Source organism: Microbacterium sp. GW821-FHT01D02, from assembly GCF_059422585.1.
The window spans coordinates 1-56,157 of sequence record NZ_JBWKXB010000004.1; the positions used below are offsets into that span (position 1 = coordinate 1).

At 69.2% G+C, this 56,157-nt stretch carries 55 protein-coding genes and 1 other RNA gene (1 of these 56 only partly in view); 20 read left to right on the forward strand and 36 right to left on the reverse strand.

Annotated features, from left to right (window positions below; genetic code table 11):
• Positions 1-242: 242 nt before the first annotated feature.
• Positions 243-612: a transfer-messenger RNA gene (gene ssrA, locus AC07VM_RS17050) on the reverse strand.
• A 141-nt stretch (positions 613-753) separates the two neighbouring features.
• Between ssrA and AC07VM_RS17055 the strand changes: the two genes are divergently transcribed.
• Positions 754-1,419, forward strand: coding sequence for an SIMPL domain-containing protein (locus AC07VM_RS17055; RefSeq protein ID WP_494912411.1), 666 nt, complete (start codon positions 754-756; stop codon positions 1,417-1,419).
• Between the two features lie 5 nt (positions 1,420-1,424).
• Here the strand turns inward: AC07VM_RS17055 and hflX are convergent, their stop codons facing one another.
• Positions 1,425-2,936 (reverse strand): GTPase HflX, encoded by a 1,512-nt coding sequence (gene hflX, locus AC07VM_RS17060; protein WP_267418249.1) that lies wholly within the window; start codon positions 2,934-2,936, stop codon positions 1,425-1,427.
• 67 nt (positions 2,937-3,003) lie between these two features.
• Between hflX and AC07VM_RS17065 the strand changes: the two genes are divergently transcribed.
• Positions 3,004-3,645, forward strand: coding sequence for a class I SAM-dependent methyltransferase (locus AC07VM_RS17065; RefSeq protein WP_267418248.1), 642 nt, complete (start codon positions 3,004-3,006; stop codon positions 3,643-3,645).
• A gap of 20 nt (positions 3,646-3,665) precedes the next feature.
• Here AC07VM_RS17065 and dapF read toward each other — a convergent pair whose 3' ends face one another.
• The 17 genes from dapF to AC07VM_RS17150 all read right to left on the reverse strand — a co-directional run bounded on the left by dapF (position 3,666) and on the right by AC07VM_RS17150 (position 19,800).
• The gene (gene dapF / locus AC07VM_RS17070; RefSeq protein WP_494912412.1) at positions 3,666-4,538 is read right to left on the reverse strand and encodes a diaminopimelate epimerase; all 873 of its coding nucleotides are present in this window, start codon (positions 4,536-4,538) and stop codon (positions 3,666-3,668) included.
• A gap of 9 nt (positions 4,539-4,547) precedes the next feature.
• Positions 4,548-5,096: a dihydrofolate reductase family protein gene (locus tag AC07VM_RS17075; protein ID WP_267418246.1), complete on the reverse strand. Its 549-nt coding sequence runs from the start codon at positions 5,094-5,096 to the stop codon at positions 4,548-4,550.
• Positions 5,097-5,128: 32 nt separating this feature from the next.
• Complete coding sequence (gene miaA / locus AC07VM_RS17080; protein ID WP_494912413.1) at positions 5,129-6,040, reverse strand: tRNA (adenosine(37)-N6)-dimethylallyltransferase MiaA; 912 nt, start codon at positions 6,038-6,040, stop codon at positions 5,129-5,131.
• The gene (gene miaB / locus AC07VM_RS17085; protein ID WP_494912415.1) at positions 6,037-7,584 is read right to left on the reverse strand and encodes a tRNA (N6-isopentenyl adenosine(37)-C2)-methylthiotransferase MiaB; all 1,548 of its coding nucleotides are present in this window, start codon (positions 7,582-7,584) and stop codon (positions 6,037-6,039) included. Before miaB ends, miaA begins: the two co-directional genes overlap by 4 nt.
• 49 nt (positions 7,585-7,633) lie before the next feature.
• On the reverse strand, positions 7,634-8,500 hold the full coding sequence (locus tag AC07VM_RS17090; protein WP_494912416.1) for a regulatory protein RecX: 867 nt from the start codon (positions 8,498-8,500) through the stop codon (positions 7,634-7,636).
• Positions 8,500-9,549, reverse strand: coding sequence for a recombinase RecA (gene recA / locus AC07VM_RS17095; protein ID WP_183152792.1), 1,050 nt, complete (start codon positions 9,547-9,549; stop codon positions 8,500-8,502). The genes AC07VM_RS17090 and recA overlap by 1 nt, the downstream gene beginning before the upstream one ends.
• A gap of 272 nt (positions 9,550-9,821) precedes the next feature.
• A complete protein-coding gene (locus AC07VM_RS17100; RefSeq protein WP_267418241.1) occupies positions 9,822-10,046 on the reverse strand; it encodes a DUF3046 domain-containing protein in 225 nt (74 codons plus the stop codon).
• A gap of 18 nt (positions 10,047-10,064) precedes the next feature.
• Positions 10,065-10,373, reverse strand: coding sequence for a helix-turn-helix domain-containing protein (locus AC07VM_RS17105; RefSeq protein WP_017830901.1), 309 nt, complete (start codon positions 10,371-10,373; stop codon positions 10,065-10,067).
• A gap of 141 nt (positions 10,374-10,514) precedes the next feature.
• Positions 10,515-11,003, reverse strand: a complete 489-nt coding sequence (locus tag AC07VM_RS17110; RefSeq protein WP_494912418.1) for a CinA family protein — start codon at positions 11,001-11,003, stop codon at positions 10,515-10,517.
• Positions 11,000-11,575 (reverse strand): CDP-diacylglycerol--glycerol-3-phosphate 3-phosphatidyltransferase, encoded by a 576-nt coding sequence (gene pgsA, locus AC07VM_RS17115; RefSeq protein WP_494912420.1) that lies wholly within the window; start codon positions 11,573-11,575, stop codon positions 11,000-11,002. Before pgsA ends, AC07VM_RS17110 begins: the two co-directional genes overlap by 4 nt.
• On the reverse strand, positions 11,575-14,283 hold the full coding sequence (locus AC07VM_RS17120; protein ID WP_494912422.1) for an FtsK/SpoIIIE family DNA translocase: 2,709 nt from the start codon (positions 14,281-14,283) through the stop codon (positions 11,575-11,577). The genes pgsA and AC07VM_RS17120 overlap by 1 nt, the downstream gene beginning before the upstream one ends.
• Positions 14,284-14,355: 72 nt before the next feature.
• A complete protein-coding gene (locus AC07VM_RS17125) occupies positions 14,356-14,850 on the reverse strand; it encodes a GNAT family N-acetyltransferase (protein WP_494912423.1) in 495 nt (164 codons plus the stop codon).
• A gap of 75 nt (positions 14,851-14,925) precedes the next feature.
• The gene (locus AC07VM_RS17130; protein ID WP_494912424.1) at positions 14,926-16,602 is read right to left on the reverse strand and encodes a ribonuclease J; all 1,677 of its coding nucleotides are present in this window, start codon (positions 16,600-16,602) and stop codon (positions 14,926-14,928) included.
• Positions 16,603-16,655: 53 nt separating this feature from the next.
• Positions 16,656-17,633 (reverse strand): 4-hydroxy-tetrahydrodipicolinate synthase, encoded by a 978-nt coding sequence (gene dapA / locus AC07VM_RS17135; protein WP_267418235.1) that lies wholly within the window; start codon positions 17,631-17,633, stop codon positions 16,656-16,658.
• Between the two features lie 123 nt (positions 17,634-17,756).
• Positions 17,757-18,518: an SDR family NAD(P)-dependent oxidoreductase gene (locus tag AC07VM_RS17140; RefSeq protein ID WP_494912426.1), complete on the reverse strand. Its 762-nt coding sequence runs from the start codon at positions 18,516-18,518 to the stop codon at positions 17,757-17,759.
• Positions 18,518-18,994 carry a dihydrofolate reductase gene (locus AC07VM_RS17145; RefSeq protein WP_494912427.1) on the reverse strand — a complete coding sequence of 159 codons (477 nt, stop codon included), beginning with the start codon at positions 18,992-18,994 and terminating at the stop codon, positions 18,518-18,520. Before AC07VM_RS17145 ends, AC07VM_RS17140 begins: the two co-directional genes overlap by 1 nt.
• Positions 18,991-19,800 (reverse strand): thymidylate synthase, encoded by an 810-nt coding sequence (locus AC07VM_RS17150; protein ID WP_267418232.1) that lies wholly within the window; start codon positions 19,798-19,800, stop codon positions 18,991-18,993. The genes AC07VM_RS17145 and AC07VM_RS17150 overlap by 4 nt, the downstream gene beginning before the upstream one ends.
• A gap of 116 nt (positions 19,801-19,916) precedes the next feature.
• On the opposite strand from AC07VM_RS17150, the gene AC07VM_RS17155 reads away from it, so the two are divergent.
• From AC07VM_RS17155 to AC07VM_RS17165, 3 genes are all read left to right on the forward strand, one after another.
• Positions 19,917-20,327, forward strand: a complete 411-nt coding sequence (locus AC07VM_RS17155; RefSeq protein ID WP_494912428.1) for a thioredoxin family protein — start codon at positions 19,917-19,919, stop codon at positions 20,325-20,327.
• Positions 20,328-20,350: 23 nt separating this feature from the next.
• A complete protein-coding gene (locus AC07VM_RS17160; RefSeq protein WP_494912430.1) occupies positions 20,351-20,929 on the forward strand; it encodes a DUF4395 domain-containing protein in 579 nt (192 codons plus the stop codon).
• Between the two features lie 83 nt (positions 20,930-21,012).
• On the forward strand, positions 21,013-21,438 hold the full coding sequence (locus tag AC07VM_RS17165; protein WP_267418229.1) for an OsmC family peroxiredoxin: 426 nt from the start codon (positions 21,013-21,015) through the stop codon (positions 21,436-21,438).
• A 12-nt stretch (positions 21,439-21,450) separates the two neighbouring features.
• Here the strand turns inward: AC07VM_RS17165 and AC07VM_RS17170 are convergent, their stop codons facing one another.
• Together AC07VM_RS17170 and dapB are read right to left on the reverse strand one after the other, a co-directional pair.
• Positions 21,451-21,888 carry a hypothetical protein gene (locus AC07VM_RS17170; RefSeq protein WP_267418228.1) on the reverse strand — a complete coding sequence of 146 codons (438 nt, stop codon included), beginning with the start codon at positions 21,886-21,888 and terminating at the stop codon, positions 21,451-21,453.
• On the reverse strand, positions 21,888-22,628 hold the full coding sequence (gene dapB, locus AC07VM_RS17175; protein WP_267418227.1) for a 4-hydroxy-tetrahydrodipicolinate reductase: 741 nt from the start codon (positions 22,626-22,628) through the stop codon (positions 21,888-21,890). The genes AC07VM_RS17170 and dapB overlap by 1 nt, the downstream gene beginning before the upstream one ends.
• A gap of 245 nt (positions 22,629-22,873) precedes the next feature.
• On the opposite strand from dapB, the gene AC07VM_RS17180 reads away from it, so the two are divergent.
• Positions 22,874-23,821 carry a patatin-like phospholipase family protein gene (locus AC07VM_RS17180; protein WP_494912432.1) on the forward strand — a complete coding sequence of 316 codons (948 nt, stop codon included), beginning with the start codon at positions 22,874-22,876 and terminating at the stop codon, positions 23,819-23,821.
• Position 23,822: 1 nt separating this feature from the next.
• Here the strand turns inward: AC07VM_RS17180 and AC07VM_RS17185 are convergent, their stop codons facing one another.
• The 3 genes from AC07VM_RS17185 to AC07VM_RS17195 form a co-directional block, all read right to left on the reverse strand.
• Entirely contained in the window at positions 23,823-24,425 is a 603-nt protein-coding gene (locus tag AC07VM_RS17185) for a histidine phosphatase family protein (RefSeq protein ID WP_494912434.1), read from the reverse strand.
• A gap of 69 nt (positions 24,426-24,494) precedes the next feature.
• The gene (locus tag AC07VM_RS17190) at positions 24,495-25,523 is read right to left on the reverse strand and encodes an aldo/keto reductase (RefSeq protein ID WP_267418223.1); all 1,029 of its coding nucleotides are present in this window, start codon (positions 25,521-25,523) and stop codon (positions 24,495-24,497) included.
• 218 nt (positions 25,524-25,741) lie between these two features.
• On the reverse strand, positions 25,742-28,018 hold the full coding sequence (locus tag AC07VM_RS17195) for a polyribonucleotide nucleotidyltransferase (RefSeq protein ID WP_494912436.1): 2,277 nt from the start codon (positions 28,016-28,018) through the stop codon (positions 25,742-25,744).
• Positions 28,019-28,389: 371 nt separating this feature from the next.
• On the opposite strand from AC07VM_RS17195, the gene AC07VM_RS17200 reads away from it, so the two are divergent.
• Positions 28,390-29,700: a UDP-glucose dehydrogenase family protein gene (locus AC07VM_RS17200; RefSeq protein WP_494912437.1), complete on the forward strand. Its 1,311-nt coding sequence runs from the start codon at positions 28,390-28,392 to the stop codon at positions 29,698-29,700.
• A gap of 91 nt (positions 29,701-29,791) precedes the next feature.
• Here the strand turns inward: AC07VM_RS17200 and AC07VM_RS17205 are convergent, their stop codons facing one another.
• Entirely contained in the window at positions 29,792-31,693 is a 1,902-nt protein-coding gene (locus tag AC07VM_RS17205) for a GDSL-type esterase/lipase family protein (RefSeq protein WP_494912438.1), read from the reverse strand.
• A gap of 178 nt (positions 31,694-31,871) precedes the next feature.
• On the opposite strand from AC07VM_RS17205, the gene AC07VM_RS17210 reads away from it, so the two are divergent.
• Positions 31,872-32,456 carry a DedA family protein gene (locus tag AC07VM_RS17210; RefSeq protein ID WP_494912439.1) on the forward strand — a complete coding sequence of 195 codons (585 nt, stop codon included), beginning with the start codon at positions 31,872-31,874 and terminating at the stop codon, positions 32,454-32,456.
• Positions 32,457-32,487: 31 nt separating this feature from the next.
• Entirely contained in the window at positions 32,488-32,664 is a 177-nt protein-coding gene (locus AC07VM_RS17215; protein ID WP_267418218.1) for a DUF5302 domain-containing protein, read from the forward strand.
• A 51-nt stretch (positions 32,665-32,715) separates the two neighbouring features.
• Here AC07VM_RS17215 and AC07VM_RS17220 read toward each other — a convergent pair whose 3' ends face one another.
• A complete protein-coding gene (locus tag AC07VM_RS17220) occupies positions 32,716-34,155 on the reverse strand; it encodes a cation:dicarboxylate symporter family transporter (RefSeq protein ID WP_494912441.1) in 1,440 nt (479 codons plus the stop codon).
• A 146-nt stretch (positions 34,156-34,301) separates the two neighbouring features.
• On the opposite strand from AC07VM_RS17220, the gene AC07VM_RS17225 reads away from it, so the two are divergent.
• Positions 34,302-35,585: a sensor histidine kinase gene (locus AC07VM_RS17225; RefSeq protein ID WP_494912446.1), complete on the forward strand. Its 1,284-nt coding sequence runs from the start codon at positions 34,302-34,304 to the stop codon at positions 35,583-35,585.
• Positions 35,582-36,277, forward strand: a complete 696-nt coding sequence (locus AC07VM_RS17230) for a response regulator (RefSeq protein ID WP_494912447.1) — start codon at positions 35,582-35,584, stop codon at positions 36,275-36,277. Before AC07VM_RS17225 ends, AC07VM_RS17230 begins: the two co-directional genes overlap by 4 nt.
• Before the next feature lie 2 nt (positions 36,278-36,279).
• Here AC07VM_RS17230 and AC07VM_RS17235 read toward each other — a convergent pair whose 3' ends face one another.
• From AC07VM_RS17235 to AC07VM_RS17245, 3 genes are read right to left on the reverse strand one after another with little or no spacing between them, the layout of a single operon-like run.
• Complete coding sequence (locus tag AC07VM_RS17235; protein WP_494912448.1) at positions 36,280-37,632, reverse strand: FAD-binding oxidoreductase; 1,353 nt, start codon at positions 37,630-37,632, stop codon at positions 36,280-36,282.
• A 51-nt stretch (positions 37,633-37,683) separates the two neighbouring features.
• The gene (locus AC07VM_RS17240; RefSeq protein ID WP_267418213.1) at positions 37,684-38,328 is read right to left on the reverse strand and encodes an FMN reductase; all 645 of its coding nucleotides are present in this window, start codon (positions 38,326-38,328) and stop codon (positions 37,684-37,686) included.
• Position 38,329: 1 nt separating this feature from the next.
• Complete coding sequence (locus AC07VM_RS17245; RefSeq protein WP_046748303.1) at positions 38,330-39,556, reverse strand: LLM class flavin-dependent oxidoreductase; 1,227 nt, start codon at positions 39,554-39,556, stop codon at positions 38,330-38,332.
• 111 nt (positions 39,557-39,667) lie between these two features.
• Between AC07VM_RS17245 and AC07VM_RS17250 the strand changes: the two genes are divergently transcribed.
• Both AC07VM_RS17250 and AC07VM_RS17255 read left to right on the forward strand, forming a co-directional pair.
• Positions 39,668-40,798, forward strand: a complete 1,131-nt coding sequence (locus AC07VM_RS17250) for an acyltransferase family protein (protein ID WP_267418212.1) — start codon at positions 39,668-39,670, stop codon at positions 40,796-40,798.
• A gap of 24 nt (positions 40,799-40,822) precedes the next feature.
• Positions 40,823-41,698, forward strand: a complete 876-nt coding sequence (locus tag AC07VM_RS17255) for a serine hydrolase domain-containing protein (protein WP_494912449.1) — start codon at positions 40,823-40,825, stop codon at positions 41,696-41,698.
• A 4-nt stretch (positions 41,699-41,702) separates the two neighbouring features.
• Here AC07VM_RS17255 and efeB read toward each other — a convergent pair whose 3' ends face one another.
• The 3 genes from efeB to efeU are packed head-to-tail and all read right to left on the reverse strand — an operon-like array spanning position 41,703 to position 45,219.
• Positions 41,703-43,007 carry an iron uptake transporter deferrochelatase/peroxidase subunit gene (gene efeB / locus AC07VM_RS17260; RefSeq protein ID WP_494912450.1) on the reverse strand — a complete coding sequence of 435 codons (1,305 nt, stop codon included), beginning with the start codon at positions 43,005-43,007 and terminating at the stop codon, positions 41,703-41,705.
• 38 nt (positions 43,008-43,045) lie between these two features.
• Complete coding sequence (gene efeO / locus AC07VM_RS17265; protein WP_494912452.1) at positions 43,046-44,278, reverse strand: iron uptake system protein EfeO; 1,233 nt, start codon at positions 44,276-44,278, stop codon at positions 43,046-43,048.
• Entirely contained in the window at positions 44,275-45,219 is a 945-nt protein-coding gene (gene efeU, locus AC07VM_RS17270) for an iron uptake transporter permease EfeU (protein WP_267418208.1), read from the reverse strand. The genes efeO and efeU overlap by 4 nt, the downstream gene beginning before the upstream one ends.
• Before the next feature lie 150 nt (positions 45,220-45,369).
• Between efeU and AC07VM_RS17275 the strand changes: the two genes are divergently transcribed.
• Positions 45,370-46,374, forward strand: coding sequence for an isopenicillin N synthase family dioxygenase (locus tag AC07VM_RS17275; protein WP_267418207.1), 1,005 nt, complete (start codon positions 45,370-45,372; stop codon positions 46,372-46,374).
• 7 nt (positions 46,375-46,381) lie between these two features.
• Here the strand turns inward: AC07VM_RS17275 and AC07VM_RS17280 are convergent, their stop codons facing one another.
• The 4 genes from AC07VM_RS17280 to AC07VM_RS17295 form a co-directional block, all read right to left on the reverse strand.
• On the reverse strand, positions 46,382-46,699 hold the full coding sequence (locus tag AC07VM_RS17280) for a transcriptional regulator (protein ID WP_494912612.1): 318 nt from the start codon (positions 46,697-46,699) through the stop codon (positions 46,382-46,384).
• Entirely contained in the window at positions 46,692-47,570 is an 879-nt protein-coding gene (locus AC07VM_RS17285) for a hypothetical protein (RefSeq protein WP_494912454.1), read from the reverse strand. Before AC07VM_RS17285 ends, AC07VM_RS17280 begins: the two co-directional genes overlap by 8 nt.
• A gap of 160 nt (positions 47,571-47,730) precedes the next feature.
• Positions 47,731-48,396, reverse strand: coding sequence for a GntR family transcriptional regulator (locus AC07VM_RS17290; RefSeq protein ID WP_267418204.1), 666 nt, complete (start codon positions 48,394-48,396; stop codon positions 47,731-47,733).
• A gap of 19 nt (positions 48,397-48,415) precedes the next feature.
• Positions 48,416-49,879 carry a chlorohydrolase family protein gene (locus AC07VM_RS17295; protein ID WP_494912456.1) on the reverse strand — a complete coding sequence of 488 codons (1,464 nt, stop codon included), beginning with the start codon at positions 49,877-49,879 and terminating at the stop codon, positions 48,416-48,418.
• A gap of 181 nt (positions 49,880-50,060) precedes the next feature.
• Between AC07VM_RS17295 and AC07VM_RS17300 the strand changes: the two genes are divergently transcribed.
• The 6 genes from AC07VM_RS17300 to AC07VM_RS17325 all read left to right on the forward strand — a co-directional run.
• Complete coding sequence (locus tag AC07VM_RS17300; RefSeq protein ID WP_494912457.1) at positions 50,061-51,074, forward strand: ABC transporter permease; 1,014 nt, start codon at positions 50,061-50,063, stop codon at positions 51,072-51,074.
• Between the two features lie 60 nt (positions 51,075-51,134).
• Positions 51,135-52,859, forward strand: coding sequence for an ABC transporter substrate-binding protein (locus tag AC07VM_RS17305; protein WP_494912459.1), 1,725 nt, complete (start codon positions 51,135-51,137; stop codon positions 52,857-52,859).
• Between the two features lie 69 nt (positions 52,860-52,928).
• On the forward strand, positions 52,929-53,927 hold the full coding sequence (locus AC07VM_RS17310) for an ABC transporter permease (protein WP_267418199.1): 999 nt from the start codon (positions 52,929-52,931) through the stop codon (positions 53,925-53,927).
• Positions 53,927-54,949, forward strand: a complete 1,023-nt coding sequence (locus tag AC07VM_RS17315) for an ABC transporter ATP-binding protein (protein ID WP_494912461.1) — start codon at positions 53,927-53,929, stop codon at positions 54,947-54,949. Before AC07VM_RS17310 ends, AC07VM_RS17315 begins: the two co-directional genes overlap by 1 nt.
• Positions 54,946-55,977 carry an ABC transporter ATP-binding protein gene (locus AC07VM_RS17320; RefSeq protein WP_494912462.1) on the forward strand — a complete coding sequence of 344 codons (1,032 nt, stop codon included), beginning with the start codon at positions 54,946-54,948 and terminating at the stop codon, positions 55,975-55,977. The genes AC07VM_RS17315 and AC07VM_RS17320 overlap by 4 nt, the downstream gene beginning before the upstream one ends.
• Positions 55,964-56,157 carry the beginning of an amidohydrolase gene (locus AC07VM_RS17325; RefSeq protein ID WP_494912464.1) on the forward strand. Its footprint extends 1,015 nt past the window's final position, so 194 of the gene's 1,209 nt are visible here — the first part of the coding sequence; it begins with the start codon at positions 55,964-55,966; its stop codon lies off the right edge, out of view. The genes AC07VM_RS17320 and AC07VM_RS17325 overlap by 14 nt, the downstream gene beginning before the upstream one ends.

Consider the following 56,157-nt stretch of genomic DNA (forward strand, 5'->3'; position numbering starts at 1 on the left):
CCCCCCCCCCCCCCCCCCCCCCCCCCCCCCCCCCCCCCCCCCCCCCCCCCCCCCCCCCCCCCCCCCCCCCCCCCCGCTTCCGGCAGACCTCTCCGATCCGAAGCACGTGTTCGGCGGAGACCTCTTCCTGTAGTGACAACGGCTTACCTCCGAGTCATCTTTTGATGACTCGGATGATACATCTCTGTCGGATCGATCTGAAGACCGATCCGGAGAGTCGTGAGACACTGCTTCCACACGACATGTGGAGCTGGGGGGAATCGAACCCCCGTCCAACGCTGAGTCTCCACGCCTTCTCCGGGCGCAGTCTGTGAAGACGTTCTCCTCGGCTCCGACCTTTGTCACAGACACCTAAGTCGACGAGCCCAGCCTGGGAAGAGTCCCACGTGACGTCCAGACGCCATCACGCAGCAAGATTCCTAAATGACGCCAGGATCCGTATCGGAATCACATACGGCCTGACGGACTATCGGGCTCGCTTATGCAGCGAGGGCGAAGTCGTTGCGCTTGGTTTCGGCAACTATTTTTTTGCAGAGAGCGTTTACGAGATAACTCTGCATCCTCGGCCCGCTTCTCGTGGATTCACAGGCGCTGTCGAAACCGATCAGCCCCGTGGTCCTTCTCTCGAAGGAGCCGCTGTCACACTGTGGAATTACCAACCCGGGTGACGAACACCCGAGCATCACAGACTACAACGTCGACGGCGCATCCGCCATTCCTCGGGCAGTCGGAGCCCTGGCGTAGAGTCGCCCCATGAGCGAAGTCACCGTCACCGTCCGCGGCGAGCACGAGGCGCGCCTGGCGCCGGAGCGCGCCACCATCCGCGTCAGCGTGCGCGCCGAGGGCCCGGAGCGCACGGCCGTCGTCGAGCAGGAGATGCGCCTCGCCGAGCCCGTGCGCACCAGCATCACCGAGCGGGCCGAAGCCGAGACCGTCGTCGAGTGGACGAGCAAACGACTCTCGGTGCGTGCTGAGCGCCCCTGGAACGGCGAGGGCAAGCAGCTCGCACCCGTCTACTACGCGAGCATCGACTTCACGGCGACGTTCGCCGAAGCATCCGAGCTGTCGATCTGGGTCTCCGACATCTCGCCCTGGGACGGCGTCGAGGTGGGCTGGGTGGACTGGCACCTCACGCCCGTCACCCGGACCCGCGTCGAGCGCGAGGTCGCGGCCGAGGCCGTCAGCGTCGCCGTCACCCGCGCCAAGGCGTATGCGGGAGCACTCGGTCTGGACGAGGTCACGCCCCTGGAGATCGCCGATGTCGGCCTGATCTCCAGCGGACAGCCGGCCCCCGGTGCGCCCATGATCAAGGCCCGCGGCGGGGTTGCCTTCGCCGCGGACATGGCGCCCGCGATGGAGTACGAGCCCGAGGAGATCGTCATCTCCGCCACGGTCGAGGCGCGCTTCCTCGCCCGCTGACGGGGTCAGGCCTCGGCTGCGAACGGAGCGAGCTCAGCGGCCAGACGCTCGGACACCCGGGCATGGACCGCGGTGCCGTCTTCCCGGTGATCCACCGAGAGGAGCATCCCCGTCTCGTGGATCGCGGCGACGAGGTCACCGCGGTCGTACGGGACGACGGCATGGACCTCGATCGCGGGCTGCGGCAGCGCAGCCTCGATCACGGCACGCAGCTCCGCGATGCCCTCGCCCGAACGCGACGACACGAAGTGCGCGTGCGGCTGGAGCCCTCGGAGCACCAGACGCTCGTCATCGTCGATCAGGTCGGCCTTGTTGAAGACGACGATCTCCGGCAGGTCGCGGACGCCGACGTCACCGAGGACGTCGCGCACCGTCTGGAGCTGTCCCGCAGGGTCGGGGTGCGAGCCGTCGACGACGTGGAGCACGACGTCGGCCTCGCCGACCTCCTCCAGCGTCGAGCGGAACGCCTCGACGAGCTGGTGCGGGAGGTTGCGCACGAACCCCACCGTGTCGGTCAGGGTGTAGACGCGACCGTCCTCGGTCTCCGAGCGGCGCACGGTGGCGTCGAGGGTCGCGAACAGCGCGTTCTCGACGAGGACGCCGGCGCTGGTGAGCGCGTTGAGCAGACTGGACTTGCCGGCGTTGGTGTAGCCGGCGATCGCGACGGAGGGGATCGTGTTGCGCTTGCGCTCGGCGCGCTTCGCCTCACGGGCCGGACCGAAGTCCCGGATCTGCCGGCGGAGCAGAGCCATCTTCGTGCGGATCCGTCGACGGTCCAGCTCGATCTTCGTCTCACCCGGACCACGGGAACCCATCCCGGCACCGCCGGCGCCGACCTGGCCACCGGCCTGACGGCTCATCGAGTCACCCCAACCGCGCAGGCGCGGGAGCAGGTACTCGAGCTGGGCGAGTTCGACCTGGGCCTTGCCCTCGCGGCTCTTCGCGTGCTGGCTGAAGATGTCGAGGATCACGGTGGTGCGGTCGATCACCTTGACCTTGACCACGTCTTCGAGCGCACGACGCTGGCTCGGTGCCAGCTCGGTGTCGGCGATGACCGTGTCGGCACCCACCGCGGCGACGATGTCCTTGAGCTCTTGGGCCTTGCCGCGGCCCAGATACGTGGCGGCGTCGGGGTGCGGGCGGCGCTGGAGCACACCGTCGAGCACGACGGCACCCGCGGTCTCCGCCAGAGCAGCGAGCTCACGAAGGGAGTTCTCCGCGTCCTCCTGCGCCCCCTGGGGGTAGACGCCCACCAGGACGACGTTCTCGAGACGCAGCTGCCGGTACTCGACCTCCGTGACGTCTTCGAGCTCCGTCGAGAGACCGCCGACGCGTCGGAGTGCGTGTCGGTCCTCGAGGTCCCATTGCGAGCCGTCGGCGCTCGTGTGCGACGCCGTCGATTCGTCCTGCAGCGCCTGGGCTGCGCCGAACACGTGGACGTCCGAGCGCTTCTCTGCGTTCGCGAGCACGCGATCGACCGTGTGGTCGTCGGTGGAGGGTGTGGTGGTCTCCGTCATCCGTTCCTTGTCTCTGGTTTCCTAGCGAGCCTTAACCTTAGCCCGCGCTGTCCGGTACGCTCACCGTATGGGGTCCGATCACTACTTCACTGCGGCCCCGGCAAGCCCCGAGAATCTGCGTAAGATCCGCGTATCGCTCGCAGGTCGAGAGCTGGAAGTCACCACCGCCGGTGGAGTCTTCAGCCCGGATCGTCTGGATGCCGGCACCGCAGTGCTCCTCGCCAACATGCCCCCGGTTCCCCCGGGCGGCGACCTTCTCGACCTCGGCAGCGGGTGGGGGCCGGTCAGTCTCTCGATGGCCCTCGCCTCTCCCCACGCGACGGTGTGGGCCGTCGACGTGAATGAGCGTGCCCTCGATCTCGTCCGTCGCAACGCGGCGGCTCTCGGGCTCACCAATGTCAACGCATCTCTGCCCGATGATGTTCCCGAGCACGTCTCGTTCCGGACGATCCGCTCGAATCCGCCCATCCGCGTGGGCAAGAACGAGCTCCACGGCCTGCTCGAGCGCTGGATCCCCCGCCTCGACGAACGCAGCGATGCCTGGCTCGTCGTGCAGCGGAACCTGGGCGCCGACTCGCTGCAGCGCTGGATCGGAGCGACGTTCCACCCCGGTTACAGCGTCTTCCGCACTGCCACGGGCAAGGGCTACCGCATCCTCAAGGTGCGCAAGCACGGCAACCCGCCGACGGAGCCGATCTCCATCGGCTGAGGCCGCGCCCCGCAGGTCGCTCAGACCAGGTCGACCTCGCCGGTGAAGACCAGCTGTGCCGGACCCGAGAGCGCGACGTGCTCGCCGTCCTCGGCGGGGAACATGCGCACTCCGAGGGTTCCTCCGGGAACCTCCACCTGCCAGTGGTTCGGGGCCTGCGCACCCGCCCAATGACGCACGGCCAGAGCGGTCGCGGCGACACCGGTTCCGCAGCTGAGCGTCTCGCCCACACCGCGCTCATGAACGCGCATGCTCACATGGCCGACGCCGTCTCGGACGAGCGGCTCGCCCGGGACCACGAACTCGATGTTCGCCCCCGCCGGGAGCTGCGGCTCGAGGTCAGGGGTGCGATGCAGTTCGAGTGTCGCGAGCTCGGCCTCGGACGCGAGCGCGACCACGACATGCGGGTTGCCGACATCGATCCCGAGCCCGGGCCGGGTCACGGTCAGTCCGTCCGCGCGCACGAGCGGGTCGTCACCGGAGAGCTTCCAGAGTCCCAGATCGACCTGGTACCCGGTGGCGCCCTTCGTGACGTCGCGCACCCCGGCCCGCGTGCCGATCGGCAGCGTCGAGCCCGGCTCGATGGTCGCGAGCCCCGAGCGCACGAGGTAGTGCGCGAAGACGCGGATACCGTTGCCGCACATCTCCGCGATCGACCCGTCCGCGTTGCGATAGTCCATGAACCACTCGGCGTTCGGCTCCTCCGCGAGTGCTGCAGCGCCCTCCGGGATCGCCGACGACCTCACGACGCGCAGGATCCCGTCGGCCCCGATGCCGAAGTGGCGATCGCACAGCACCGCGACCTGCTCGACGGTCAGGTCGAGCGCGCCATCGGGATCGGCGATGATGATGAAGTCGTTGCCCGTGCCGTGACCCTTGGTGAATGCGACCATGAGCCCAGTCTAGGGATTCGCGAGGTCGGCTCCGTCCCGCACGACGCGGTATCGCCCGCAGAGGAAACTTCGGTTGCGTGCCACCTCGAGGAGCTCGAGGTCGAGCCGGCGCGGAAGGAGCGGGGCGCCGGACCCGAGCGTGACCGGCGCGTACTGCACCCACACCTCATCGAGCAGCCCGGCATCGGCGAACTGACCGGCCAGGTCTCCCCCGCCCACGATCCACAGGTCCTTCTCCCCCGCTGCCGCCACCATCTCGGCGTGCACGGCGCGGACGTCGTCCTGCGTCAGACGGATCTCCGCACCCTCCGGCAGGTCGAGCTCCCGATGGGTGAAGACCCAGGTGGGCTGGGTGTATCCCCAGCGGCCCTCCTCGTGGCGCATGACCCATTCGTACGTCGAGGAGCCCATCGCCAGCGCGCCGATGCTCTTCTCGAACTCCCCGTACGCCATCGGGCCGTCCTGATCGATGTCCTGGGTGAGCAGCCAGTCGAGCGAGTGCTGCTCCGTGGCGATGAACCCGTCGAGGCTGGAGGCGGTGTAGAAGTGGGTGGCCATGACGAGAGCATGTCACCGACCACTGACATCGCTTACGCGCCGAGGAGTCTCCGCGCCTCCGCGGGTGCGTCCCACCACTCCAGCTCGGGATAGCGCTTGAACCAGGACACCTGTCGACGGGCGTAGCGGCGGGTGAGGGCCTGCGTCTGGGCGATGGCTTCAGCTTCGGAGAGGACGCCGTCGAGCTGTCCGAGTGCCTGGGCGTACCCGATGGCTCGCGACGCGGTGATGCCGCGCTCCAAGCCGTTGCGGCGGAGGTCCGCGACCTCGTCGACGAGACCCGCCTCCCACATCTGCTCGACGCGGAGGTCGAGGCGTTCCACCAGCGCCGCACGATCGACGCGCAGACCGATCAGCCGAGTGCGCGGATACCAGAGCTTCGGTGTCTCCGGCAGGGCGGCCCCGTGCGTGCTGCCGCCCTGCTCGAGAACCTCCAGTGCGCGGATGACGCGTCGGCTGTTACGCGGGTCGACCCGCGCCGCAGCCTCGGGATCCTGGACGCGCAACCGGTCGAGCAGCACCGCCGGTCCGACGGATTCGAGTTCACGCTCGAGTCGCTCGCGGACCTCGGGGTCACGCGGAGGGAAGTGGAACTCGTACACGACGCTGGAGACGTACAGTCCGGAGCCGCCGACGAGGATCGCGTCCGCACCGCGACCGTGGATCTCCGCGATCGCCGCCCGCGCGACCGGCTGGTACCAGGCGACGGCGGCTTCCTCGTCGACCTCGCGCACGTCGAAGAGGTGATGCGGGATTCCACGGCGCTCGGAAACCGGGAGCTTCGCCGTGCCGATGTCCATGCCGCGATAGAGCTGCATGGCGTCGGCGTTGACGACCTCCGCGGGGTTGCCGCTCGCTCGCAACGCCTCAGCGAGGTCGAGGGCCAGATCGCTCTTGCCGGTGCCCGTGGCCCCGACGACCGCCCAGAGACGCGGTTCGGTCACACGCCCGCACGCAGCGTCGGCAGACCGAGAGAAACGGCACGGGCTCCGCCGTCGCTGCTCGGAGCCGGCACGGCGCAGGACTCGGACTGCGAACGATCCCAGGCGTCTCCGCCCCGCGTGCGTCGGATCTTCAGAGGCGCGCCTGTCGGGTCGTCCGCCAGCAGGTGGAAGGGGGCGCCGTGCGTGACGGTGACCGTGACGACATCGCCGGGGCGAGGAAGGTCGGAGCCGGGTGTCACCTCGAAGTGCACCAGACGGTTGTCCTCGGCGCGTCCGGTGAGCCGGTGCGTCTCGGTGTCCTTCTTCCCCTCTCCGGTGGATACCAGCACCTCGATCTCGCGACCGACCTGCTTCTGGTTCTCCTCCAGCGAGATGCGCTCCTGGAGGGCGATCAGGCGGTTGTACCGTGCCTGGACGACCTCCTTGGGAACCTGATCCTCCATCGTCGCCGCGGGCGTTCCCTCGCGGATCGAGTACTGGAAGGTGAAGGCGCCGGAGAAACGCGCCTGCTCCACGACCCGCATCGTGTCCTCGAAGTCCTCCTCCGTCTCACCGGGGAAGCCGACGATGATGTCGGTCGTGATCGCGGCGTTCGGGATACGCGCGCGCACGCGGTCGAGGATCCCGAGGAACCGCTCGCTGCGGTAGGAGCGTCGCATCGCCTTGAGGATGCGGTCGCTTCCGGACTGCAGCGGCATGTGCAGCTGAGGCATCACGTTCGGGGTCTCGGCCATGGCGTCGATGACGTCGTCCGTGAAAGCAGCGGGGTGCGGGCTCGTGAACCGGATGCGCTCCAGCCCGTCGATCTCACCGGCCGCGCGAAGCAGCTTGCCGAACGCCTGACGGTCACCGAACTCGACGCCGTAGGAGTTCACGTTCTGTCCGAGGAGCGTGACCTCGATCGCGCCGTCCTCTACGAGGAGCCGGATCTCGTTGAGGATGTCGCCGGGACGACGGTCCTTCTCCTTGCCACGCAGGCTCGGCACGATGCAGAAGGTGCAGGTGTTGTTGCAGCCGACCGAGATCGACACCCAGCCACTGTGCGCGGAGTCGCGCTTGGTCGGCAGCGTGGACGGGAAGACCTCGAGCGACTCGAGGATCTCGAGCTCTGCGTCGCCGTTGTGACGTGCCCGCTCCAGCAGACCCGGCAAGGAACCCATGTTGTGGGTGCCGAAAACGACGTCGACCCACGGTGCCTTGTCGAGCACCGCCTGCTTGTCCATCTGCGCGAGGCAGCCACCGACGGCGATCTGCATGCCGTCCTTCCGTCGCTTCACGGACGCGAGGTGACCGAGCGTCCCGTAGAGCTTTCCGGCGGCGTTGTCGCGGACCGCGCACGTGTTGATGATCACGACGTCGGCTTCGGCACCCTCGGCAGCGCGCACATAGCCGGCGCTCTCCAGGGATCCGGAGAGCCGCTCCGAATCGTGCACGTTCATCTGGCACCCGAAGGTGCGCACTTCATACGATCGCTGTCGACCGTCGTCGTCGACGGCCGCCGACGACGCGCTGATGATCGTCGGTTCACTGCGCGGAATAGTCATGATCAACCCATTGTACGAGCCGTTGCCGAGCCGCAGCGGCGTCGGGCGATCAGTCCGAATCGACGAAGCGGACGCCGGAAGTGGACCCGCCGAAAGTCGTCTCCCGCAGCGCGGCCTTCGCCGCCTTCATCGCGACGGCGCCGTTGTAGCCCCGACGTGCGAGCTGACCCACCAGACGTCGGAGAGCGGTGTCGTGGTCGAGTCGGCTCAGCGACCGGGCCTTGGTGCGGGCGAACTCCAGCGCGCGCTCGTCGTCGTCGTCGGGAAGCTCGTCGAGAGCGCCGTCGATGACGTCGCGAGGGATGCCGCGCTGAGCGAGAGCACGAGCCAGGGCGACTCTCCCCTGCCCCTTGCGCTCCACGCCGGAGGTCACCAGGACGCCGGCCAGGGCGACGTCGTCGAGATAGCCTCGGCGGCAGAAGTCGTCGATCACGTCGTCGACCGTGCCTCTGTCGAGCTCGTATCCCCGCAGCACCTGCCGGGCTTCGGAGATGGAGAGCGACCGCGCGCGCAGCTTGCGGACGAGAGACTCCTCGGCGGAGGCACGGGCCTCGTCGAGAGACGCGGCGTCTGCGGTGCCCTCATCTTCGGGGACGTCGAGCGCGCGGAGACGAGGCGCCGGCTTCGCCGAGTCGGACGAACTCGCCCCGGTGCGACCTGTCGCCCCTCGAGCGGGATGACGGTCGCTCGGGCTTCCCGCATCGCCCGGTTCGATTGCCGCGGATCCCGCCGGCGGGGCGTCCCAGGTCGAACGCCACGGACCGGCATCGCCGGTCCGCCGCGGCACGACTTCCGTGGCGTCGTCGGCCTCGACTTCCGTGCTCTCGGGCGTCGGAGTCGTCTTCTTCGAGGCACCGCCGAAGAGGGGGATGATGGGGGCGATCCGGTCGGGATCGCCCCCACGGGTGTCGTTCATCAGGCCGGACGACGCTCAGCGAGCTCGTCTGCCGCCGCAGGCGCGGCGACCTGTGCACCGATACCGAGCTTCTGCTTGATCTGCGTCTCGATCGCCAGGGCGATGTCGGGGTTGTTGAGCAGGAACGTCCGGGCGTTCTCCTTGCCCTGACCCAGCTGGTCGCCGTCGTAGGTGTACCACGAGCCCGACTTCTTCACGATCGCATGCTCGACGCCGAAGTCGATCAGGCTGCCCTCTCGGGAGATCCCGACACCATAGAGGATGTCGAACTCGGCCTGCTTGAAGGGCGGGGCCATCTTGTTCTTGACGACCTTGACCCTGGTGCGGTTACCGACAGCGTCGGTGCCGTCCTTGAGCGTCTCGATGCGGCGGATGTCCATGCGGACCGAGGCGTAGAACTTGAGCGCCTTACCGCCGGCGGTGGTCTCCGGCGAGCCGAAGAAGACGCCGATCTTCTCGCGGAGCTGGTTGATGAAGATCATGGTGGTGTTCGTCTGGTTCAGACCACCGGTGAGCTTTCGCAGCGCCTGCGACATGAGGCGAGCCTGCAGACCCACGTGCGAGTCACCCATCTCACCCTCGATCTCGGCGCGCGGCACGAGCGCCGCGACGGAGTCGATGACGATGAGGTCGATCGCGCCGGAGCGCACGAGCATGTCGGCGATCTCGAGCGCCTGCTCACCCGTGTCGGGCTGCGAGACGAGGAGCGCATCGATGTCGACGCCGAGCTTGGCGGCGTAGTCGGGGTCGAGCGCATGCTCGGCATCGATGAACGCGGCGATGCCTCCGGCACGCTGGGCGTTCGCGATCGCATGCAGGGTGAGCGTCGTCTTACCCGAGGACTCCGGTCCGTAGATCTCGACGATGCGGCCACGCGGGAGTCCGCCGACGCCGAGGGCGACGTCGAGGGCGATGGAGCCGGTGGGGATGACGGCCACGGGGGCGCGCTCATCGCTGCCCAGCCGCATGACCGAGCCCTTTCCGAACTGGCGGTCGATCTGGGCGAGGGCGGTCTCGAGGGACTTCTCGCGGTCGGCGGGTGATGGCATGATGTGCTCCTTCTGCGCGCGTGGTGCCGCCTGTAGGCTGTCGCGGCTCTCCCGGTTGGGAGAAACTCTCCGACAAGGCGTAATGGCTCTTCGGCTTGTTTTCCACCGTAGGAGGGGCCACCGACATCGTCTCGGCGAACTCACGTACCGTGCAGAACAGAATCCCTGAACCACTTGTGCAGAAGACTACGCCCGTTTCGAACAGATCTTCGACGACACGCCGAGATTCGATCGGCGGTTGCCGTACGCACCGGACATCACCCCGGGGACGGTCAACGGCCGCGGGGCTCCTGTCGGCCGACGCCGTAGCGCCGGCTCTCGGGCACGTCCATCTCGGCGCACAGCGCCAGCCAGATCTCGCGGGGCGGCGTGCCGTCGGCCAGAGCCTCCACCGCCGTACGACCGCGGAGCGCGGTCAGGCTCAGATCATGGACCAGCGACGTCGCCCGCGTCTGGAACTCGTCATCGACGGCGCGAAGGAACTCGCTACGACGCATCGCTTCGGTGACCGCGGATCAGTGCAGCGAGAGCTGGGGCTCGATCGACGCCACGAGGTCGTCGGGGACGACATCGGGGAAGACCTGGATGCCCTCGAGCACGGAGATGCGATCTCCGACCTCGCGCATGATCGTCGAGATGGGAACGTCGAGTGCGTCGGCGACGGAGGCGAGGATCTCGCTCGACGCTTCCTTCTGCCCGCGCTCGACCTCGCTGAGGTAGCCGAGTGCGACGGACGCCTTGCTCGCGACCTGCCGGAGCGTACGCCCCTTCTGCAGGCGGAAGTCCCTCAGCACATCGCCGATTTCCTGTCGTACAAGAATCATCGGAACCTCCTCCCCGTGTTTTCGATCGAGGTGTCCCCCGATGAGACAGCCAGTCTAGTACCGCTGGCCTGCACAGAATCTACCCCTGCACTCTGTGGTTTGAATGTGAGCACGTAGGTAGTAACCGGTGCGGGGCCGTCGCTATTCCGCGATCGACTCGAGGAGCGCTTCCAGCGCCACGACGACGGTCTGCTCGCGGATCGCCGCGCGGTCGCCCTGCAGGTGGAACTCGATCGTCCGCGCCGCCATGGGCGTCACGACGCCGATGTGCACCGTGCCGACCGGCTGCCCGTCGGGCGAGTCCGGCCCGGCGATGCCCGTGGTCGACACGCCGACATCGGCCGCCCGTCCGTCGACGCTCACCACGCGACGCACTCCGTCCGCCATCTCCAGCGCAACCTGCGGGTGCACAGGACCATGCGCGGCGAGGAGGTCGGCATCGACGCCGAGGACCGTGTTCTTGACCGGTGTCGCGTAGGCGGTGACTCCACCGAGGAGCACGGCGGAAGCCCCGGGGACGGAGACGATCTCCGCGCACAGCGCCCCGCCCGTGAGAGACTCCGCGACCCCGAGCGTCCAGCCACGCCGGGCCAGAGCCGACAGCACCGCGGCGGAGGCCCGCTCGCTCACGACTTCTGCCGCGAACCGCGCACCTGGGCGACGATGTAGTCGATCCCGCTCGCCACCGTCAGCACCAGCACGATGAGCATCAGGACGAACGTGATCAGGGTCCACGCGTCGAGGCCGATGAGGTAGTGCAGCGGCAGCAGCGCCCACCCGAGGGCCACGCCCTGGAACGCCGTCTTGATCTTGCCCATCCAGGCCGCCGCGACGACGTGCTCGCTGGCCACCATGAGCCGGTGGATCGTGATCCCCCACTCCCGCACCAGGATGATCGCGACGATCCACCAGTTCACCTCGCCGAGGATGGCGAGTCCGACGAAGCCCGCTCCGGTGAGCAGCTTGTCGGCGATCGGGTCCCAGAGCTTGCCGAAGTCGCTGACGATGTCGTACTTGCGCGCGAGGTAGCCGTCGACCCAGTCGGTGGAGATCCCGACGATGAAGATGATCGCCGCTGCCCAGCGGAGACCGGGCTCGGGAAGACCGTACGTCCCGCCGAGCAGCAGCAGGACGAAGAAGACGACCGCGAGCGGGATGCGCGCGACGGTGATCGCGTTGGGCAACTGCCGAGGGATCGCCATCAGTCGCGCCCCGTCAGGCCCCAGGCGTCTTCATCGCCCTCGGCCTCCACCTCGGGCAGGCCCTCGTACTGGGCTGCGATCGGGTCGTGCGTCGGAAGCGGAGGCATCGGAGGTGCTGCCGGCGCCGGAGCGGCCGATGCGGGCGCATCCTCGCCACGCAGCTTCGCCATCACCTGCGGGAGCTGCTCCGCCGTCGCGAGCACGTCACGAGCCTTGGATCCCTCGGACGGCCCGACGATCTCGCGGGATTCCAGCAGATCCATGAGGCGGCCGGCCTTCGCGAAGCCGACGCGGAGCTTGCGCTGCAGCATGGAGGTCGACCCGAACTGGGACGAGACGATGAGTTCGGCGGCCGCGAGCAGAAGCTCGAGGTCGTCGCCGATGTCCTCGTCGACCTCCTTCTTCTTGGTCGGCTCCATCGCCTCCTGCACGTCGGGACGGTAGTCCGGACGAGCCTGACGCGTGACGTGCTTGACGACCGCGTCGATCTCCTTCTCGTCGACCCACGCGCCCTGCAGACGGAACGGCTTCGACGACCCCATCGGCGAGAAGAGGGCGTCACCCTGCCCGATGAGCTTGTCGGCGCCCGGGCTGTCGAGGATGACCCGGCTGTCGGTGACGCTGGTCACGGCGAAGGCGAGGCGCGACGGCACGTTGGCCTTGATCAGACCGGTGACGACGTCGACACTCGGGCGCTGCGTCGCGAGCACCAGGTGGATCCCGGACGCTCGCGCGAGCTGGGTGATGCGGACGATCGAGTCCTCGACGTCACGAGGAGCGACCATCATGAGGTCGGCGAGCTCGTCGACCACGACCAGGAGGTACGGGTACGGCTTGAGCACGCGCTCACTGCCGACGGGCAGCTCGACCTCGCCGGCACGGACGGCACGGTTGAAATCGTCGATGTGGCGGAACCCGAACGACGCGAGGTCGTCGTACCGCATGTCCATCTCCTTCACGACCCACTGCAGCGCCTCGGCGGCCTTCTTCGGGTTCGTGATGATGGGCGTGATCAGGTGCGGAACGCCGGCGTAGCTGGTGAGCTCCACGCGCTTGGGGTCGATCAGGACCATGCGCACGTCGGCGGGACGGGCTCGCATCAGCAGGCTCGTGATCATGGAGTTCACGAAGCTCGACTTACCGGAACCGGTCGAACCGGCCACGAGGAGGTGAGGCATCTTGGCGAGGTTCGCGATGACGATGTTGCCGCCGACGTCCTTGCCGACGCCGATCGTCATCGGATGCGTGCTCTTCTGCGCCGCGGGCGACCGGAGGACATCGCCGAGAGCGACCATCTCCTTGTCGGCGTTCGGGATCTCGATGCCGATCGCGCTCTTGCCCGGGATCGGCGAGAGGATGCGGACGTCGTTCGACGCGACGGCATAGGCGAAGTTGTTGCTCAGCTGCAGGATCTTCTCGACCTTGACGCCGTGGCCGACCTCGACCTCGTACTGCGTGACCGTCGGACCGCGCGAGAAACCGGTGACCTTGGCATCGACCTTGAACTGCGAGAGGACGCTGGTGATCTGCTCGATGACCTTGTCCGTGGCCTCGGACCGCATGACCGGCGGCGGTCCCTCGACCAGCAGGCCCGGCGAGGGCAGGATGTACGGAGCCACGGGTGCCTGCGGACCCCGGTCGCCCGGGCCCTCCGTGCCGAAGCCGTCGAGGCCCGGAAGCTCGGGCGCTTCTCCGGTGTCGGAGGAGTCGTCCAGGAGAGCCGTCGTCTGCTGCTCCGCGAGCGAGTCGGCGACCGAACGGACCTCGGACAGCACCTCGGTGGCGGCGTCGTACGGGTTCTCGACCACGACCGCCTGGTCATAGGCGGGCGTGGGGTCGGAAGTCGTGAGGAGTGCCGTGATGTCGTCGGACCCGAGGGTGCCCTCGTCGGGGTCCTCTTCACGGCCGGTCTTGTTACGACGCCACCAGGGCAGCACGTCGGGGTCGTCGACCTTGTCGGCGTCGTCGATCGCTGCGGCGTCCTTGACCGGCTTCTCCGGGCGCTCGGCGTCGAACATCCAGGCGTACAGATCACCGAGACGGGAACCGATGCGGTTCGGCGGCGTCTTGGTGAGGATCAGGATGCTGAGCACAGCGAGGAGCGACAGCACGATGTACGCGGGGATGTCGGTGAGATACGTCAGGGGCTGGCCGACGAGCCAGCCGAGCAGACCGCCTGACTCGCTGAGTGCGGGCATTCCTTGGTTCGGATGCGGGCGCGGGCCGGCGACATGGAACATCCCCGCGAGCGCGAGGACGAACATGCCGAAGCCGATCCCGATGCGCCCGTTGTCATGGACGGACGATGGGTGCCGGAACAGCCAGCCGGCAAGCAGGAGGAGCAGCACGGGCATGATGAAGGCCACGCGTCCGACGAAGAGACCCACGGAGTACGCACTGATGTTCGTGGCGACCTCGTTGCCGATGAAGAACCACTCGTTGACGGCGCCGAGCACGGCCAGGATCACCAGCAGGAAGGGGAAGCCGTCGCGACGGTCGTCCTTCTCGAGGGTCTCCGGCCCGAACGCGCGGAAGAGTCCGCCGACGCCGTGCGCCAGTCCGACCCAGGCCCGGACGATCACCGGGGGCTTGTCCGCTTCGTCGATGTACTTCTTGGGAGCGGGCTGGGCCTTGGGAGCCGTCTGCCGCTTGGGGCGCGACGGTGCGCTGGTCGACGCGCGCTCAGTCTTCGTGGAACTCCTGGCCATGCTCTCACGTTACGACCAACACCCGACATCTCCGCGTAATGACGCGGCTTTCCCCGGATCCGGGACCGGGCGCTACGTCGTGCCGCGCACCATCGTGTGGCGGGTCGGCCCCTCACCCACGACGGCGAATCCCTCTGCGCGATACAGGTTGCGGGCGAAGTTGTCCCGTTCGACGCTGAGGCTGATGCGGGCATGCCCCTGGGCGCCGGCGAGCTGCACGACACCGCGCAGGAGCGAGCGGCCGACGCCACGCGCCCGCCAGAGGGGATGGACGCCGATGATCAGCTCCGGAACGGCTACTCCGACGAAGCCGAATCCCGGCTCGTTCTGCGGAAGCACCCGGTACCAGGCGGCTCCGACCGGGATGTCGCCGTCACTCGTGGCCACGAGTCCGTCGTCGGCCATCCGCTTCCAGCCCGCGAGGTAGCGTCGATGATCCGCGGACGTGAGCACCTCATGTCGCGGGCGCACTCCCCCGGCGCGCCAGTTGGCGGCCTCGACGAGCATGTCGCCGAGGAACATCGCATCCGTCTGCGCCGCCCTGCGGAGCGAGAAGCCCCTGTCCATGGCGTGAGCCTAGGACAGGGGTGTTACGCACGGATTGCGGGCAGCCGTGAGTCACGGCCGCCCGTCCGACGGTGATCAGGCCTCGATGACCAGCGGCACGATCATCGGACGACGACGGAGACGCTGGTTCACCCAGCGACCGATCGTACGCCGGACGACCTGAGACAGCGCATGCGTGTCGCGCACTCCGTTGCCGGATGCCTCCTTGAGGGCTGCCACGATCTTCGGCGTCACGTCGTCGAACACGGAGTCGTCCTCCGCCACACCCCGCGCGTGGATCTCCGGGCCGGAGATGATGCGGCCGGTCGCCGCGTCGACGACGACGATCACCGAGATGAAGCCCTCTTCGCCGAGGATCCGGCGATCCTTGAGGTCGGCGTCCGTGATCTCGCCGACGGTCGAGCCGTCGACGTAGACGAAGCCGAGGTCGAGCTGACCCGTGACCTTCGCGACGCCGTCCTTCAGATCGATCACGGTGCCGTTGGAGGCGATGATCGTGTTCTCTTCGGGGATGCCGGTGTCCTGCGCGAGCTTGGCGTTCGCGATGAGGTGGCGGTACTCGCCGTGCACCGGGAGGACGTTCTTCGGCTTCAGGATGTTGTAGCAGTAGAGCAGCTCACCGGCCGCGGCGTGACCGGAGACGTGGACGCGGGCGTTCGCCTTGTGCACGACGTGCGCGCCGAGCTTGGTTAGGCCGTCGATGACGCGGTAGACGGCATTCTCATTGCCCGGGATGAGGCTGGAGGCGAGGATGACGGTGTCGCCCTCGCTCACCTCGATCGCGTGGTCCATGTTCGCCATGCGGCTGAGCACGGCCATCGGCTCGCCCTGCGACCCCGTGGACATGTAGACGATCTGCTCGTCGGGCAGGTCGCGCGCCTTCTTGAAGTCGATCAGGACGCCGTCCGGCACCTTCAGGTAGCCCAGCTGCTCGGCGATCGTCATGTTGCGCACCATGCTGCGACCGAGGAAGGCGACACGACGACCGTGCGCCGCCGCAGCGTCGATGACCTGCTGCACGCGGTGCACGTGGCTCGAGAAGCTGGCGACGATGACCCGACGCGGGGCCTTGCCGATCACCTGGTCGAGCACGGGTCCGATGGAGCGCTCGGTCGGGGTGAAGCCCGGCACGTCGGCATTGGTCGAATCGACGAGGAAGAGGTCGACGCCCTCTTCACCCAGGCGCGAGAACGCCCGGAGGTCGGTGATGCGGCCGTCCAGCGGCAGCTGGTCCATCTTGAAGTCACCGGTGGCCAGCACCATGCCGGCGGGAGTGCGGATGGCCACCGCCAGCGCATCCGGGATCGAGTGGTTCACGGCCACGAACTCGAGGTCGAAGGGCCCGACCTTCTCCTGCTGGCCCTCCTTCACCGTCAGGGTGAAGGCCTTGATGCGGTGCTCCTTGAGCTTCGCCTCGACGAGCGCGAGGGTGAGCCCGGAGCCGATCAGCGGGATGTCGCTCTTCAGGCGCAGCAGGTACGGGACGGCACCGATGTGGTCTTCGTGGCCGTGCGTGAGCACCACGCCGACGATGTCGTCGAGACGATCGCGGATGGGCTCGAAGTCGGGAAGGATCAGATCGACGCCGGGCTGGTGCTCCTCCGGGAAGAGCACACCGCAGTCGACGATCAGGATCTTGCCGTCGTACTCGAACATGGTCATGTTCCGACCGATCTCGCCGAGACCGCCGATCGGGATGACCCGGAGCGTTCCTTCGTCGAGGGTGGACGGTTCTGACAGGGGGATGGACATGCTGTCTCCTCAGTCGGACACTCTGCGCGTCCGTTCGTTCGTGGCGACGCGGCTCAGCGCGTCGTGCCGTGCACCTTCGGCAGGGCACCACCCGCGGCCGCGTTGCGGTCCGGGCGGAAGTTCGAGAAGTCGGCACCGGGAACGTCCTTGACGAGGTCGAGCTCGTCTTCGATGAGCGCGGCCTCCCATTCCTCGGGGCCGACCAGGGGAAGTCGGACGCGCGGGCTCGAGATGCGACCGAGCCCGTGCAGGATGTACTTCGCCGCGACCGTGCCCGGCACGTGCGTCATGACCGCGCGGACGAGGGGTTCGAGGCGCTTGTGCTCGGCCGTGGCCGTAGCGAGATCTCCCGCGTTCACCGCATCGATGATCGTGCGGTACGGCGCTGCGGCGACGTTCGCCGTGACGCCGATGAGGCCGGTGGCGCCGATCGCGAGGTGCGGCAGCACGTTGGCGTCGTCGCCGGAGAAGTACATCAGGTCGGTCTGGTTGAGCACACGGCTCACCTCGGAGAAGTCGCCCTTGGCGTCCTTCACCGCGAGGATGTTCGGGTGCTTGGCGAGGCGCAGGATCGTCTCGTACTTGATCGGCACGCCGGTGCGACCGGGGATGTCGTACAGGATCACCGGCAGATCGGTCGCGTCGGCCACCAGACGGAAGTGCGTCAGGATGCCGGCCTGGGTCGGCTTGTTGTAGTACGGCGTGACGATCATGATGCCGTCGGCGCCGGCCTTCTCGCTGGCCTTGTAGAGCTCGATCGCGTGCGCGGTCTCGTTCGAGCCACCGCCCGTGATGATCTTCGCCCGGCCTGCCGAGACGGACTTGCCGACCTCGACGAGCTTGAGCTTCTCGGGGTCCGTCAGGGTCGAGGTCTCGCCGGTCGTTCCCGTCACGACGATGCCGTCCGCGCCTGCGGTGATCACGTCATCGATGTGCTTCTCGACAGCGGGCCAGTCGACTTCGCCGTCGGCCGTCATCGGAGTGACGAGCGCGACGAGAACCTGTCCGAAGGGGTTGCCCGAGTGCGTCATGCTCCCAGCGTATCGGTTCGGATGCCGCTCATGCGGACGCGGTGACGCGGATGATGTCGCCACGGGCGACGTCGATCCTGCCGCGCAGGATCACACCGACCGACGCATCCTCGCCGGCACGCGTCAGACCCGGCCACGGCGGGCGACGCCCGACGTGAGGGAGCTGGGCAGGACGCGGGTCAGCGCGACGATGGCCTTGTACCGCAGCGAGGGGATGGACACGGCCTTGCCGCGGGCCGCGTCGCGCAGCCCGGTGCGGACGACGTCGCGCGCGTCGAGCCACATGATGCTCGGCACGCCCTCCTCGCCGACGGCGAGGCCCATCCGCTCGTGGAACGAGGTGTGGGTGAACCCGGGGCACAGCGCGGTGACGCTGACACCGTCGCGCCCGTATTCGGCGTTCGCCCAGCGGCTGAAACCGATCAGCCACGACTTGCAGGCGGAATACGTGGAGCGGGAGATGAAGCCCGCGACCGACGCCACGTTGATGATCCGTCCCCCGCGGCCGCGCATGGACTGCAGCGCCGCGTGCATGAGGCGCATCGACGCCTCCACATGCACGCGCAGATGGCGCACCTCATCCTCGATGTCGTTGTCGGCGAACTGCAGCGGCAGCCCGAACCCGGCGTTGTTCACGAGGAGATCGATGGGGTCCGCCGTGTCGCGCAGCCGGTCGGCGACCTTCTCGACCCCGGCCTCGTCGGCCAGATCGGCGGAGATGATCTCGACGGCGACGCCGTATTCGCTGCGCAGCTCGGCACCGAGCGTCTGCAATGCCTCCTCCGACCGCGCCACCAGGACCAGATCGGCGCGACGACGGGCGAGCTGGCGCGCGAACTCGGCGCCCAGTCCGGCGCTGGCCCCGGTGATCAGTGCGGTGGGCATCAGCGCTCGTATCCGAGGAAGCGGTAGCGGATGCCGGTGCGCGAGGTCTGCCACTCCCCCTCGTCGACCAGCCGCCAGCCGGTCTTGGCGGGTGCGTAGGTATCGCCGTCGACGTCGAGAACGAGCTCGGTGACCTCGAGGCGATCGGCATCGCCGATGACCTGACGGAAGATCTCCGCACCGCCGATGATCCAGACCCGGTCCTGACCGCGGACGGCCTCGGCGACCGTCGCGGCGCGACGGGCCCCCTCCGCTGACCAGTCCTGCTGTCGGGTGACGACGATGTTGTCTCGGCCGGCGAGCGGTCGGAACCGCTCGGGCAACGAGTCCCAGGTCTTGCGACCCATGACCACCGGCGCACCGAGCGTGACGTCCTTGAAATGCGCGAGGTCCTCGGGAACGTGCCAGGGCATGCCGCCCTCGGCGCCGATGACGCCGTCGTGCGCCTCCGCCCAGATCAGTCCGACCCAGGTCATACCGCCACCGCCGCACGGATCGGGGCGTGGTGCTGGTAGTCCTCCACCACGAAGTCCTCGTAGCGGTAGTCGAAGATCGATTCCGGCTTCCGCCCGAAGCGGAGCGTCGGGTACGGATAGGGCTCGCGGGAGAGCTGCTCGCGGACCTGCTCGACGTGGTTGTCGTAGACGTGGCAGTCGCCACCGGTCCACACGAAGTCGCCGGGCTCGAGGCCGACCTGCTGCGCGATCATCATCGTGAGCAGCGCATAGGAGGCGATGTTGAACGGCACGCCGAGGAACATGTCCGCGCTGCGCTGGTACAGCTGGCAGGAGAGCTTGCCGTCGGCCACGTAGAACTGGAACAGGGCGTGGCACGGAGCGAGCGCCATGTCGGGGATGTCGGCCGGGTTCCACGCCGAGACGATCAGACGGCGCGAGTCGGGCGAGCGGCGGATCTGCTCGATCACCTCGGACAGCTGGTCGATGCTGCCACCGTCGGGCTTCGGCCAGGACCGCCACTGGACGCCGTACACCGGACCAAGGTCGCCGGACTCGTCCGCCCACTCGTCCCAGATCGTGACACCGTTCTCTCGGAGCCACCCGACGTTGGAGTCGCCCTGCAGGAACCAGAGCAGCTCGTAGGCGATCGACTTGAAGTGCACGCGCTTCGTGGTGATGAGCGGGAAGCCCTTCGAGAGGTCGAAGCGGATCTGCCGGCCGAAGACGCTCGTGGTCCCGGTTCCGGTGCGATCCGACTTGTGCGTGCCCGTCTCCAGCACGTCGCGGAGCAGGTCTTCGTAAGGAGTCGGGACGGCTGCGCTCATGAAAGCCACGATACCTTCCCGCCCTCGGACTCGGGCGGAGCACGCGGCCCGACCGTCGTTCGTCACGCTCGGAAACATCGGCCTCGGTGGGGTACGACGCGAAGTACTCTCGACGCATGTCGCCCGCACTCGCCCTCGGGGTCGCCGCAGCGCTTCTCGCGCTCGCCACGGTCATCGGCATCGTGCTGCGCCGCCGCGACGGCCGACGACGCGAGGGGGGCGCGCTCCGCTTCGACCCGGCGGATGCGGCTGCGGAGTTCGGCTCCCGTGCGACCCTGGTGCAGTTCAGCACCGAGATGTGCGCGCGCTGCCCCCAGGTACGCCGGCTGCTGACGGACTACGCCTCCGACCAGGACGGGCTCCGCCACGTCGAGGTGGATCTGACCCACCGCCCCGATCTCTCCGCACGCTACAAGGTGCTCCAGACCCCGACCACGTTCGTCGTCGACGGCTCCGGTGCCGTTCGCGCACGATTCCACGGTGTTCCGCACCGGCACGCCCTCACCGAAGCCGTCGCCGCCCTCTGAGGCGCGAAGACAGGAGCACCGAGATGAGCACTCCCGCAGGCATCGACCCCCGCGGTCCCCGCTTCGCCGCCACGATCACCGCAGTGCTCCTGCTCGCGGCGACCTTCCTGGCGCTGATCGGGATCTCCACCGCGCAGGCGGGCGCCGCCACGTTCGGCTGGTTCGCGTATCAGCCGCTCGCCGATTCCACCTTCAGCCCCACCGGATGGGCCATCTCCTCCGCGCCCATCGCTCAGCGCGCCCTCGACCCGGGCTTCCTGCTCACCATCGTCGTCGCGCTGCTCTTCCTCTGGGGCGTGCTCTCACCGCGGACGGCGCCGTGGAGCGTGGTCTTCCGGACGCTGGTCCGCCCGCGTCTCGCCCCGCCGAGCGAGCTGGAGGATCCGCGTCCGCCGCGGTTCTCGCAGGGGGTCGGCCTCTTCGTCGTGGGCATCGGCCTCGTGCTCCATCTCCTCGGCGTCCCGTGGGCGCTGCCGATCGCCACCGCCGCGGCGTTCATCGCGGCCTTCCTCAACGCCGCCTTCGCGTTCTGCCTCGGCTGCCAGCTGTACCTGCTGCTGCAGCGCGCCGGCGTGGTCGGGCGGGAAGCCGCCACCTCCTGACCGCTGTTCCCCCGCGTACGGCCGCTCGCTAGGCTGGCCACGAGCCGACGCTGCACCCCTGCAGTGCGAGAACCGGAGGAATCATGCCCGTCACCAGCGAAGCCGCCAGCACCTGGACCGGATCGCTCATGGAGGGGTCGGGCACGGTCGCGTTCTCGTCGTCGAACCTCGGCACCTTCCCGATCAACTGGAAGGCGCGCAGCGAGGGCAGCGACACGACGACCACGCCGGAGGAGCTCATCGCCGCCGCGCACGCCTCCTGCTTCAGCATGGCCCTCTCGCATGCCCTCGCCGAGAACGGCACCCCTCCGGAGCGCGTCAACACCAGCGCCTCGGTCACCTTCAAGCCCGGCGTCGGCATCACCGGAAGTCACCTCAACGTGAACGCGGTCGTCCCGAACCTGTCGCCGGAGGCCTTCCAGGAGATCGCCGTCGGCGCGAAGGACGGCTGCCCCGTCTCGCAGGCCCTCGCCGGCATCGAGATCACGCTCGAGGCGACACTCGCCTGACCGACCGCGTCGTCAGGACGGACGCGCGAGACGGATGGCCTCGCGGATGCTGGCTCGTGCGTCCTTCCGGCGGCCCGCGGCGTCCTGGACGACGCCCAGCCGATAGCGGGCGCGCCAGTCGTCACCGGACGCGTCCGCTTCCGCCGTGTACCGAGCGATCAGCGGATCGGCGTCGGCTCGCGCGATACGTCCGCTCGGCGTGAGCTCCGTCTCGACCGGCGGCATCCCGCCCTCGGCGTCGAGCAGGCGTCCGAGCCGATCGGCTCCGAAGCCGAACATCATCTCGCGAACCAGCGCCCAGGCACCGATGGGTGCGAGCACGAGGAGCGTGATGCCCATGCCGACCGACACCGGTGTGCCGACGGAGATGAACATCACCGCGAGCCAGATCGCGACCGCGAGGTAGACCAGCAGCGCCGCCGCCATCAGGCCGACGCCGATCCGCGACATCACGAGCGGATGCCGATGTCGATCATGTGCTCGAGGCCGACGATCACACCGCGGGCCTGCAGCGCGAACGGCACGGCGAGGCGGATGCCCGGGGCGTACGCCAGCGCGGAATCGGTGGTGTCGTGCGTGAAGGTGAGCGACTCGCCGGGCCCGGACAGGATGACCTCCTGCTTCGCGACGACACCGGGCCGACGGAGCGAGTGGATCGGCACGCTGCCGACCTGCTGTCCCCGAGCACGCTGATCCGCGTGCGGAGCACTGACCGGCCCCTGCTCGGCGCGCGCGGCCGCGATCAGCTCCGCGGTGCGCACCGCAGTTCCGCTGGGGGAATCGATCTTCGTCTCGCGGTGCGCCTCGATGATCTCAGCGGAGCCGAAGAACGGCGCGGCAGCCGCGGCCAGAGCGGATCCGAGGACCGACCCGAGCGAGAAGTTGGGGATGAAGACCGCGCCGGTGCCGGCCGCCTCGACGAGCGGTCGCACCAGGGCGATGCGCTCGGCCGACCACCCGGAGGTCGCGACCAGCACGTTGATGCCGCGTTCGACGGCGGCCCGGACGACCTCGATGCTCACCTGCGGCGTCGAGGCGTCGACCACGAGATCGGCGCCCTCGAGCTCGGAGAGATCACTCGACGAGCCCAGCACCCGGCTCACCTCGAACCCCTCGAGCTCATCGATCACCGCTCCGATGATCGTGCCGAGCTTCCCGGTTCCGCCGACGAGGGCTACCTGCGTGGTCATGCGTCCAGTCTATTTCGCGGGCAGCAGGGTCCGGCCCGGGGCGCGCGGGGCCGCACAGGAGTCCGGATCGCGACCGGCGCTCTCCCCCGCCGTGCGTGGTAGCGTTCCCGTGATCGTGTTCCGGCAGGAGGAGGTGAGCCCCATGTACGCAGTATCCGCATCGGGTGCTCCCTCACAGCGCGCGATCCCGCGACCGGCGTAGTCGCGGCCGGGAGCCCCGCCCCGCATTCGCGAAAGGCACTCCCATGGACATCCTGACCTCTCGCCCCTCTCTCCCCCGAACCCCCGCGCCACGACCTCCGTCTGCTCCCGAGCCGGTCCTCGAAGGACGAGCTCTAGTCCTCGGTGGCGGCGGATCGGCCGGCAACGCCTGGCTGATCGGCGCCCTCGCCGGCCTCGCGGAAGGAGGGCTCGACGTCACGGCGGCTGACCTCGTCGTCGGCACCTCCGCCGGCGCGACCACCGCCGCACAGGTCACAGCCGTGCCCGCGAGGCACCTGCTGGACCAGATCCTCTCCGCACCCCTTCCCTCGACGTCGTCGCGGCCCGGCGGAGGCATGCGGCGTCCGCCCGTCACCGACCACCTGGAGCGCACGCAGCGGATCATCGACGGCTCGACCGGCATCGAAGACATGCGGCGGCGGATGGGGGCCGCGGCGATCGACCTGTCCGCGGCCTCGCCGGGCGCCGGCACGCGGTGGCGGGAGACGGTCGCCACCCGGCTGCCGCGACCGGACTGGCCGGATCAGCGGGTGCTGATCACCGCCGTGGACGCAGACAGCGGCGAGCCCGTCCTCTTCGACCGACGCAGCGGTGTGGACCTCGTGGATGCCGTCGCCGCCAGCTGCTCCAGCGGATCCGCCTACGACATCGGCACCCACCGCTACATCGACGGCGGCTATCGTTCCAACGCCGAGAACGCCGATCTCGCATCCGGATACGCGAAGGTCCTCGTGCTGGCGCCCTTCGGCGGAGCATCGCGGACGCCCTCATCCTGGGGCACGCACCTCGCGGATCAGATCGCCGCGCTGAGGGCGACGGGGAGCACCGTGGAGACGATCTTCCCCGACAGCGCGTCACGCACCGCCTTCGGCGAGAACGTCATGGACCCGGCGACCCGCGTGCCCGCCGCGCAGGCCGGCTTCGCACAGGGTCGAGCAGTCGCCGCGTCGCTCGCCAGCTTCTGGAGCTGAGTCAGACCAGGAGCGCGTCGGGGATGCCGGTCCGCAGCTCGACCGGGAGGTGGCCGGTGTCGTTGTGCGTGAGCAGCGTCCACGGTCGCCCCTGCTTCTGGGCGATCACGGTCAGTCCGCAGTGGGACTGGTTCAGCGTCATCCACCGCCACTCGGGTGCCGAGAGGACCTCGCGGACGAACCAGGAGATCACGAAGTTGTGGGTGATGAGCACCTCGTGCACGTCGCCGGTCTTGCGGACGAGGAACTCGTTCACCGCGTCCGACATCTGCGCTCGACCGGCCTCGATCTCGGCCTCGGTCACCGAGCCGAAGAACGGCTCGAACACCGCGGGCGTCTCCTCGGTCATGCCCGTGGGCACGCAGTCGAAGAGAAGCGCGGTCGGCGCGGGGTCGACCGAAGGAAGCCTCGCCGCGATCGCTCGGGCCGTCTCATTCGCACGTAGCAGCGGCGAATGCCAGACCGCGTCGAGGGGAAGGCCCGAGAGTCGATCGGCGATCAGTTCCGCCTGACGCTGCCCTCGCGGAGAGAGGGGTCCGTCGGCGAGACCATGCTCCGCATCCTGATGTTCACCGTGTCTGACCAGATATATGTAGTGCGTCACAACTCGCTCGCTTCATCGCCAGCATCCGCCGGGCCTCTCTCCCACCCTATGTCACGGGTGGGACGAAGCTCAGTTGCCGGCCCGGGTGAGGTCAGCGACCTGGCTCCGGGACAGCGAGACGCCCGCGCCCTGCATGAGCTCGTCGACGTGATCCGCGGCGAAGGCGTTCACGATCGGCGCGGCGATCGTGCGCTGCGCGAGGAGCCACGCGATCGACACGGCGGCCACGGGGACCGTGAGCTCTTCGGCGACCTGGTCGAGCGCCCGCAGGATCTTGATCCCGCGGCGGTTCAGATGCCCGCGCAGCTGCTCGCCGCGCACGCCGCGCGAGGTGAGGGCCTTGTTGCGGTGCCGCCCGGACAGGAACCCGTGCTCGAGAGCGTGCGACGGCGTCACCGCGAGGTTCTGCGCGCCCGCCACGAGGCGCAGGTCGCCCTCGAACGGCTGACGACGGATGAGGTTGTACGGCGCGTCGATGACCTGGATGCGGGGGTAGCCCGCGGACGCGAGGATGCGCGCTTCGACCAGACGCTCCGGGGCGAGACCGAATGCGCCGAGTGCACCGATCTTGCCGGCGTCGGTCAGCCACTCGACGGTCGCGAGGGTGTCTTCGAGGTTCGTCGTCCCGTCGAGCGTGGCATCGAGGTACAGCACGTCGATGCGCTCGACGCCGAGCCGGGTGAGCGAGCCCTCGACCGCGCGCACGAGGTTGACGGAGCCGAGGCCCGGGTTGTCGGCGTGGGCGCCGATGCGCACGCTGAGGACCGCGCGATCCCGCTGCCCGCGGGAACGCAGCCACTGCCCGATGATGTGCTCGCTGCGACCCCCGGAGAAGCCGTCGGCCGTGTGGATCGCGTTGCCGCCGAACTCGACGTAGCGATCGAGGATCCCGTGGCTGGTCTCGAGGTCGACGTTCCAGCCGAACTCCGCGGCCCCGAGCATCAGCGGGAAGGTCTCGAACCCGGTCTCGCCGAGAGGGACGCGGATGGTCTCCCCTATTCCCGGTCCGATGATGGGGATCGGGGCGGACGGGTGCTCGGCGGCCGTCTCCTGGGCGCGATCCGCGGACGCTCCTGCGCCTACGCTGAACAACCGCATACTCTCTCACCCCCGCGTCGATCGGTGCGTTCCGACCTTCGTACCTGCTGATTCTGCACCCCCCGGTGCGTACTTCGAGGGTAAGCGACTTCGCGGAACGTCCTGACCAATCCGGGGAACGGCGCGGAAACGTCCGATAACGATTCGGTCACGCCGGAGACGACGAAGCCCGGGCACGTCCTGTGCGGACGGCCCGGGCTCCGGTTCGAGCTCTGCGCTTACTCGGCGGCGGCGTCCTCTGCAGGAGCTGCCTCCGCGGCGGGCGCGTCGTCGAGGACGGGCTCGAGCGAGAGCTTGCCACGGTCGTCGATCTTCGTGATCTTCACGAGGATCTTCTGGCCGACGGAGAGGACGTCATCGACGTTCTCGACCCGCTTGCCACCGGCGAGCTTGCGCACCTCGGTGACGTGCAGGAGGCCGTCCTTGCCCGGGAGCAGCGAGACGAACGCACCGAAGGTGGCGATCTTCACGACGGTGCCGAGGAACTGCTCCCCGACCTCCGGGTTGGTCGGGTTGGCGATCGCGTTCACCTGGGCACGGGCAGCCTCGGCCGAGGGGCCGTCGGTCGCGCCGATGTAGACGGTGCCGTCCTCCTCGATGGAGATCTGCGCGCCGGTCTCGTCCTGGATCGCGTTGATCGTCTTGCCCTTCGGGCCGATCAGCTCGCCGATCTTGTCGACCGGGATCTGGACGCTGATGACGCGCGGCGCGGTGGGCGCCATCTCGTCGGGAGCGTCGATCGCGGCGTTCAGCACGTTGAGGATCGTCAGACGAGCCTCGCGTGCCTGGGTCAGCGCGCCCGCGAGCACCGACGACGGGATGCCGTCGAGCTTCGTGTCGAGCTGGATGGCCGTGACGAAATCGCTGGTACCGGCGACCTTGAAGTCCATGTCGCCGAGAGCGTCCTCCGCACCCAGGATGTCGGTCAGAGCCGCGTAGCGGGTCTCACCGTCGACCTCGTCGGAGACGAGACCCATCGCGATGCCGGCGACGGGGGCGCGCAGCGGCACACCCGCGTTCAGCAGCGACAGGGTCGACGCGCAGACGGAGCCCATCGACGTCGAGCCGTTGGAGCTCAGCGCCTCGGACACCTGACGGATGGCGTAGGGGAACTCCTCGCGGCTCGGCAGCACCGGTACGAGCGCGCGCTCGGCCAGGAAGCCGTGCCCGATCTCGCGACGCTTCGGCGAACCCACGCGGCCGGTCTCACCGGTCGAGTAGGGCGGGAAGTTGTAGTGGTGCATGTAGCGCTTGCTCGTCGTGGGCGACAGCGAGTCGATCTGCTGCTCCATCTTGAGCATGTTCAGCGTGGTGACACCCATGATCTGGGTCTCGCCGCGCTGGAAGATCGCGGAGCCGTGCACGCGCGGGATGACCTGCACCTCGGCGTCGAGCGGACGGATGTCCGCCAGGCCACGGCCGTCGATGCGAGCGCCCTCGGTGAGGATGCGACCGCGGACGATCTTCTTCGTGACGGACTTGTACGCGGCGGAGAACTCCAGCGGAGCCGCGGCCGGCAGCGAGCCCGCCTCGGTGGCCTCGATGAGCTCGGCCTTGACGCGGTCCTTGATCGCGTCGTCAGCGGTCTGACGCTCGACCTTGTCGGCGATCTGGTAGACATCGCTGAGCTCGGCGAACGCGCGCTCGGAGACGAAGCTGTAGACCTCGTCGCTGTACGCGGGGAAGACCGGGTAGACGCCCGGCTCCTTCGACGCGGTCGCGGCGAGCTCGGCCTGAGCCTTGACGAGCTGGGCGATGAACGGCTTCGAGGCCTCGAGACCCTGGGCCACGATCTCCTCGTTCGGCTTGGTGGCGCCGGCCTTGATCAGGTTCCAGCTGCCCTCGGTGGCCTCAGCCTCGACCATCATGATGGCGACGTCTTCCGTGCCATCGGCCTTGGTGACGACGCGACCGGCGACGATCAGGTCGAACACGGCCTCCGAGACCTGCTCGGCGGTCGGGAACGCGACCCACTGGTCCGCGTGCTCGCCGTGACCGGGGATGAACGCGAGGCGCACACCGGCGACGGGGCCCGAGAACGGCAGACCCGAGATCTGGGTCGACGCCGAAGCGGCGTTGATCGCGAGAGCGTCGTAGAACTCGCCCGGTGCGATCGAGAGGACCGTGATGACGATCTGGACCTCGTTGCGCAGGCCGTCGACGAACGACGGACGCAGCGGACGGTCGATCAGACGGCAGACGAGGATCGCCTCGGTGGAGGGACGACCCTCACGACGGAAGAACGAGCCGGGGATCTTGCCGGCGGCGTAGGAGCGCTCCTCGACGTCGACCGTCAGCGGGAAGAAGTCGAAGCCCTCGCGCGGGTGCTTGCCTGCGCTGGTGGCCGAGAGGAGCATGGTCTCGCCGTCGAGGTAGGCGGCGACTGCGCCCTGAGCCTGCTGCGCGAGGCGGCCGGTCTCGAAGCGGATGGTGCGGGTGCCGAAGCGGCCGTTGTCGAGAACGGCCTCGGTGGCGGTGATTTCAGGACCTTCCAAGAGGTCTCTCCTTCTTTGTTTAGACTCGCGAGTCCATGTGACGCGCGAGCGTGTTCAAAGGAGCGGAGCGGAAGGGTTCGGGCGCGCGGGCATTCCCGCGAATGTCGCCTGCGCTGGCCACCAGTAGAAAGCCACCCGACATCCGCCGAGGAACCCACCACAGGGGACCAGCTTCTCCGCCGCTCGCTCCGTGAGTCGATATGAAATTGTGCGGTTGACACACGTCAACCTCGTCCACCCTACCAGCGCAGGCCGCGAAAACCGCGTCCGGGCACGGGACCGCACGAGCGTCGCGGAGCGGACATGCACTCGCCATCGGCCGTTCACCTCGCAGACGTCGCGAGGAGAGGGACCCGGGCTGTGCTGAGTCCATGCGCATGTCAGTGATCGGCTGCGGGTACCTCGGTGCCGTGCACGCCGCCGCCATGGCCTCGATCGGACACGACGTCATCGGCATCGACGTCGACGAGCACCGGGTCGCCACGCTGGCAACCGGTGCGGCACCGTTCTTCGAGCCACGACTCTCCGAGCTCCTCACCGAAGGGCTCCGCTCCGGTCGGCTGCGGTTCAGCGGACGGATGGCGGATGCCGAGGGTGCGGAGGTGCACTTCCTCGCCGTCGGGACACCGCAGATCCCCGGAGGTCACGCCGCGGACCTGCAGTACGTCGACGCCGCGCTCGAGGCGCTGCTCCCCCACCTCCGCCCGGGGGACGTGGTCGCCGGGAAGTCGACCGTGCCGGTCGGCACCGCGGCACGGCTGTCGGCGCTGATCGCGGACAGCGGCGCGACCCTGGTGTGGAACCCCGAGTTCCTCCGCGAGGGCTGGGCCGTGCACGACACCCTGACCCCGGACCGTCTGGTGGTCGGTGCGGAGCCGGATGCGGAGGGGCGGCGCGCCGTCGACGTGCTCCGTGAGGCGTACGCACCCGCGATCGCCTCGGGCACACCGTTCCTGGTGACCGACCTCGCCACCGCAGAACTGGTCAAGGGCGCGGCGAACGCGTTCCTCGCCACCAAGATCTCCTTCATCAATGCCATGGCCGAGATCGCCGAGGCCTCCGGTGCCGACGTGGCGCTGCTCGCCGACGCACTCGGCCACGACTCCCGGATCGGCCGACGCTACCTCGGCGCAGGGATCGGCTTCGGCGGCGGCTGCCTCCCGAAGGACATCCGCGCGTTCGCGGCACGCGCGGAGGAGCTGGGACGCGGCGAGGCCGTCGGCTTCCTCCGCGAGGTCGACGCCATCAACCTCCGCCGCCGCGACCGCGCGGTCCAACTCGTCGTCGACGCACTCGGCGGGCTCGTCTTCGGACGGCGGATCGCGGTCCTGGGCGCGGCGTTCAAGCCGTTCAGCGACGACATCCGAGACTCCCCCGCCCTCGACGTCGCAGTGCGACTGCGCGGACTCGGCGCCGACGTGGTCGTGACGGACCCGGCGGCCCTCGACAACGCCATGGCCGCGCACCCGCAGCTCGGGTACGCGCGGCACCGGGACGACGCGCTCCGGGAGGCGGACGCGGTCGTCATCGTCACCGAGTGGGACGAGTACCGCCGCGATCTCTCCCCCGTGCACGCGGGCGGCCTCGTCCGCGGACGGATCATGGTCGACGGCCGCAACTGCCTCGACGCCGCGGCCTGGCGCGCGGCCGGCTGGCAGTACCACGGCATGGGCCGACGCTGACTCCCGCTCGCTGCGTCGACGCCGGCCGCGGCTGAAGGAGACGCCCGGAGGCCCCTCAGACGACGGAGCCCCCTCAGACGATGGAGGCCCCTCAGCCGACGGAGACCCCGCGCCCGGCGGTCGCCCGGCCGAGGTACACGTAGTCGTCGTGCTTCGCCGACCGCCCGTCGCCCGCGGACCGACCGTGCAGACGACGCCAGACCCACGGCAGCGCGTGCCGCCGCCACCACACGCCGGCGCCGATCGCCTCGTGCTCGTGCAGTGCGGCGTCGAGGGCTCCGAGAGCGTCCGCGTCCGGCACCCCGAGCATCTCGCCCGCGCGATAGGCGAGGAAACGATGCCCTCTGCTGCTGAGGTGCACGAGGTCCTCCCCCCAGTTCGGCCGCTCGCCCAGCGTCGGATGCAGGTCGGTGTCGATGAGTATCGCCCCCGTGCGCGTCGCGATCCCCGCCAGCGCGGTCGCGAAGGCGGCGAACCGCCGCGTGTAGATCGCCGCGGCACGGCGCCCGGGGAGGAACGGGGTGACCAGGAGCACATCGGCGCCGATCCCCCTCAGGCGCCGCACCGTGTCTTCGACCTCCGCGGCGAGCGCGGACACGTCGACCCGGTGCTTCACGAGATCGTTGGCGCCGATCAGGATCGAGACCAGGTCCGGACGCAGCTCGAGGGCGCGCTCGAGCTGGGTGCCCGAGACGTCACGGACCCGCTTCGATCGGATCGCGAGGTTCGCGTAGTGCAGCCCTCCCTGCGCGGCGAGCAGGAGGGCGAGGCGATCCGCCCATCCGCGCAGGGCGCCGTCGGGTGCGGGGTCGCAGAGCCCTTCCGTGAGGGAGTCGCCCAGCGCGACGAAGCGACGCCAGCGACGGGCGGCGACCGGGGCGGGCGGCTCCGGCCGGACGACGCGGCGAGCGCGGGCACCGGCATCCGCACGATGCAGGGTCCGCGCCTCCTCGAAGTGGTCGAGCAGCTGATCGCACACGCTCGCCCAGCTGCGTCCCTGCACGGCCTCGCGGCCGGCCTCCCCGAAGGCGCGGCGCTTGCGGGCGTCTCCGGCGAGGTCGGCGACGCGCATCCGCAGGTCGTCCAGGTCACCGGGCCGGTAGAGCCACCCGTCGATGCCCATGCGCACGAGGTCGAGCGGGCCGCCCTTCCCGGTCGCGATCACCGGGACACCGCTGGCGTGCGCCTCCTGCAGCGTCTGCCCGAACGTCTCGCTCTCCCCGGGGTGCACGAACAGGTCGAAGGAGGCCATGGCTGCGGCGAGCGCGTCACCTCCGAGGTGTCCGAGGAACAGGGCGTCCGGCAACAGCGTCTCCAGCCGCGCTCTGCTGGGGCCGTCTCCGACGATCACGAGGCGGGTGCCCGGGATGCCCCGCAGGGCGGCGAGGTCCTCGACCTGCTTCTCGGGAGCGAGACGGCCGACATAGCCGATCACCACGTCGGTGTCCCACTGGGCGCGGAGGAGCGCATCCCGGCGCGTGGGCTGGAAGCGCTCCGCGTCGACGCCCCGTCCCCAACGACGCACCCGGTCCACGCCGAGTGCCGCAAGCTGCTGCGCCGACTCGGCGGAGGGGGCGAGGGTGAGCGTCGCCCGTCGGTGCAGGCGCGCGATGTGCGTCTCGGCCATGCCCGTGGTGGCGGCGATCCGGTAGCGCTCGGTGTAGGCCGCGACATCGGTCTGGTAGGCGGCGACGCTGGCCACATCGAGGCGCTGGGCGGCGAGAACCCCTCGCCAGCCGAGGGCGAACGGCGAGGCGAGGTGCACGACATCGGGGCGGAAGCCGCGCAGGGAGGCCGCGACCCGATGCGCGGTCGACGTGCCCACCCGGACGTTCCGATAGCCGGGCAGCGGCAGGCTCGGGATCGCCTGGATCGGTGCCCCGTCGACCTCGGTGGGGATGCCGACGGCTGCCGGGGCGACGACGTGGGCGTCGTGTCCCCGCTGCTCGAGGTGCCGCAGGATCTGCAGCACGGAGCCGGTGACGCCGTTCATGTGCGGAAGGAAGGATTCCGTGACGATCGCTACTCTCACAGCCCCAGGATGACGCCGCGGAGCGGGCCCGCTCGCCGCAAACGGCCTCCGGCACCAGATGTTCACCGGATGCTGGACGGCGGGTCACCGGCTATCCGGCCTTTGGTTCCCGTTCACCGACCGCAGGCACAGTGGACGCGTGCCGACCGATCTTCTGACCGCATCCCTCGCCGGCCCGTGGAGTCTCGCGCTGATGTGTCTGCTCGTGGTCGGGGATGCGTTCTTCGTCGTCCTGCCCGGAGAGATCGCCGTGACCGCGTTGGGCGCGCTGGCCGCGACGACGGGGACGCCCCCGCTCTGGGCCGTGGTCGTGTGCGCGGCCGCCGCCGCGACGGTCGGCGATGCGTGCTGCTACCTGATCGGACGGCTGGTCGGCACGGAGCGCTGGCGCTGGATGCGCGCGCCCCGGGTGCAGCAGGCCCTCGGCTGGGCGCGGCGTCGCCTGGACGGGGGCATGGCCACGGTGCTTTTCACCGCCCGTTTCGTGCCCTTCGCCCGGCTCGCGATCAACCTCGTCGCCGGAGCCTCGCGGATCCATCCTCCGCGCTATCTCGCCCTCGTCGCGCTGGCCGCCACCGGGTGGGCGCTCTACCAGGCGGCGGTGGGTGCGGCCGTCGCGGCGATCCTCCCCGGCGGACCGCTCGTCGCCGTGCCGGTGTCGATCGTGATCGCCATCGGTCTCGGGGTGCTGATCGACCTCGCCGTACGACGCACCAGAGGGTGACCCTCCGCACTCGGTGCTCTAGGCTCGGGGCATGAGCACCGAAGAAGGCGCCACCTCCGCTGAGGAGATGAAGCGCAAGTTCAAGGAAGCGCTCGAGAAGAAGAACGCGCACCACCGGGAGGGCGAGGCACACCTCGACGGCGACTCCGCCGTGCACAGTGCGAACGCCCCGCAGACCCGACGCGAGTTCCGACGCAAGAGCGGTTGACCGCGCGGATGCGGGAGCCGGCGTCACCGGACTCCCGCATCCCTCTCTCTGTCAGCCGCGCTCGGCGCGAGCCCTGGCCCGCGCCTCCTTCGCTGCCATCTCCGCGACGGCGGCCTCCCGCAGCTCCTGCACGTCGGCAGCCTGCGGGGCATCAGCGCTCCCGTGCGCATCGACGCCGTCCAGCAGCGACTCGTCGAACGGCAGCTCCCCGCCGAGGACACGACGCACCCGGTCCCTGTCGATCTGCTTCGTCCAGGTGCCGATCAGCAGGGTCGCGACCGCGTTCCCGGTGAAGTTGGTCAGGGCGCGCCCCTCCGACATGAACCGGTCGATCCCGACGATGACCCCGACGCCGTCGACCAGGTCGGGGCGGTAGGCCTGCAGACCTCCGGCGAGCGTGGCGAGTCCGGCGCCGGTGACGCCTGCTGCTCCCTTGCTCGCGATGATCATGAACACCAGCAGACCGATCTGCTCGCCGATCGACATGGGCTGCCCCATCCCGGTCGCGATGAACAGCGACGCCATCGTCAGGTAGATCGCCGTCCCGTCGAGGTTGAACGAGTAGCCGGTCGGCACGGTGATGCCCACGACGGGCTTGGAGACGCCGACGTACTCCATCTTCGCGATCAGGCGCGGGAGGGCCGACTCCGAGGAGGAGGTGCCGACGATCAGCAGGTACTCCCGGGCGAGGTACTTGATGAGCGCGAAGATGTTCACCCGTGTCACGGCCCACAGCAGCGTGCCCAGGATCACGACGATGAACAGGATGCACGTGATGTAGAACGCGACCATCAGGGTGCCCAGACTCCAGATCGCGGCGACGCCCGTCTTGCCCACGACCGCGGCGATCGCGCCGAAGGCTCCGAGGGGCGCGAGCCACAGGATCATGCCGAGGATGCGGAAGACCAGCTTCTGGAGCTGCTTGACCGCCTCCATGATCGGGGCGCCGCGCTCGCCGAGACCCTGCAGAGCGAACCCGACGAGGAGCGCGATGAACAGCACCTGCAGCACGCTCTCCCCCGTGAACGCCGAGAAGAACGTCGCCGGGATGATGCCCAGGATGAACTCCTGCGTCGTCTTGGCCTCCGCCTCGACGGCATCATAGGTCGACGAGGCCATGTCGAGTCCGGCCCCGGGGTGGATGATGTTGCCGACGACGAGTCCGATCGCGAGGGCGAACGTCGACATCACCATGAAGTACAGCAGCGCCAGTCCGCCGATCTTGCCGACGGTCGCCGCCTTGGCGATCGAGCCGACCCCGACCACGATCGTGCAGAAGATGATCGGCGCGATCATCATCTTGATCAGCGCCACGAAGCCCTTGCCGAGTGGTTCGAACGCCTGCCCGACCTCCGGCCAGACCAGGCCGACGACCGCGCCGAGCACGACCGCGAGAAGCACGGACACGTAGAGCCAGGTGTGTCGGTCCCATGACTGCTTCCCGCGCCGCCAGTGGAACTTCGGCAGTGAGAATCCTGTTGTGAGCGCCATCGCGTCCTCCTCGATCATCGACGTCGTCGTCTGGGTGGGCGGCTGCCTCGCCGCCGATCGGTATCCACGGTCACCGACTTCGCTCCGGGATCCGATTTGTGGTCGTATTGGTCTCGGCACGGATCATCGACGATCGGAGGAGAGCGATGGCGCAGACCTCCCCGGCGCGCAGCACCGCCTCACGCGTGTTCCTCGTCCTGCTTGGCGCGGCCGTGCTGATCGGCGCCCTCGTGGCGGTCTTCCTCGTCACCGATGCGCAGCGGGCGATCCGATCGGAGGCCGAGCGGGTGACCGCCTCCACCGCAGCCGCGTTCGCCGCCTCGCCCGTGGTCGTCGACGGGCTGCGCTCCTCGGACGACGCCGCGGCGACGAGCATCCTCGAGCCCTATTCGCTGGCCGTTATCGACGACGCGGGACTCGACTTCATCACGATCATGGACGTCGACGGCATCCGCCTCACCCACCCCGACACGGACCAGATCGGCGGGCACTACCTCGGCACCATCCCGACGACCCCGCGCACGCTCACCGAGGAGTTCACCGGAACGCTCGGCCCGTCCGTGCGCACGATCGTGCCGGTCTCCGATTCCGACGGCGAGCTGCTCGGCTGGGTGGCCGCGGGCGTGACGACCGAGTCCATCGCCGACACCCTGCTCCGTCGGCTGCCGCTGTCGCTCGGGATCACCGTCGGCCTGGTCGCGCTCGGTGCCGGCGGCGCGCTGATCGCCCGTCGCGTGACACGGCGGATCACCGGCGATCTGCCACCCGGTCAGCTGCGGGACGCCGTGTCGTCCTACGAGTCGATCCGCACGCTGGGCGAAGCACTGCGGGCGCAGACCCACGAGCACGGGAACCGGATGCACGCCGCCGTGGCGCTGCTCGAACTGGGACGCAGCGCCGAGGCGATCGAGATCCTCACGGAGACCTCGCGGCAGAGCCAGTCGCTCGTGGACCAGGTCACCGCGCGCCGACACGGCGACCCCGCGGTGGGCGCCCTGCTGCTCGGCAAGGCCTCGCAGGCCAAGGAGCGCGGCATCGACTGGCGGGTGCACATCGAGCCCGACACTCCCCGCACGCCCCTGTCCCCCGTCGACGCGGTGTCGGTGCTCGGCAACCTCGTGGACAATGCGATGGACGCTGCCGCCGAGTCCGACGACCGCTGGGTGTCGGTGTCGCTGCGACCGGACCCGGGCGGCGGGATCATGCTCGAGGTCTCGGACAGCGGCCCCGGCATCCCCGAGGCACTCCGTTCGCGGGTCTTCGACCAGGGCTACTCGACGAAGCCGGCCGATGCACAGGGGCGCGGCGTCGGATTGGCGCTCGTACGGTCGGTGGTCACCGGCGCGGGCGGATCGGTCACGCTGAGCGGCGAGCCGACGACGTTCCGCGTCGTGCTCCCCGCCGCGAGGGCACGGAGGTCACGGTCATGATCCGCACGCTGATCGTGGACGACGACGCCCTGACGCTCGAACTGCACCGCGACTACGTGGCACGCCTGGACGGGTTCGTCGTCGCCGGGGAATGCAGCAGCGCACGTGCCGCTCTCACCGCGGTGCTCGAACGACCAGGGGCCGACGCGTTCGACCTGGTCCTGCTCGACATCACGATGCCCGACGGCTCCGGGATCGACGTGCTGCGTGCACTGCGCACCGGCGCCGCAGCCACCGACGTGATCGCGATCACGGGCGTGCGCGATGCCGACACGGTGCGGCAGATGGCGGCGCTCGGCGTCTTCCAGTACCTCGTCAAGCCGTTCCCGTTCGCGGTGTTCCGAGAGCGGATGGAGCAGTACCGCGCGCACCGGGACCAGGCGCGCACGACGGAGGGCGAGGCGACACAGGCCGAGATCGACGCGCTCCTCGGCCGTTCCACCGGCACGATCACCGTCCCCAAGGGGCTCTCGGCGGCCACACTCGACCGGGTCCGTGCGGCGTTGCGCACGGACGGGCCGCTCTCGGCGAGCGAGGCGGCGGAGAGGTTGGGCATGTCCCGCGTCTCGGTGCGTCGATACTTGGAGCACCTCGTCGCCGCAGGCGTGGTCACGCGGGGTGCACGCTACGGCGGACGAGGACGCCCCGAGACCGAGTACGACTGGAAGCGGCCGTCCGCACCGTCGATCTGAGATCAGCCGGGCAGCCGACCGTCATGGAGCACCCGCTCCGGATCGAATCGCGCGCGCAGCTCGCGGAGGCGGGCGATGTCGTCGGCGGAACCGCAGCGGTCGAGCGTCTGCCCGGGCTCCAGGAACGTCGTCACGGTCTGCGCGGCCTCGTCGGGACGCAACAGCTCCCGGAACGCCTCCAGGCTCGCGTCCCCCGGTTCGGTCGGCACACCGGGGATCACCGGTGCGAGCGCGTGCAGCAGCCACCCGGCCGACTCCAGCGACGCGAACCCCGAGCGTCGAGGGGCGTCCAGTGCGCCACCCAGCATCCGGATGTCGATGCCCATGATCGGCCACTGCTCCGGCAGCTCCCGGAACTCGAGGAGCGCGTCGATGGTCGCATCGTCGAGCACGGTGAGCGCCATCGATGCGCCGCGGCCCGGCGTGGGATCGGTCGGCTCGTTCGACGCGGCTGCGAGAGCCGCCGGGGACGTGGGTCCGGTGACGTCGCTGCGCACGACGCCCGCACGGCGCACCGCGTCGATCAGCGCCTCCTGCGGGCCGTCGACGGACAGCGCCTGGACCGTGAGGAAGCTGCGCCCCCTGATCTCCTCGGGGAGCTGCGGGGCGTCCGGCATCCGCATCGAGTTGACGAAGACGTTCAACGTCGAGGGCGCGGAGGCGGCGAGGTCGCGAACGGCCCGGACGACGGCGGGAGCGTGGGCCACGTCGAACGTGAGATTCGCTCCCCAGACGTCGGGCGCCGGGACGAGCTCGATCTCGAGCGCCGTCACGATCCCGACGAGGCCTCCCGCCCCGCGCAGTGCCCACAGGAGGTCGGGGTCGGCGGCGTCATCGACACGCTCGTGCGTGCCGTCGGTGCGCAGCACCCAGGCCGCGCGCAGGTTGTCCGAGCCGAGGCCCGCGGTGCGGCTGAACCAGGAGTGACCGCCGCCCAGGGTGTATCCGGCGACGCTCACGACGGGACTGGTGCCGGCGGGCGCCACCCACCCGCTGCCTTCCAGCGCATCGACGACCCGGCCCCAGCGCACGCCGGCGCCGACCGTGAGGACTCCGCGCTCGGCGTCGATCTCGAGAGCGTCGAAGGCGTGCATGCGCACGAGCACCGCACCGCTCAGGTCGCCCGACGCTCCGTGCCCGCGAGGCTGCACGGCCAGGCGCAGACCGGACCGACGGGCCGCGTCGAGCAGCATCCGGAGGTCGTCCACATCGGCGGGCGCGGCGACGGCCGCGGGGCGCTGCTCGATCGCGAGATTCCACGGCCGACGGGCCGTCTCGTAGTCGACGTCATCGGGAAGGAGGAGGGTGCCGGTCGACTGCTCCTGGAGCGCGACGAGCGCGGGGTGTGTGGGCATGGCGCCACCGTACGACATCCCTCGGACATCGTCGATGGCGCCCTGCGCGACTCACTCGCCGGCGAGACCGCCCAGCATGTGCCCGAAGGAACGCCCCTCACCCAGGTACGTCGCGGGGTCGTAGGGATCGACGACGGCGGTCTCCTGCCGACGCGCGATCGCGTCGGCGAGCTCGCGCGCGCCCTTCTCGACCCGCTTGCCGAGCGGGGCGACGTCGTCGCCCGCACCGCCCCAGTCGCTCGACGCCGCGAACACGCCGGTCGAGACGGCTTCCGCGTGCAGGTAGGCGAACAGGGGACGGATCGCGTAGTCGATCGCGAGGGAGTGCCGTGCGGTACCGGCGTTCGCGCCGATCAGCACCGGCTTCCCGCTCAGGGCGTCCGGGTCGAGCACGTCGATGAACGACTTGAAGAGTCCGGAGTAGCTGGTCGAGAAGATCGGGGTCACGGCGATGAGGGCGTCGGCCGACACCACCGTGTTGATCGCGGTCTCCAGCGCCGCCGGCGCGAACCCCGTCAGCATGTTGTTCGTGATGTCGTGCGCGTAGTCGCGCAGCTCGATCACGTCGACGCTGGCCTCGATGTCGTGCTCGGCGAGCGCCTTCACGGTCTCGGCCGCGAGGCGATCAGCGAGCATCCGGGTGGACGACGGGTTCGACAGGCCCGCCGCGACGACGGCGATGCGACGCGTGGTCATCTCAGGCCTCCTTCCGGCCGAGCCCGAATGCCGCACCGGCGGGTGCGGGCGTGTCCTGGTACGGCGAGTCACCGGTCAGGTTGTCGCCGCGGTTCGCACCCGGGCGAGCCTGGCGGGTGGGTCCGTCGCCGAACTCCGCCTTCACGCGCGCGGCGTGGGTGGGTGCGTCGGGCACCGACGCAGGACGGTCCTTCGCGAGCTCCTTGCGCAGCACCGGGACCACCTCGGAGCCGAGGATGTCGAGCTGCTCCAGCACCGTCTTCAACGGCAGACCGGCGTGGTCGATGAGGAACAGCTGACGCTGGTAGTCGCCGTAGTGCTCGCGCATCCCGGCGTAGCGGTCGATCACCTGCTGCGGCGACCCCACGGTGAGCGGGGTCATCTCGGTGAAGTCCTCCATGCTCGGGCCGTGGCCGTACACCGGGGCGTTGTCGAAGTACGGACGGAACTGATTCACCGCATCCTGCGACTTCGCGGCCATGAACACCTGGCCGCCGAGGCCGACGATCGCCTGCTCCCGCGTGCCGTGGCCGTAGTGCTCGAAGCGCTGACGGTACAGCTCGATCAGACGCTGGTAGTGCTCCTTCGGCCAGAAGATGTTGTTCGCGAAGAAGCCGTCACCGTAGTAGGCGGCCTGCTCGGCGATCTCCGGCGTGCGGATGGAGCCGTGCCAGACGAATGGAGCGATGCCGTCGAGCGGGCGGGGCGTCGAGGTGAAGCCCTGCAGCGGGGTGCGGAACTTGCCCTCCCAGTCGACCACGTCCTCGCGCCACAGCTTGTGCAGCAGCGCGTAGTTCTCGATCGCGAGCGGAAGGCCCTGGCGGATGTCCTGGCCGAACCACGGGTAGACGGGTCCGGTGTTGCCGCGGCCGAGCATGAGGTCCATGCGTCCGTCGGACACGTGCTGGAGCATCGCGTACTCCTCGGCGATGCGCACCGGGTCGTTCGTGGTGATGAGCGTGGTCGACGTGGAGACGATGAGGCGCTCGGTCTGCGCGGCCAGTGCCGCGAGGAAGGTGGTGGGGCTGGAGGACCAGAACGGCGGGTTGTGGTGCTCGCCGATCGCGAAGACGTCGAGGCCGACCTCTTCGGCGTGCACGGCGATGGCCGTCGTCGCCTTGATGCGCTCCTGCTCGCTCGGGGTGATCCCCGTGGTGGGATCGCGGGTGATGTCGCTGACCGACATGATGCCGAACTGCATCGCCTGCGCGCCTGACTGCTCGCTCATGATTGCTCCGTGCTCTCCGAAGCGGATGTCTGCCATCCGTTTCTATTCATGTGAATGTATCTGTGTCAACGCGCTCACAGCAACTTTATTCCCGGCCTGTAGCCTCGAACGATGAGCAGTGCCGGTGCCGACATCTCAGGGCCCACCACGGGAACGATTCCTCGCAAGCGACGGCGTGTGCCGTTCTGGGACAACGCGCGATACGTCTGCATCGTCATGGTCGTCCTGGGGCACGCGATCCAGCGACTCATCTACGACTCCGACATCGCCTTCGCGTTCTACCTCGCGCTGTACGCGTTCCACATGCCCGCGTTCGCGATCATCTCCGGGTACTTCTCGAAGTCCGGATCGCCCACCAAGACTCAGATGGCGCGGGTGATCACCGACATCATCCTCCCCTACGTGATCTTCGAGACGCTGTGGACGCTCACGAAGTGGCTCGTCGAGGGCGAGGCGACCCCGAACTTCACCAAGCCGAGCTGGACGCTGTGGTTCCTGCTCGCCCTGGGCATCTTCCGGCTCGTGCTGCCCTACCTCGCGCTGCTGCGCTGGCCGCTGCTGTGGACCGTCGTGATCTCGATCGGTGCGGGCTACCTCCCCAACGTCGACAGCACCTTCTCCCTGTCGCGCACCCTCGGCCTCCTCCCGTTCTTCGCGCTCGGATGGTGGCTCCGCGAGCACGACATCGTCGACCGCTTGCGGCTGCTGGACTTCCGTCCGTGGTGGATCCGCGCCGTCGCGGTCGCGGTGTTCGCGGCGACGGGCTGGGCGGCGTGGAACTGGCTGCCGCTGTGGCAGGCGGTCGACCTGCGGCACTGGCTCTTCTACGAGGACTCGTACGCCGATCTCGTCGGAGAGCAGTGGTGGGCGGGAGCGATCCGCATCGCCCTCATGCTGCTGGCCGTGGTGCTGTGCGCCGCCTTCTTCGTCCTGATCCCCCGCGGCTCGTACTGGTGGACGACGTTCGGGCAGTACACGATGTACGTCTATCTGCTGCACTCCTTCGTGCTCTATCCGTTCCGCGAGACCGGCGCGCTGCGCGACCTGGAGCCGACCTGGATCTGGCTTCCCCTGGTCACGGTGCTCGCCGTCGTCGTCGCACTGCTCCTGGCCACCAAGCCGATCAGGTGGCTCTTCCGTCCCCTCGTGGAACCGCGCCCGCGCTGGCTGTTCATCGATCCCGCCCTCACCGCCCGCGAGGGACGGCGGAACGACCCCACCGGCTCGCGACGGCCCCGCTGAGCCGGAGCGGATAGCCTCGTGAGTGTGAGCAACGCCGAGATCGTCCGTGACCGCATCGTCGACGAGGTGGCGGCGTCCGGGTTCGACGCACACGGTCTCCACGTCCGTATCGGAGCGGACACCGCGGAGCATCGCTGGACTCCGGACGTCCGGGAGGACATCCACTCGGTCGCGAAGGGCGTCTGCGTGCTGGCTGCCGGCTTCGCCGTCGACGAGGGCGCGGTGTCGCTCGACGAGCCCGTCTCGGCCCTCCTCGACGGCTTCGCGTTCGGGCCCGGCACCGATCAGGTGACCCTGCGTCATCTGCTGACGATGACCAGCGGCGTCGACCTCCCGTGGTCGGACACCCTGATGACCGACTGGCCCGACCTGGCCCGGGAGTTCCTGCAGCGCCCCTCGGCCGGACGCGTCTTCCAGTACTCGGACGCCAGCACGTACACCGCGATGACGGCGCTGGCCGCCCGGGTCGGCGACGTGGGCGACTACCTGGTCCCCCGTCTGTTCGCCCCGCTCGGCATCGACGACGTCGACTGGGAGCGCAGTCCGAACGGCCGCATCGTCGCCGGCGGCGGCCTGGCGCTGCGCACCGAGGAGCTCGCGCGCCTCGGCCGGCTCATCCGCGACGGCGGGATGTGGGAGGGGCGCCGGCTGCTCTCGCGGCACGGGATCGACGGGATGCACAGCGACTGGGGCGTCGCCGGAGACGGCGAGTCCTACGATCGCTACGCCCTGGCCGGCTGGGGTGGCCCGGGGCCGGGCTGGCGACTGCACGGCGCCTACGGCCAGCTGCTGATCTTCCTCGACGACGCCGTGGTCACGATCACGGCGGACGACCACTTCCGCGCCGACGCCATCGCCGCCTTCGTCATGGAGACGCTCGTCGCCGTCTCCGAGTCCTGACGCGTCAGGCGAACAGCCCGGCGCCCACGTAGGACCCCGGCTTCGCACCCGCCGGCACGGCCCAGATGCCGGAGCCGACGTGCCGGATGTACTCGTTCATGAGATCCGTCGACAGTCGGCGCTGCAGCGAGATGAACTGCGCGGGGTCGCGCTGGTACGACAGGAAGAACAGTCCGGCGTCGAGGCGCCCGAGCGTGTTGTTCCCGTCGACGTAGTTGTAGCCGCGTCGCAGGATGCGGATCCCGTCGTTCTGCTCCGGGTGCGCAAGACGCACGTGGCTGTTCGCATCGATGGCGGTGCCGTGGAAGTCGGGCGCCGTGAACTCGTCCCCGCCGGAGAGCGGTGCCCCGTCCCCCTTGTCCCGGCCGATGATCGTGTCCTGCTCGGCGAGCCGCACCCGGTCCCACGTCTCGATCAGCATGGCGATCTTCCTGGCCACGAGGTACGAGCCACCCGCGAGCCACGCCGGCTCATCCTTCGTGGACACCCAGACGTGATCGTTCAGCGCCTCCGTGTCGTCGGCCAGGATGTTCGCGGTGCCGTCCTTGAAGCCGAAGAGGTTCCGCGGTGTCGCCTGCGCCGCCGTGGTGCGCGAGGTCTTGCCGAAGCCGAGCTGCGACCAGCGCAGCCGCGCCCGTCCGAAGGCGATGCGGCTCAGGTTGCGGATCGCGTGCACCGCGACCTGCGGGTCGTCGGCACATGCCTGGATGCAGAGGTCGCCATGCGAGGTCTGCGGATCGAGGTCGTCGCCGAGGAAGGCCGGCAGGCGCTCGAGGCCCGCGGGGCGCTGCGCCGCGATGCCGTAGCGGTCGCCGTCCTCGTTCTCAAACAGACCGGGACCGAAGCCGAACGTGATCGTGAGCCCCGCGGCGGGCAGGCCGAGCGCCTCTCCGGTGTCGTCCGGCGGAGCTTCGGCCGGACCGCCGACCGCGCCGGTCGCACTGACCTCGAGCCCCTGCACCATGCGGGAGGCCGCGTACGACCAGTCCTGCAGCAGGGAGATCAGGTCATCCCGATCGGTGCGGGGCATCATGTCGAAGCTCGCGAAGTGCAGGTGGTCCTGGACCGGTGTCGTGATTCCGGCCTGGTGCGCCCCGAAGAACTCGTACGCGGCGTGCGCGTCCTCCGTGGCCCGCGCCCGTCCGATCGCCACGCCTCCGGTGAGCCCGGCTCCCGCTCCGACGGCGAGTCCTGCGACACCGCCGCCGATGGCCAGTCCGAGCAGGCCGCGCCTGCTCAGACCGGCAGGAGCGGATGCCGCATCCGTCGATGCCTCTTCGGGTGCGGCATCCGCCTCTGGTTCGTTCACGTCCGTGATGGTACCTCGTCGGATCAGCGGTCGGCTGATCAGTCCAGGACCGTGCTGGTGAGCTGCGAGAGCGGCTCGGCGAGGGCGTTGATCAGATCGGTGAACTCGCGCTTGTCGTCGTCCGTGAGGTCGGCGTAGGCGACGAAGCCGGAGGTCAGCGAGCCGTGCTCGGCGAGCGAGTCCTCGAGAGCGGCGTAGCCGGACTCGATCTCCTTGACGAGGGCCTCTCCGTCCGCGCCCTGCGCGTCCGCGAAGTCCTGCACGAGCGAGAAGGCCATCTTCGAGCCCTCGACGTTCGCGGCGAAGTCGTAGAGGTCGGTCCCCGACCACCAGTCCTCCTCGCCCGAGATCTTGCCGGTCGCGACCTCGTCGAGCAGCGCGATCGCACCGTTCGAGATGCCGCCGATGCCCTGGTCGTCGAGCGCCGTGGTGAAGTCGTCGGAGTGCACGTAGTCGTACAGCTCCTGCACGTCGGCGAGCAGCAGGTCACCGTAGTCGGCGCGCTCCTCCGGCGTCGACGGCGCCCAGTCCTGACGCGCCGGGGTCTCGCCGTCGGCGTTCAGCGCGTCGGCCGCCGGCACCCACAGGTCCTTCTCGATGCGGTGGAAGCCGGTCCAGTCGAGACCCTCGGCCACGGCGTCGACCTCGCGGTAGTCGATGCGGGGGTCGAGGTCGCCCAGGGCCTCGGCCACCGGCTCGATGCGCTCGTAGAACGCGCGGGTCTGCGGGAAGAGCGTGCGCGCGGTCTCGTCGTCACCCGACTCGTACGCGGCGACGAAGTCCTCGACGGCCGGGACGAGCTGGCCGACCTGGTCCTTGACGAAGGCGGCGTACAGATCGACGGCCTTCTGCTTCTGCTCGGCATCCGGGCCGTCCACCGCGACGCGGTCGCCGGTGACGGTGAACGCGGCCTTGCCGACGCCCTCGCCGATCATGCCCGGCTTGCAGAGGGTGAAGTAGTCGCCCGGCTGCGCGACGACGGTCAGCTTCCGCGATGCGGCGGGGGCGATGTTCTCGACCTCGCCGACGATGCGCAGACCGTCCTCGGCCAGCAGGTAGAACTCCGAGACCTGGTCGGTGTCGTTCTTGACGTCGAAGGTCAGCGTGCCGCTCTTCGCGGTCGCCGCCGAGACGGCGCAGTCGCCGTCGGTGGACGAGACGTCGAAGGCCGCGCCGGCCTCGGCATCGCTCTTCGCGACGCATCCGCTCAGGATGAGGGCTGCGGCGCCGGTGGCGGCCAGCACCCCCAGGAACCGGTGCGAGGTGGTCATGCTGCTCCTTGATGTGAGAGGGAGGGAGAATCGGAAGTCGGCGTGGACGGACCCTGCGACTTCGAGGGGCGCCGCGAGCGGAGACCGCGGACGTACAGCCCGCCGACCAGGGAGATGTAGAGGGCCCAGGCGACGATCTGCAGCCAGGTCATCGCGGGCATGAACCCGACCGTCGCCTGCAGGATCGATGCGAGCGCGCCGCCGGGAGCGATGGTCGCCGAGATGTCGAACGCCCAGCCGAACGGGAACGCGGCCCAGCCGACGGCCACCCCGCCGGTGACCGCGTCGATCGGCGCCAGGGCGGTGAACGGCCCGGGAAGCGCACCGGCCTCCTGCAGATCCTTCAGCGCATAGGCGAGCACGCCGGCCGCCACGATCACGAGGAATCCGCCCGTCCACGCGAAGAACCGCCGGAGGTCGAGACGCACGGCGCCCCGCGAGATCAGCCAGCCGATGATCACGGCCACGATCAGGCCGAGCAGCGCACCCAGCAGGGCGGAGGGCGCGTCGCCAAACGACTGCACCATCGACCACAACAGCAGGGTTGTCTCGATCCCCTCGCGGGCGACGGACACGAAGCCGATCGCGATCAGCGCCCACAGACCGCCGACGGTGAGGGCGCGGTCGATGCCGCCCTCCAGCGTCGCCTTCATGGTGCGTCCGGCACGCTGCATCCAGAAGATCATCCAGGTGACCATCGCGACGGCCAGCAGGGAGAGCCCGCCGCCGATCAGCTCCTGGGCCTGGAAGGTGAGCTCGTACGCACCGAAGGTGAGCACCGCGCCGATGCCGAGCGCCAGGGCGATCGCGAGGCCCACGCCGGCCCACATCTTCGGGAGGGCGTCCTGCCGTCCGAGACGACGGAGGTAGGCCACGAGGATGCCGACGACGAGAGCGGCTTCGAGACCTTCACGGAGGCCGATGAGGAAAGTGGCGAGCACGGGAGCAGACTCTCTGGCGATGACTGAGGTAAGGCAGCCCTTACCGAGGAGACTCTAGCACCGCGATCGACACCCCCTGAACACGCGGACCGGAAGTAATGGATCGCAACACAGCGTCCCGCCCCGGACGGGGCGACGTAGCCTCGGTCCATGGCTGAACTCTCGCTCCCCATCCTCGACCTCTCCCAGCTCGATGAAGGCCCCGAGGCCGCGGCACGATTCCGCGACGACCTCCGGGCCGCGACGCACGACGTCGGGTTCTTCTACCTCACCGGCACCGGGATCTCCCCCGAGCTCGAGGCGCGGCTCCACCGGGCGGCGCTGGATTTCTTCGCCCTCCCGGAGGACGACAAGCTCGCGATCGAGAACGTCAACAGCCCGCACTTCCGCGGCTACACCCGCATCGGCGGCGAGCGGACGCAGGGGAAGGTCGACTGGCGCGAGCAGATCGACATCGGTCCGGAGCGCGAGCCCGTCGCGGACGGTCCCGCCTTCAACCGGCTCATCGGCCCGAACCTCTGGCCCGCGGCGCAGCCGGAGCTGCAGGACGTCGTGGCCGAGTGGCACGAGACGCTGTCGGAGGTCGCACGCAAGCTGCTGCGGGCGTGGGCACAGACCCTCGGGGCCGACGAGAGCTACTTCGACGAGCACTTCGGGGAGCCGTCGACGCTCATCAAGATCGTCCGCTACCCCGGGACGCACGAGCCGGAGCCGCAGCAGGGCGTCGGCGCACACAAGGACTCCGGCGTCCTGACGCTCCTCTGGGTCGAGCCCGGCAAGGGCGGGCTGCAGGTCGAGCGCGACGGCGCCTGGGTCGATGCTCCGCCGGTGTCCGGAGCCTTCGTCGTGAACATCGGCGAGCTGCTCGAGTACGCGACCGGCGGGTATCTCAAGGCCACCAACCACCGTGTGGTGTCGCCGCAGGCCCCGAACGAGCGGATCTCCATCCCGTTCTTCTTCAACCCCGCGCTCGACAAGCGGCTGCCGCTGATCGAGCTCCCCGCCGACCTCGCCGCCGAGGCGAAGGGCGTCACCGAGGACCCGAACAACCCCATCCACGCGCTCTACGGCGAGAACGCCCTCAAGTCGCGCCTGCGCGCGCACCCGGACGTCGCCGCGATCCACCACGCGGACCTGGTGGCGGCGAGCGTCTGACGGAGGATCACCGCCCGGCGTGGGCGCCGGCGACGATGGCGCGCAGCGCCGCGAGGTGAGAGCGGAACGCCGCGCTCCCCGCGGGTGTGGCGGCGACCCACGTGCCGGGCATCTCGCCGAAGGAGACACGGCGCAGAGCCACGTGTCGCTCGTTCTCCAGCAGGAGGATCGCTCCGCTGAGGGCAGACCGCTCGGCCTGGAGGATACGGCGGAGGGTGCGGAACTCGAGATCGGCGCCGTCCTGCAGCGCGGCCATCAGCGAGAACGGCAGCGCCGAGGCGAAGTCGTCGTCGAGACGGGGCGAACCGCTCTCCTGCTCAGGCATCGAGATCACGCCCCGGGATCATCGAGACGACCACGAACATCAGGACGATGCCGAGGCCGACGAGGAGGAAGGTCGCCGGCGCGACGGCCACACCGTCGAAAGCGGGGAGCCGGAGCGCGAGGAAGACGACCGCGGACACCGCGAGCGCCAGCACGTGCGGCCAGCGCCAGGATGCGCCGAGGAGGGGCAGACCGATGCCCGTGCTCGACATCGAGATCCAGGCGAGCAGCGCGAGCAGCGACACGAACAGGAGGAAACTCGCGAGCGCCGCGTCCGGCACAGCGCTCACGGCGCACACCGCGCCGAGGAGCACGCCCACCGCGATCGTGCCCCACCGTGCGCCGTCCGTCAGCGGCGTCCGCACCGCCGGGAGCGGACGGGGGCCGCGCGAGGCGCGGATGAGCCGGACGACGCCGCGTCCCCCGTAGCCGAGCAGGACGGCCAGGATCGGGAGCAGGATCCACGACGTCGAGATGCTCGGGTTCACCAGGATCAGGAAGAACACGATCAGCGCCCCGCCGGCGATGACGACGCCGCCGACCGTCAGCAGCCGACGCGAGGCCGAGCGCCTCGGCCCCCTGTCTCCACGCTGTGCGATCCCGGTCGAGATCTGGCTCAGCACCAGCAGCGGCACCAGCAGCGACTGGATCTCGACGGACGGCACCTCCTGCCGGAACCCGTGCACTGCGAGGAAGAGATAGGCCGCCACGAAGACGGCGGTCCCGATGGTCAGCCACGCGGCCGCCCGTCGATCGACCACGCGTTCGCGCTGCTCGACGATCGCCTCGGCTCGCGTGAGGTACTGGCGAGCCGTGTCGACGTCGGGCGGGGCCAGCGCCTCTCGACCGGCGACAGCCTGGTGATCGATCATCGTCTTCCCCCCGGAGAGTCAGAAGGCCCTTCTCACGAAGGGCCTCTCCTCCGTTATAGGCGAGGACCGTCTCAGAAGCAACCGCGGCGGGGCAGGCGACCGCCAGGAACACCGGACGACGGATCTCGTATCGGAGACCCGAGAGGGGGTCGACCTGTCGCTACCAGTGGAGCGCCTCGGCAAGAGCGTCGATGATGGGTTCGCGCCCCTGATCGATGTGGGCGTAGGCCTGAGCGGCCGCGACCTCGCCGCGGCCGGCGAGGATCGCATCGAGCAGTTGCTGGTGCTCCACGGCATGCTCCTGCTCGCGCGTGGCATGCGTGATCCCGAAGATCCACTGCATGCGGCCGAGCATCGGCGCGAGGCTGCGTTCCAGGATGCGGTTGCCCGAGAGCCGGACGATCTCCAGGTGGAACCCGAGGTTGGATTCCCCCAGCTCCACCGTCTCCCCCGGCGCGAGGGCGCGCTCGAGGAGCTCGCGCAACCGGTCGGCGCTGGCGGCCCCCGAGTGCACACGCTGCGCGGCGTGGCGCGTCGCATAGGGCTCGATGCACAGGCGCGCGTCGTAGAGCTCCTCGACATCGGCCCTGGTCACGGGCGTGACACTGGCGCCCTTGTTGCGCGTCGTGACGACGAACCCCTCGGTCTCCAAGCGCTGCAGGGCCTGACGGACGGGCACCCGAGAGACCTCGAAGCGCTCGGAGAGGTCTCTCTCCTTCAGCCACGCTCCCGGTGTGAGCTCACCGACGATGATCCTGCGCAGCACTCCGCGATAGACCCGCTCGGCGAGGGCGGATCCGTCGGTGATCGTGCTGTCGGAACTCATCGCGGAGCCTCTCGGGATCTCAGGCATGGGGGAAGACCGGAGGGAAGAGCGCGTCCGTCGTCCCGCTTCGATGGTCGCGCCCAGTGTAGGCGTTCCGCATCGTTCCGAAGAGGATCTGCGTGTCCTGCCGGATCGCGTCGAGGTCGATCCCGTCGATCCTGCCGTCGCGCATGACGACCCGGCCAGCGACCATCGTCAGGCAGGCGTCACGCGCCGTGCCGTTGAGGACCAGGGTGCGCAGCGGGTCGTCCACGGCACCCATCCGCACGTCGTCCAGCCGGAAGGCCGTGAGATCGGCCTGGGCACCGACGGCGATCCGTCCGAGGTCGGGCCGGTGGAGCGCGGTCGCGCCGCCGAGCGTGACTGCCTCGACGTATCCGGCGAGGTCGCCGGCAGCCAGACTTCCGTTCTGCACCTTCGCCACCGACACGCCGGTGTCGATGCCGCGGATGAGGTCGGGCGGGAACGAATCCGTGCCGAGGGCGATGTTCACCCCGGCATCGCGGTACCGCCCGAAGGTCTCGAGTTCCGACCCGTAGCGCGCGTTGGTCAACGGGCAGTGCACGATCGACACCCCGGCTGCGACGAGACGGGCGAGGTCGCCCCTGTCCTCGCCGTGCACCCGCGGGTTCACGTCGAGGAACACGCCATGCGGCACGATGAGGCGATCGTTCAAGAGGCCGCGGTCCTCGATCAGATCGAGCGGAGTGAAGCCGTGCTCGGCCAGGATCAGTTCGCGCTCCACCTCGCCCTGCAGCGCGTGCAGCCGCACGATCGCGCCGCGCTCCGCCGCTGCCACGGCCGTCGCCGCGAGCAGCTCGGGAGTCAGCGTCTCGATGCGGCAGGGCAGGAAGACGGGCGTGAGCAGCGGATCGCCGAGCGCGGCCAGCTCGTCATGGAACCGGATGGCGTCGGCGAGTCCGGCCTCCCCCTCGTCCGAGGCGAACCGCACCACACGCTCGCCCTCCGCCGTGACGACGTTCACGCCCGAGCGATAGGACGGACCGAGGAATCCGCGCAGGCCGAGTTTCCGCGAGAACGTCGCCATCCGGTGGAGATCGGCCGCCGATTCCGCCCAGGCCGAGTGCACCTCCGAGGCGATGGGCATGTAGCTGGTGATGCCGTGCAGGGCGAGCTGCACCAGCGCGATCTCCCGGATGCGCGCGCGCTCATCATCGTCGAAGACATGGCGCCGAGCGTCGAAGTACTCCTCCGACCACTGCAGGCGGGCTGCCTGCTCCCCCGTGCCCCAGGCGTCCAGGATCAGGTGATCGATGTCGGTGAGCGCGTCGAGGTCGATGAGCCCCGGCATCAGCAGACTCTCGCCGAGATCCAGGTGCTCATCGACGTCCGAGGGAGCCTGGTCGGCCGGACCGGCGAAGACGATCAGGTCGTCCTCGACGACCACGGCCCCCTGCCGGAGTTCCCGGTGGGAAGTGCCGTCGAACACCAGCACGTGGTCGGCGGTGAGAAGTGTGCGCATGAGAGCCCCGATGATCTGAGATGCGATTTGGTATCCAAAAACTATCTCACGCCCTCCTGCTCTTCAAGAGAATCCCGCGCAAACAAGCGGAAATCACCTCATCCGGAAATTTGGTATCCCAACCGCGTTCCTGCTGGTATACAATTCTGAGCACCCGCTCCCCGAACCATCAAGGAAGATCGTGACGGACACCCAGACGCTGACCCCGAAGACGGAAGCGCTGCCCACGGCGCCGCCGAAGATCGCGACGGGACGCTCGCTTCTCGGCACGGCCTGGCTGCGCATCCGCCGGAGCCCGATCGCCCTCGTCTCCTTCGGAGTGGTCGTGGCGATCGTCCTCTTCGCGCTCCTGGCCCCCGTGCTGGTCGCGATCGAAGGGCAGGACCCGTTCACCACGAACACCGGCCCCGACGTCCTCGACAACTTCAACACCCCCGGCCTGCCACTCCCCGCGTACATGTACCCGTCCGTGGAGCACTGGCTCGGCGTGGAGCCGGGACTCGGACGCGACATCTTCGCGCGCATCGCCTACGGAGCGCAGGTCTCCTTGCTGATCGCGCTCCTGTCGACGGTGGTCTCGGTGGTCCTCGGGACCGTGCTCGGCGCCGCGGCCGGCTACTTCGGCGGCAAGGTCGACATGGTCATCAGCCGCATCATCGACCTGTTCCTCGCGTTCCCGCACCTGCTCCTGGTGCTCTCGCTCACCCCGATCCTGCAGTCACGGCTGCGGGACACCCCGCTCGGCCAGGGCAGCTTCGTCCCGATCGCCTCCCTCGTGCTGATCCTCGGCTTCTTCGGCTGGGCATACCTCGCACGCGTCGTCCGCGGGCAGGTGCTCAGCATCCGCGAGCAGGAGTACATCGAGGCGGCGAAGTCCTACGGCGCCTCGCACCGGACGATCATCTTCCGTCAGGTGATCCCGAACGTGCTCGGTGTCGTCCTCGTCTACGCGACCATGATGATCCCCGCGAACATCTCCGCCGAAGCCGCACTGTCGTTCCTCGGCGTGGGGGTGAAGGACCCGACCCCGTCCTGGGGACAGATGCTCAACGCCGCTCAGGCGGGCAACTGGTATCTCAGCGACCCCTGGTTCCTCATCGTGCCCGGCACCGCGCTCATCATCACCGTGCTCGCCTTCAACCTGCTCGGCGACGCCGTGCGCGACGCGCTCGATCCCAAGGCCTCCCGCAGCTGACCCTCCCGACCCTGAACACCCGACCCTGAACACCCGACCCTCACCGAAAGAGAACGAGTCATGAGACACCGCAGTCCCCTGCTCGCCGCTGCGACCGTGGCCATCGCCCTGGTCGTCACCGGCTGCACCAGCGTCAACGCCCAGAACGGGCAGTCCGCGCCCACCGGGTCGAAGGATCCGTATGCCGCACACATCGTGCAGCCGGGTTTCGATGAAGCCGGCGGCAACGTCAACGTCCTGATGTCGAGCGACTTCATGACGCTCGACCCCGGCAACAGCAACTACGTGCAGACCGCGAACGTCGGCCAGCTCTACTACCGCACGCTGACCATGGCGAAGGAGACCGCGGGCGAGCCGCCGACGATCGTCGCCGACCTGGCGACCGACACCGGAACCGCCTCGGAAGACGGCCTGACCTGGACCTACACCCTCAAGGACGGTCTGAAGTACGAGGACGGCACCCCGATCACCGCCGCGGACGTGAAGTACGGCATCGCCCGCACCTTCGCGCGCGACGTCTTCACGCAGGCGCCGCAGGAGCTGAACTCCGCTCTCGACGCCGACGACTACAAGGGCCCGTACTCCGGAGGTGGCGACCTGACGGCCGTCGAGACTCCGGACGACAAGACGGTCGTCTTCCACCTGAAGCAGCCGAACCCCGACTTCGCCGCCCTCGTGTCCCGCTCGAACACCGCGCCGGTGCCGCAGGCGAAGGACACCAAGCTCGACTACACGAACCACCCGATCTCGTCGGGCCCGTACATGATCGAGAGCTACGACCGCGGCCGCGAGCTCAAGCTCGTGCGCAACCCCTCGTGGGACGCCGCGACCGATGAGAACCGCACCGCGCTGCCGGACACGTTCACATTCTCACTCTCGACCGCTCAGGCGACGATCAGCCAGCAGCTGATCTCGGACGCGGACCCGACCGCGATCACGCTCGACTCGAACGGCGCACTCCAGGCGTCCGACACGTCCCGACTGACCGAGGCATCGGTCGCCGACCGCACCGCCTCCGGACTGCTCGGCTGCACCGACGTGCTCAACTTCAACACCGAGACCATCACGGACCCCGATGTGCGTCACGCCCTCGCCCTGGCGATGGACCGTGCGGCGATCCAGGTGCAGTACGGCGGAGCCCGCTTCGGCAAGCTCACCAACTCGTACCTGAACGACGCGCAGGTCGGCTACGTCGCCGAGACCACCGACCTCGACATCGACGGCGCCCCGCAGCTCGACGCCGCCAAGAAGCTCCTCGAGGGCAAGGACGTCCCCGCATCGCTGACCTACGGCTACTCGAACGCGATCGACCGGTACAAGAACCTCGGCACCGTGCTCCAGCAGAACTTCGCAGAGCTCGGCATCGACCTGCAGCTCGTGCCGATCCCCGCGGCGAACTACTACACGGTGCTCGCCAGCGACGAGATGCCCGACATCGCCCGCGCCGGCTGGTGCGGTGGCGCCGCGTCCGGTTCGACGCGCACCACGGTCGACCCCAACATCGGGCCGAGCCTGGACGGCACGACCTACGGCTTCAGCAACATCTCGCGCTTCTACGACGACGCTCTCTCCGGTGAGATGTACGAGCTGCGCAACACCAACGGCACCTCGGAGGAACTGAACACCCAGTGGGCCGAGCTGTACAACCAGGCGATGGAGTCGTACCCCCTCGTCCCGCTGATCCGCACCTTCACCAACAGCGTCGTGGGCTCGAAGATCCACAACGCCCAGGTGGGGTACTTCTTCGGGAGCATCGATCTGTCCACCATCGGCGTCGAGCAGTAACGACCGACACGACACCTCCGGAAAGGACGGGGCCGACCGCGTGATCGGTCGGCCCCGTACGGGACAGCAATGTTCGGATTCATCGTCCGCCGCGTGACCGCACTGGTCATCCTCCTGCTCGTCGTGAGCTTCGTGACGTTCGCCCTGTTCCAGATCGGACCCGCAGACCCTGCGGCCGCCGCCTGCGGACAGGAGTGCACCCCTGACCGCATCGCCCAGGCCCGCGTGGCCCTCGGCATGGACAAGCCGTTCCTGGTGCAGTACTTCACCTACCTGAGCGGCTTCTTCGGCGAGCGGCTCATCGGAGCCCCCGGCGCCGAGCAGGTGTGCGCCTGGCCGTGCCTGGGCAAGTCGTTCCAGACCAACGAGAACGTCACCGACGTGATCGTCCGGGCCCTCCCCTACACGATCTCGATCGCCGTCGGCGCCGTCGTGCTGTGGACCGTGGTCGGTGTCGGCCTGGGACTGCTCGCGGCTCTGCGCAAGGGCAGGGCGACCGACAAGCTCATCGTCGGCGCCGCATCCATCGGAGTGTCGCTCCCCGTTCCCGTCACGGGGCTCCTGCTCCTCCTCGTCTTCGTGAGCGTGCTGCACTGGCTGCCGTTCACGAGCAACCAGATCTCCTCCCCGTTCGGCCCTGCCGGACCCGGCGCGTGGTTCACGAACTACCTGCTGCCCTGGGTCGCGCTGGCGATCCTGTTCAGCGCGCAGTACATCCGCATCACGCGCAACAACATGATCGAGACCTTCGGCGAGGACTACATGCGCACCGCCCGCGCGAAGGGGCTGGGCCCCGGTCGGATCACGACCCACGGAGTGCGGGCCGGGATCACCCCGATCATCACGATGCTCGGTCTGGACATCGGTGCCCTCCTGGGCGGTGCCGTCCTGACGGAGCAGATCTTCTCCGTCCCCGGTCTCGGCTTCACCGCGGTGCGCGCCGCGACGTCGGGCGACCTCCCGGTCACCATGGCGATCACGATGCTCGCCGCCTTCTTCATCATCACCGCGAACGTCATCGTCGACCTCGTGTACGCGAGTGTCGACCCGAGAGTGAGGGTCAACTGATGACCACGCCGATCCTCGACATCCGCGACCTGCGGGTGACATTCCCCACCGACGACGGTCTGGTGCATGCCGTGAACGGTATGGACCTGGTCGTGCAGCGCGGCGAGACCGTCGGCATCGTCGGCGAGTCCGGCTCGGGCAAGACCGTGACGAGCCAGACCCTGATGGGGCTTCTGAAGGGCAGCAGCGCCGAGGTGACCGGCCGGATCCTGTTCGACGGCACCGATCTGGTGCCGCTGAGCGAGAACGAGATGCGCCCCTACCGCGGTCGCAAGATCGGGATGATCTTCCAGGATCCGCTGTCGGCGATGCACCCGTTCTACACCGTGGGGCGGCAGATCGCCGAGGCGTATCGCGTGCACAACAGGGTGAGCGCGAAGGCCGCGAAGGCCCAGGCGATCGAGATGCTCAACCGCGTGGGCATCCCCGATCCGGTCGCGCGCTACGACTCCTACCCCCATGAGTTCTCGGGCGGCATGCGGCAGCGGGCGATGATCGCGATGGCGCTGATCTGCGAACCGGAACTGCTCATCGCCGACGAGCCCACCACCGCGCTCGACGTCACCGTGCAGGCGCAGATCCTCGACCTGATCGGGTCGCTCCAGGCGGAGACCGGTTCCGCCGTGATCTTCGTCACCCACGATCTGGGCGTCGTCGCCGAGGTCTGCCGTCGCGTCGTGGTCATGTACGGCGGGCAGTGTGTGGAAGAGGCAGAGGTCCACGACCTCTTCTTCCGGACCGCCCACCCCTACGCCCAGGGTCTGCTCTCGTCGATGCCCTCGATGGTCGACGAAGCCGGGCGTCTCACCCCGATCCCCGGCTTCCCGCCCTCGCTGCTCGATCTTCCCCAGGGCTGCCTGTTCGCCGATCGGTGCCCGGTCGCGGCCCTCGTTCCCGACGACAGGTGCCGCACCGAGCGACCCGCCCTGACGATGGTGGGATCCGGGCACCGGGCGCGCTGCCACCTCACGGAGGTCGATGCCCCGACTCCCGCACTCGATCTGCAGGAGGTCGTCCGATGAGCGAGCCGCTGATGAAGGTCGAGGGCCTTGCCAAGCATTTCAGCGTCAGCAAAGGATTCCTGCGCGGATCCTCGCAGGTGAAGGCCGTGGACGGCGTCTCCTTCACCCTCGAGCGCGGCTCGACGCTGGGCCTGGTCGGCGAGTCCGGCTGCGGCAAGTCCACCACCGGGCGGCTGCTGATGCGCCTGCTCAGCCCCACCTCGGGGCGCATCCTGCTGGACGGCGCCGATGTCGCACAGTTGCGGGGCGCCGACCTGCAGCAGTTCCGTCGTCGCGTGCAGATGGTCTTCCAGAACCCCTCGTCGTCGCTGAACCCCCGCCAGAGCGTCGGCGCCGCGATCGCCGCGCCGCTGCAGGCCCAGGGCATCGCTCCCAAGGAGGGCATGAAGAACCGGGTGGCGGCGCTGATGGACCGCGTGGGGCTCCGGCCGGAGCACTACAATCGCTTCCCCCACGAGTTCTCGGGCGGACAGAAGCAGCGCGTCGGCATCGCCCGAGCGCTCGCTCTGGAGCCGGACGTGGTGATCTGCGACGAGCCCGTGTCGGCCCTCGACGTGTCGGTGCAGGCGCAGGTCATCAACCTGCTCCAGGACATCCAGGCCGACACCGGCATCTCGTACGTCTTCATCGCTCACGATCTGTCCGTCGTCAAGCACTTCGCCGACGAGGTCGCCGTGATGTATCTCGGACGCATCATGGAGCACGGCACCAGGGACGCGGTGTTCGGCGCTCCACAGCACCCGTACACGCAGTCGCTGCTGTCCTCCGTGCCGAGCCCGGACCCGACGGCCGACCGCAGCCGGCGTATCCGTCTCGTCGGAGATCTCCCCCACCCGTCGAACCCGCCCAGCGGGTGCGTGTTCCGCACGCGCTGCCCCGTGCTCCCGCTCCTCGACGAGGACCGGCGCCGGCAGTGCGAGGAGCAGGTTCCCACCGGTGACGCCGCGTGCCATCATCTCGCTGAAGCCGCCGACCTCGCGTCGCGGCTCGGCTCCCCCGAAGAAAGGAAAGTCCATGCTGATTCGTGACGTGCGCCCCTGGGGCGGCTCCGCCTCCGATGTCCTGATCGAGGACGGGCGCATCACCCGGATCCGTCCCCACGAGGAGACCCCCATCGCGAGCGACGACATCGATGGGCGCGGGCGGCTCCTGCTGCCGTCCTTCAGCGACGTCCATGTGCATCTCGACTCGACGCGGATCGGTCTGCC

Coding starts and splice junctions, on each gene's coding strand:
- recA (WP_183152792.1), bottom strand. CDS start 9,549: ATGCCATCACCCGCCGACCGCGAGAAGTCCCTCGAGACCGCCCTCGCC.
- AC07VM_RS17075 (WP_267418246.1), bottom strand. CDS start 5,096: ATGGCCACCCACTTCTACACCGCCTCCAGCCTCGACGGGTTCATCGCC.
- hflX (WP_267418249.1), bottom strand. CDS start 2,936: ATGACGGAGACCACCACACCCTCCACCGACGACCACACGGTCGATCGC.
- AC07VM_RS17305 (WP_494912459.1), top strand. CDS start 51,135: ATGAGACACCGCAGTCCCCTGCTCGCCGCTGCGACCGTGGCCATCGCC.
- AC07VM_RS17180 (WP_494912432.1), top strand. CDS start 22,874: ATGGACATCCTGACCTCTCGCCCCTCTCTCCCCCGAACCCCCGCGCCA.
- AC07VM_RS17090 (WP_494912416.1), bottom strand. CDS start 8,500: ATGAACGACACCCGTGGGGGCGATCCCGACCGGATCGCCCCCATCATC.
- AC07VM_RS17240 (WP_267418213.1), bottom strand. CDS start 38,328: ATGACCACGCGTCGCATCGCCGTCGTCGCGGCGGGCCTGTCGAACCCG.
- AC07VM_RS17105 (WP_017830901.1), bottom strand. CDS start 10,373: ATGATTCTTGTACGACAGGAAATCGGCGATGTGCTGAGGGACTTCCGC.
- AC07VM_RS17280 (WP_494912612.1), bottom strand. CDS start 46,699: ATGCCTGAGCAGGAGAGCGGTTCGCCCCGTCTCGACGACGACTTCGCC.
- AC07VM_RS17140 (WP_494912426.1), bottom strand. CDS start 18,518: ATGCCCACCGCACTGATCACCGGGGCCAGCGCCGGACTGGGCGCCGAG.
- AC07VM_RS17100 (WP_267418241.1), bottom strand. CDS start 10,046: ATGCGTCGTAGCGAGTTCCTTCGCGCCGTCGATGACGAGTTCCAGACG.
- dapF (WP_494912412.1), bottom strand. CDS start 4,538: ATGGTCGCATTCACCAAGGGTCACGGCACGGGCAACGACTTCATCATC.
- AC07VM_RS17205 (WP_494912438.1), bottom strand. CDS start 31,693: ATGAACGGCGTCACCGGCTCCGTGCTGCAGATCCTGCGGCACCTCGAG.
- miaB (WP_494912415.1), bottom strand. CDS start 7,584: ATGACTATTCCGCGCAGTGAACCGACGATCATCAGCGCGTCGTCGGCG.
- AC07VM_RS17130 (WP_494912424.1), bottom strand. CDS start 16,602: ATGTCCATCCCCCTGTCAGAACCGTCCACCCTCGACGAAGGAACGCTC.
- AC07VM_RS17160 (WP_494912430.1), top strand. CDS start 20,351: ATGAGCACTCCCGCAGGCATCGACCCCCGCGGTCCCCGCTTCGCCGCC.
- AC07VM_RS17150 (WP_267418232.1), bottom strand. CDS start 19,800: ATGAGCGCAGCCGTCCCGACTCCTTACGAAGACCTGCTCCGCGACGTG.
- AC07VM_RS17225 (WP_494912446.1), top strand. CDS start 34,302: ATGGCGCAGACCTCCCCGGCGCGCAGCACCGCCTCACGCGTGTTCCTC.
- AC07VM_RS17170 (WP_267418228.1), bottom strand. CDS start 21,888: ATGTCGCGGATCGGCGTCGGCCTGATGGCGGCGGCGCTGCTGGTCTAC.
- AC07VM_RS17125 (WP_494912423.1), bottom strand. CDS start 14,850: ATGGACAGGGGCTTCTCGCTCCGCAGGGCGGCGCAGACGGATGCGATG.
- AC07VM_RS17145 (WP_494912427.1), bottom strand. CDS start 18,994: ATGACCTGGGTCGGACTGATCTGGGCGGAGGCGCACGACGGCGTCATC.
- AC07VM_RS17065 (WP_267418248.1), top strand. CDS start 3,004: ATGGGGTCCGATCACTACTTCACTGCGGCCCCGGCAAGCCCCGAGAAT.
- AC07VM_RS17055 (WP_494912411.1), top strand. CDS start 754: ATGAGCGAAGTCACCGTCACCGTCCGCGGCGAGCACGAGGCGCGCCTG.
- AC07VM_RS17235 (WP_494912448.1), bottom strand. CDS start 37,632: ATGCCCACACACCCCGCGCTCGTCGCGCTCCAGGAGCAGTCGACCGGC.
- AC07VM_RS17165 (WP_267418229.1), top strand. CDS start 21,013: ATGCCCGTCACCAGCGAAGCCGCCAGCACCTGGACCGGATCGCTCATG.
- AC07VM_RS17310 (WP_267418199.1), top strand. CDS start 52,929: ATGTTCGGATTCATCGTCCGCCGCGTGACCGCACTGGTCATCCTCCTG.
- AC07VM_RS17290 (WP_267418204.1), bottom strand. CDS start 48,396: ATGAGTTCCGACAGCACGATCACCGACGGATCCGCCCTCGCCGAGCGG.
- AC07VM_RS17250 (WP_267418212.1), top strand. CDS start 39,668: ATGAGCAGTGCCGGTGCCGACATCTCAGGGCCCACCACGGGAACGATT.
- efeO (WP_494912452.1), bottom strand. CDS start 44,278: ATGACCACCTCGCACCGGTTCCTGGGGGTGCTGGCCGCCACCGGCGCC.
- AC07VM_RS17220 (WP_494912441.1), bottom strand. CDS start 34,155: ATGGCGCTCACAACAGGATTCTCACTGCCGAAGTTCCACTGGCGGCGC.
- AC07VM_RS17320 (WP_494912462.1), top strand. CDS start 54,946: ATGAGCGAGCCGCTGATGAAGGTCGAGGGCCTTGCCAAGCATTTCAGC.
- dapA (WP_267418235.1), bottom strand. CDS start 17,633: ATGACGCACTCGGGCAACCCCTTCGGACAGGTTCTCGTCGCGCTCGTC.
- AC07VM_RS17275 (WP_267418207.1), top strand. CDS start 45,370: ATGGCTGAACTCTCGCTCCCCATCCTCGACCTCTCCCAGCTCGATGAA.
- AC07VM_RS17215 (WP_267418218.1), top strand. CDS start 32,488: ATGAGCACCGAAGAAGGCGCCACCTCCGCTGAGGAGATGAAGCGCAAG.
- pgsA (WP_494912420.1), bottom strand. CDS start 11,575: ATGGCGATCCCTCGGCAGTTGCCCAACGCGATCACCGTCGCGCGCATC.
- AC07VM_RS17295 (WP_494912456.1), bottom strand. CDS start 49,879: ATGCGCACACTTCTCACCGCCGACCACGTGCTGGTGTTCGACGGCACT.
- AC07VM_RS17245 (WP_046748303.1), bottom strand. CDS start 39,556: ATGAGCGAGCAGTCAGGCGCGCAGGCGATGCAGTTCGGCATCATGTCG.
- AC07VM_RS17120 (WP_494912422.1), bottom strand. CDS start 14,283: ATGGCCAGGAGTTCCACGAAGACTGAGCGCGCGTCGACCAGCGCACCG.
- dapB (WP_267418227.1), bottom strand. CDS start 22,628: ATGACCACGCAGGTAGCCCTCGTCGGCGGAACCGGGAAGCTCGGCACG.
- AC07VM_RS17285 (WP_494912454.1), bottom strand. CDS start 47,570: ATGATCGATCACCAGGCTGTCGCCGGTCGAGAGGCGCTGGCCCCGCCC.
- AC07VM_RS17200 (WP_494912437.1), top strand. CDS start 28,390: ATGCGCATGTCAGTGATCGGCTGCGGGTACCTCGGTGCCGTGCACGCC.
- AC07VM_RS17190 (WP_267418223.1), bottom strand. CDS start 25,523: ATGCGGTTGTTCAGCGTAGGCGCAGGAGCGTCCGCGGATCGCGCCCAG.
- AC07VM_RS17315 (WP_494912461.1), top strand. CDS start 53,927: ATGACCACGCCGATCCTCGACATCCGCGACCTGCGGGTGACATTCCCC.
- AC07VM_RS17155 (WP_494912428.1), top strand. CDS start 19,917: ATGTCGCCCGCACTCGCCCTCGGGGTCGCCGCAGCGCTTCTCGCGCTC.
- AC07VM_RS17230 (WP_494912447.1), top strand. CDS start 35,582: ATGATCCGCACGCTGATCGTGGACGACGACGCCCTGACGCTCGAACTG.